Consider the following 57,671-nt stretch of genomic DNA (forward strand, 5'->3'; position numbering starts at 1 on the left):
TAGGGGTAGTGCTACCCCTACTCCCCGTGCCTACCCCAGCCTGCATCGGGGCAACCACGGGGGGTTTGCCCCTACAAAAATTACACAAATCATTTAGGATTGCTATAGTTATTCTATACTATCCATGTCCATCTTCTTCTTTTCCCAAATATGCCTCAATTACGCGAGGATCGGCGCGAACTTGATCTGGAGTTCCCTCAGCAATTTTAGTACCGTACTCCATAACACTCACGCGATCGCTAATTCCCATCACCACTTTCATATCATGTTCAATCAGCAAAATACTCAAATTCAACTCATCGCGAATCCGGTAAATAAAGCGAGTTAAATCAGCCGTTTCGTTCGGGTTCATCCCGGCAGTCGGTTCGTCCAAAAGCAACACTTTCGGATCGGAAGCCAAAGCCCGCGCAATTTCCAATCTCCGCTGGTCGCCGTAGGAAAGGTTTTTTGCCAACTCCAGCGCTTTAGAAGCACCTAAACCGACAAAATCAAGCATAGTGAGCGCTTTTATTTTAGCTTCCCGCTCCTCCAGATTTGCAGCGGGAGGGCGGAGGATTGCACCCAACAAACCTGTTTTCAATCGGCAGTGTCTACCTACTAAAACATTATCCAGCACAGTCATGTTGTTAAACAAGCGGATATTTTGAAAAGTTCTAGCAATGCCGAAAGTTGTCAGGCGATCCGGAGGCAAGCCCGTGATATTTTTCTGTTCCAAAAGCAACTGACCGCCACTCGGTTTGTAAATACCCGTAAGCATATTAAAAAAAGTAGTTTTGCCCGCACCGTTGGGGCCGATCAAACTGGCGATCGAGCCTTTTTCCAATGTTAAACTAACCTGGTTGACGGCAGTCAAACCACCGAATCGCATTGTAAGTTGCTGTGCTTCTAATAATGACATTTTGGTTCTGTTTTCTAAGATTTTATAGTAGTGCGAGCGGGATGCTCGCGAGGTTTCACGCACGCGAATCAATTTGGGATATTTTAGGACATATTTTCTAACGTACAGACAAAATAGAACTTAAAAAGATTAGATTCTAGCGAACGGCCAGGGCGATATTGTGCGTGTAAATCGGCCGTCGAAAAGTTTTCAATAAGTTTGAGATTGAGTTCGTCAGCCAAAGCTGCAATCTTTTCAAACCCAGTAATCCACGGTGCATACATACTTTCGTATTTATCTATGTAATCATTGATATCTTGGTAGCCCGTGGTTCTCAAAATTACCTTTTCCGACATATAATCAAAGGACAATCGAAAATTATCAACATTGTCGCGAATTTGTTCTAATACAAATATTACATCTTTTTTGTCAAGCAAGGTAGTGTTGCCTTCCCACAAAAAATATGTCGGTCGAGCGAAATCAAATTCACTCTGTTTCAGCAAGGAGATTAAACCGTCTTTTACGTAATCGCCGGGGAGGTAGCGAACATTGGCAGTAACTTTGTTAGCTTTGAGAGTTTCTTCTTTTAATTGAAGAGTAGCGCGGTCGTCTATTTCAAAATAAATCACTCCTTCTCCATTAATTCTAGCAGCGCGAGTATCCAAACCAGAACCTAAAATAACTACTTGCTTGCAACCTCCTAAAATTTGATTTGACAAAACATCATCAAAATATTTAGTCCGCAACTTAACCATTTCTTTAGCTGCGGGAGAGTTGTGAGCTATTTGGTCAGCTATTTTTTTTGTTTCCTCATTCAGCCATATTTTTACTACATGATCAGTATAGAGAGGAATTTCCTCTTCATTCTCTTCTGCTCTAAATTCCGCAACGATAAAAGCAGTACCCGTTACATTTTTCATGGCTAATCTTTCACCCTTACTAAGTAGTTGGTTACAAATAAACATTAGATGGGGACGGGGTTTTTACACCCCTAAACTCCCTTGTATCTGAGATGTTGCACCATTCTAAATAAGGTTTTTATGAACAGGCAAGATGCCTGTTCCACAAAGAGTGAATTTTATTGGGGAACAGGCATCTTGCCTGTTCTTGAGAATGGTGCAAAATGTGAGTTGCATCCTAGATTCTTAGCTAAACCCGCCTACAAAATACTAGGGTTTTTGTCCTTACCTACTTATTGACTTCTCGCATCTGGTAAAGACTCATTGCTCGCTTCAGCATCCGAATGAAGTTCAGCTTGGTGTATCTTATCAGGAATCAGCCCCTCCGGCCGCACGAGCATCATGACAACAAGAGTTAGGCCGAATAGAAATAAGCGCATTTGAATCGGGTCTAAACTGGTTGCCAGAAAGTCTCGCAACTGGGGAATTGCAATCCTGGGGAGTACAAAAGTATTCAGAAAACCCTTGAGGACTTGCGCTAATTGTGGCAGATAAAGCCGATCGGCAGACATGATAATGATAGCCCCCAAAATCACCCCGGTCATATTCCCCAAACCGCCTAAAATCACCATACACAGGATGATTACTGACACCGAGAAATCGAAAACGCTGGGAAAAATTGCGCTGATATAGGCGGCGTAAAACGCGCCTGCAAAGCCCGAAAACGTCGCTCCCATCGCAAAAGCCGAAAGTTTGGTTTTGACCAGGTTAATGCCCATCGCACTAGCCGCTAATTCATCTTCGCGCATGGCATTCCACGCCCTCCCCAAGCGGGAATCTCGCAGCCGCGAAATCATGAAGTAAGCGAAGACAACTAGCAGCAAAATTAGGTAGTACCAGGGAAAGTAGTTGCCGGTGCTGAAAGTGCCGACGATGGGGAGAGATGGACGCCCGATCGGGTTTATTCCCGCTTCGCCGCCGGTGAGGTTAAAAGGTCGATCGCACCCAACCAGACACAGCACCAACTCGGGTTTCCCCAACAGGGAAGCAACAATCTTCGAGACTGGTTCGTCAATCCGAATCGCGGTTAAATTCCTAAAGACAACCGGGATAATTTCGCCAAAACCGAGGGTAACAATTGCCAAATAATCGCCCTTGAGCCGCAGTGTCGGAATACCCAGGATTACGCCCGCGATCGCAGCTACACCGGCGGCGATCGGCAGTACCACCCAAAAGTTCCAAGTAATATTTAACTGTCCAGAAGATAGCAAAGCTGTCGTGTAAGCGCCGATCGCAAAAAACGCCGCATATCCCAAATCCAACAAACCCGCAAAACCCACAGTAATATTCAAACCCAACGCCAACATAATAAAGATTTGAATCTGTACTACAGTAGCAATCCAGCCAGTCTGAGCCTGAATGTCGATAAACGGAAACAGAATTAGAATAAAAGCTAATGTCACCAGAGTTGCCAGCCGCTGGCGTTCCCCCTGCAAACCCTGCAAAGCACCCATTAACGTAGCTGTCAAAATTGCGATCGTCAAACTGCAAATCCCGTACAGCAGCGTAGTCGGCAAAGCAACAGCAGGTTGACCAGACAAAGGCCTAATCAAAACCCCTTCTACCACACTCGCAACTAACAGCCAAACTCCCAATCCCAATCCCGCTAAACTGCCGATCGCAGCACCCATTTTCGGGCTATAAACCTTCTGATCCCGACAGCTCATAAAGCCCGCAGCCGTACCCATCAGCCACCCGATCACCGTGCCGCTCCAACCGCCGAATAACAAAACAGTCAAAGAGGCGATCGCCCCTAAAATACCAGTCGATTTAATTGCTTGGATTATCTTGTTTGACATAGCAGGAAGTTATTAGTTATTAGTCAGCAGTCATTAGTCAGCAGTCATTCGATTTTAGATTTTAGATTTGAGATGCAAGGATTGACTTGCGCGAGATAAATTCGGGGGACGCAAGGATTTTAGATTTGAGATGCAAGGATTGACTTGCGCGAGATAAATCACGTGGCGGGTACCATCAAAAAATTCTTGGTCAGCAGTCAGTAATCATTAGTGATTAGTCGTAGGGTGCGTCGCCACAAAGAATCCCTCAAAAAAATAGACAATCTCATAGCGACGCACCTTACCATTAGTCAACTGTCAACTGCGGTGCCCTGAGCGTAGTCGAAGGGTCAACTGCGTTGTCCTGAGCGTAGTCGAAGGGTCAACTGTCAACTGTCAACTGCTATATACTGGAACTGTTACCCCAACACACTTCAAACGGGCGATCGCTATATGGTACAAGCACCTCAAAAAACTATCACCCTCGACGAGTTTTTGCAACTCCCAGAAACCAAACCCGCTAGCGAATACATCAAAGGTGTCATTTTACAAAAACCTATGCCGCAAGGAAAACACAGCAAACTACAAGGCAGACTCGTAACAGTCACCAACGACATCGCAGAGAAACCGCAAATTGCCCTAGCCCTACCAGAACTTCGCTGCACCTTTGGCGGACGTTCTATTGTGCCCGATGTCGCCATTTTTGTTTGGAATCGCATTCCCCTAGACGCTGACGGCGAAATTGCCAATACATTCAATGCTCACCCAGACTGGACAATAGAAATTTTGTCCCCAGCCCAAAGCCAAACCAAAGTCACAAACAATATTTTGCACTGTTTGAATGCCGGTTGTCAGATGGGTTGGTTGCTCGATCCCGATGAAAAAAACATTTTAGCCTATCCCGCAAGACAGCAGCCGATTTCCTTGCAAGAACCAACAGATATACTTCCGATGCCCAATTTTCTGCCGGAAATGCAGTTGACTTTAGGCGAAGTTTTTGGCTGGCTCAAACCAGGGAATATTTAATTGGGCGTACAGTATTCCACTCAATTGAGAAGCGCTCTCTTAGATTTGGAAATAAAAATTTAATGTTGCCGATCGCCCCATTAAGTATTTTTTCAGTAGTAGGAAGATGACAGCGAACGCTGACTATTTTCATCCTTAACATATAGTTTAAGCTTTTGCTGCTTGACCAATATATCTTCCAATGTGTAAACTTAGCTAGCTAGCGCTGCCCTTGTCTAGGTTCCACTAGCTTACTGCGTAGCTTTACAGGTCAGATATTTTTTTATATCATCAGATATCAAATGAAAATTCCAATTTATAGGAACACCACTTATCTCCTGATATCAATTCTTGTAGTGGCAGCTATTGTGCGATTGATTAATATCAATCAGCCATTTATGGATACCTTTAGTTGGCGTCAGTCAAGCACAGCCATGATGGCCGAAAATTTATATCGCAGAAATTGGAATATCTTCTACCCTGAAGTTAGCTGGGATGGGCCAGGGCCTAGCTATAATGGACGCGAATTTCAAACAGTTACTTATATTACAGCCCTTCTCTATACTTTATTGGGACAGCATGATTGGGTGGGACGCAGTGTGGTTGTCCTGTTTAGCTTGTGGGGAATATTTGCCTTCTATCAGTTAGTTTCTCGTATTTGGGATCGGGATCGCGCTCTTATGAGTGCCGCAATTCTCGCCATTTTTCCAGGAAATATATATCTGGATCGGTCTTTCCTTCCCGACCCGGCAATGGTTGCATTAGTTGTCACAAGTTTCTGGATGCTGATTGCTTACCTACAAACTGACCGCTGGTACTATTTATTACTTGCCACCCTCTTTGCAATTTGGGGCTTTTTAACCAAACTACCAGGTTTAATCATTGGCATTCCGATGCTCTATACAATATTTGTTGTCCTGGGTCATCGAGGATTACTGCGCCCGAAAAAGCTGATAGTAATTGGAGTAGCTGCTATTTCCATCCTCCTGCCAGTAATTGCCTATTATTTGTGGGCGAGGCATCTTGCTCTCACCTATCCGCCTTACCACTTTGCTGGCAGCGGGAACTGGCTGTGGGATAGTCAGTTACGTGAATGGTGGCAACAAAAATATTTCTTTCCTAAACTATATAATATTATTTATAACTGGCTTTGGACATATCCCATCATGCTCCTTGTTGCTATTGGTTTGTTCCTTCCTCCTCATTATAAACTTCCTACCCCGGAATCTGAGGAGCAGTCAAGTAATGTAGCTGTACCAGTACCAGGGATGTTTCATTGGTGGATACTTGCTTTTGCAATTTATTACTTCATTGGCGCTCAACAGCTCGTCGCAAATCCCTCTAACTTAAATATTATCAACCCAGCCGCCGCCGCTCTAGCAGGAAATGGTTTGATAGCACTTGCTTCATTCGCCAAGCGAGTCGGAGGCTCATCTTCAGCATTAGCACTCATAACGGCAATACTACTAATCATTTCTGGAATTGGTTATAAACAGTTAAATACATGGTGCTATTATCCGTGGGCTAAAGATGGCTACGAACTAGGGATAGCTTTGCAGCAAATAACTCAACCAAGTGACCTTGTTGTTACCATAGCTAATCGTGGAGGTGGCGATCCCGTCGCTATCTATTATAGTCAACGACGTGGCTGGGTTTTTCCTCCTGAGAGCTATCAAGGCAGCATTAGACAAAATAGGGTTAATTGGAGAGAGAAAATAAAAGAGGATACTTTAATTCTACTCTTGAAAGACCTGATTATCCAGGGAGCAGATTGGATGGGAATTGTTAAATATGACAATAATCAAATAGCAAAAGATAACCCTAAATTGGTTGCGTACATTCAAAAAACATTGGAACTCTATCAAGAAACACCCAACTGGGTTATTTATCGAATTCCTCCCAAACTTAAAACAACCCAGCGCTAGAACCATGAGACTTTGGGGTCTTCTTTGTCGGCAGTAGATTGTTGAGATAGCATGAGTGAGCGGGTCACTGGACAATCAATATAAGCTGTTGTGCATTTAAACTGTGATACAAGCATTACCCATGAGGGGGTGACAACAAGAGTCAAAACATTGATATAATCAAGGACATAGCCCTCATACCCCTCTAAAAAAATCGTAGTTTAGTGCGCCTAATTCCGATTAATGAGCGTAATAATGTCTTGACTTGCATTCCATGCCAACTCCCTCCGCAACGCTCGGCCCAACATTGACCGTATAATCGAATCTAAAAACTACTATGGCCACGTATCGAGCGCCCGTATTCAGTTAACCTACCCACCTATTTTTGAATTCCCATTGTCTTGATTTTTTGACCTTGAATCACAGCACAACTTTAAGCAATGGCTATCAATAATATCAAATTGCTGACGGGTTAACAACCCCGTCAGGGCGCAGCAGTTAAAAAATGGTGTAATTTGTGGTAAATTACTCGCCAAGGCGTTTGTCGCCATCTGCGAGAGGTTTTTTCGCTCCCGATAGCCCAATAATAATCCGCCTAAATAGTTCCTAAACTCCCGTTTTTGGGCTTGATGACCAAAGATATCGTCAAATCTTTGACACCATTTATCCAAGCAGGGGGGCATCGCGGCGGGGGTCGTCTCTTTCATTGCTCATTCTTTAACGTTATATGCTTGCTCTTCAAGCATTAGAACTCATTTAGCTCGTATTTTTTGTTGAAGTCCCGATAAGTATCTCTTGCCATTTTTTCAACCAGCACCTTCAAACCTTTTCCTGAACATTCTCTCCCAACAAACCGCCTGGCCGAAAAGCCAAAATCACCACCAAAACCCCAAACACCCAAGCATTAGTCCAGCGGCTCGACAAATACTGATCGCTCAAAGACGAAAGCAACCCAATCAAAACGCCTCCTAACATCGCCCCGACAATATTGCCAATCCCCCCCAAAACCGCCGCCGTAAAAGCCCTCAAACCAGCCGTAAACCCCATCGTAAAAACAATAGTATTGTTGTACAAACCCACCAAAATACCCGCAGAACCCGCCAAAGCTCCCCCAATCAAAAAAGTCAGAGCAATAATCTGATCGACATTAATCCCCATAATTTTAGCAGCATCGCGACTTTGAGCAGTTGCCCGCATCGCCTTTCCCAGACGAGTGTATTGCACAAACACATGAAGCAAAACCATCAATACCACCGCCACTACCAACACAATTAAATCTTTCGTAGTAAATACAATACTCGTTTGAATTCCCAAAGCTTTAAAAATATCAACTCGCGGCAACAAATCGGGAAAACTTTTCGGCGCAGCCGAATTAGAACCCATCACCGGAATAAAAGCTTTTAATCCTCCCCAAAATAACCCCATATTTTGGAAAATAAAAGAAACTCCAATCGCTGAAATTAAAGGAGCCAACCGGGGAGCATTTCGCAAAGGTCGATAAGCATACTTTTCCACAACAATATTCAGCCCAGCACAAAACGCGGAACATACAATTAAAGCAACTAGCATCACCGGTATAGCAATAGCTAAAGGTGCGCCATCTTGAATCCCAAAAGCCCCGAACACGGTTAGGGAAGCAAAAGCACCCAACATATACAAATCGCCATGAGCAAAATTGATTAACTCAATAATGCCATAAACCATAGTGTAACCCAAAGCAATAATTGCAATCAGCGCGCCGTTGACAAGACCAACTAATAATTGTTGAATCAAAACTTCAGGATTGCTGACTATTTCTCCAAGGATTTTTGGCAAATCAAATCCTGCGATCGGGCCTAATAGCAAAACTATATAAACTACACCTAGATATAAGAGAATACTTTTCCAGTTTTTCATGTTTTTGAGTAATTGGGAATTGGGAATCGGGAATTGGGAATTGGGAATCGGGAATTGGGCATCGGGCATCGGGCATGGGACATTGGAGGGAGAAGGAAAAAGGCATAATTTTTTATTATCCCTTCTTCCTTCTTCCTTCTTTCCGATATCCGTTACAGCCGTTATAAAATCCGTTGCCTAACTTCCCTCTGTCCTCTAATTAATTATTCGGTCTTGAGCGCATTCACGAACTCCCACTTTCCACCTTTAACAACATTTCCTGACATTGTAGTCAAGCTCGTGTCGCCGTTGGTGTCAAAACTCCAAGTGCCTAGTACCCCGTTAAAATCTTTAGTTGCCAAGACAGCTTCGCGGATAGCAGCACGGTCATTTTTGCAAACTTTATTAATTGCGCCGATCGCAACTTTAGCAGCTTCATAGGCGTAAGCTGCATAAGCTTCCGGTTCAGCATTATATTTTGCCTTGTAACTTTCGTACCACTTCGCGCCCGCACCAGTCAATTCTTGAGGAGGCAAGCCGCCAAAAGTAGCGTAAATTCCTTCGGCATCTTTGCCCGCCGCGTCAATTAAAGCTTGCTCTTTAATGCCGTCGGGCCCCATGAACTTAACTGCATCAGGCGTCATTCCGACATTTCTCATGTCTTTAATTATTTGTCCGGCATTGCTTTGAGTAGTGCCACCGAAGTAAATCAGGTCGGGATTTAAAGCTTTGATCTTATTCATTAACGCCTTGTAGTCGCTAGCTTTAATATCAATTCCCTCTCTTCCGAGGACTTGAATTCCCAACTTTTTAGCAGTTGCTTCAAAAACATCAGCGATGCCTTTGCCGTATAGTTCTTGGTCGTCGAGAATGTAGACTTTTTGTACGCCTAAAGATTTCGCCCAGTTGCCAGCTACAGCCCCTTGAAGGTCGTCAGCGGGGACAACGCGGGTGAAATTACGAGTGCCTGTGGGATAATAAACGTTAGGTTCTTTGGCTTCACCTTTTCCTGGTTTAGTCAGTCCCGGATAAGTGTTGGCCGGACTGATCATGACGATGTTAGCTTGGTTGAGCACGGGAATGGAAAGTTTGGCGGCACCGGAGTTATAGTGACCGATGACGGCAACTACCGAAGCGTCAGCGACGGCTTTGTTGGAGTTCGAGGTTACTTGGGCCGGGTCCCATTTGCCGGCGGCGGCGGTGGCGTCATCGAAAACTTCGTATTGGATTTGGATTTTGCCGTCGCAAGCTTTGGAGTTGGTTTCGGCGAGGGCTTGTTGGATTCCGTTGACCATTGTTTGAGCTTGACCCAAGGCGCTGCCTGTCATGGGCAGCATGGAGACAATTTTGACAGTATTTGGGTCTCCGGGGCTGCTGACTGCGACGGGAGTGGCTGCGGGACTGGTTCCGGGGCTGCCTCCGGGAGTTGTGGCGGTGGGTGCTTCAGGATTTTGACAGCTAGCGCACAGAGAGGCTATGCCGGCGGCAAAAAGTAATTTCCGCAATCCTCCGACGCCGAGATTGTGTGTTGAGTTGATTGTTGGGGATGTGGCACTTTTGCCCCCTGACTTCTTGGAAAAGTTCATAGGTTGGTTTGTTTGTTGCTGGCGTCTTAGCATATTTCCACTGTTTTAAGTATGTAGTCAAGGGTTAGCACAAATTTTCAAATTTTAGACCAACTTTTAAAGATACACCGCTGCAACAAGCTGTTTCTCTCGTTTTCTATCGTTCCCAGCCTCTGTTTCTCGTTCCCAGGCTCGGCCGGGGAATGCCTACCGGGAGGCTCTGCTTCCAGCACACGAGGCAGAGCAAGAGTGAAATGGGTTTGCAGGCAGAGCGTGGGAACCAGTTAAAACCAGTTAAACCAGTTAAAATTTAAAAGAGAAAGGAAAATACAGATTTCCTTTCCCTTTTTCAACCCCCCAGCGTCAAATCAGCTTGATTGCCAAATCAAAGATGAATCCCTTTTTTCCTGTCAGCGATCGGCACTAAAATATTCATAATTAATCATTACTCTAGATCCTTTAATGCTTCAAACACCAACACTGAATCGATCGCCCCCATTGCCTCCGACATTCGCAACTCGTGGGTTCCTCCCACAGTAATATACCGCTTTCCTTTATTCTGAAGAACCTCAACAAACTGCTGGTGCATAGTCATTCGTAAATGTTCGCTTTCTCGCGTTCCATCCTGAACAAACCCATTGGTGACAAGTTAAGACTTAATTGCATTTGTCAATCAGTAATATTACTCAAAAAAACTGCTTTTTTAGGAGTGGAAAATTCACGATTTGAGAGGGAGTAGGTATAAATATCACCCTCGGCATGATTCCTCGATCGCCCAAATCTCAGTTTTATGCCCAAAATCGGAGTAAATGTTGAGCATAATTGCTGATTGACAAATGCTTTCTTAGCTTAACTTGTTACCAATGGAACAAACCCGAAATCCGGCTGAGTCAAAATATACAAATCGTAGCGGCGGCTGTCTGCTATTTGCTCGACCATCTGGTGTTCCCAACCAACGTAACGTTTGTGCCAAATACAAGTAGCTAAAGAATCTGTATCGCAGATAACGACTTTGTTAGCGCGAGTAGCAATATCGTCTTCTATAGCAGCTTGTTTCTTGGCAATTTCTACAAATTCATAGCTGTCCCAAATTTCAGGTTCGGGCGAATATTGCCTGCCTTCCCAGTAACACCTGCCGTATTCGGGAACCCAAGCAGTTTGGTAGTGCTGTGCGAGCGATCGCGCCAGGGTAGTTGTGCCGCTCGATTCTACACCCAGCACGCAGACTCGTTTGGCAAAGTAGGCCTTGGCTGGGGGAGTCAGCATTTGCCAGTGTTCGCCTAGGTGCGATCGCAATTGCGTTCCAGAAATCGGGAATTTGAGCCGTTCGCGATCGACTGCACAGTGTTGAGCTCCCATCAGTTTTGCCCAAGGTTCCCCGTAATCTTCTGAAGTAAAACCGATATCGGGTTTTCGCCCGGAAAGCACCTCAAGAGTCCTCTGAGCCCAAGGTTCGGGGGCTTCCGGCAAATCGTCGAGCACTTCGATAACTTCTGCGTCGGGATGCAAAAACCGAATCCAGTCGGCTCTAACGCTTCCTGCAACTGCTTGATTTGTCTTGTAACAGGCGAGAACGATTAAACGGTCAACCTTTTTTTTAGCTTCTCGAATTAAGTAGTCGTGTCCTTTGTGGAAGGGGTAAAATTTGCCTACAGTAACACCGAGTATCATAAAGATTGCTGCTGTTTTAACTTTTGTTCCGAGTAAATCCGCTGAAAATTTTGCAGTCCGAAAATTGCCATTAAGCAAAATATCGCGTACAAAATACTCGTCAGATATAGCCCGCGCGAGGCATACAAGGGAACGTAAATCGTGTCTGCAACAATCCACAAATACCAGCTTTCGAGATAGCGTTCCATCAGGTACAACTGGGCGATCGCGCTTAAGATGGTGGTCAGGGCGTCCCAAAATGGTGCCGCACCGCCCAAATATACTAATACTGTTCGCAAGCCAAATACACCAACTGTAACGAAGACTGCGGTGAGGATGAGCCAGCGTTGGTCCATGCGAGATACAGGTTTTTCTGTGCTGTTTTCGCCACCCTGCAGCCAAATATAAATTGCTTGCAAGCTGGTGATTAAATAGAAGAATTGAATCGCAACTTCGCCGTAAAGTTTAACTTGATAAAACACCGCAGCGTAGGCGATAACTCCGATTAAGCCGATCCACCAGCCTAGGGGATTGTTTTTAGCAAGCAGCCAAACGCTCCAAGCAGAAGCGATCGCCGCGATCGCTTCGATTAAGTCGAGTTGGATAGGGACAAACCACTGCACTGAAAGCAGGAGCACGAAGATGCTTGCTGCGAAGCCGATTAAGTTTGGCAGGTTCGCTTTTTTCATGGCAATCCCTATTTCGGCTGGCTATGTTGACTGCGAAATCAAATCCGAATCCTTTTTGTCCTTTGAGCGATCGACACTAAAATCTTCATAGTACGATCGCTCCGTATTCACATCCCACAAATCGTGCTTTTCGCCGAGAATATTTCTCACAGCCAGCATCCCCGTCAGCATAGAATGGTCTTGATTATTGTATCGGTGCATACCGTTGCGCCCGATCGTCTGCAAATTCTCAAATCCCTTCAAAAAACCTTCAAGTACCTGCAAGTGTCCTCGATATTCCCCATCATAAACTGGATAAGCTTTAAGTTGCCGTATGACAACTCCATCTTCCACCTCAGCAGTTGTTGCTAACCCCAAACCCACCAACTCGCGAGTTGCTAATTCGATAAGTTCCGCGTCCGACATTTCCCAAATCTCGTCGCCTACGCTACAGAAATATTCCATTCCTAAACAACTTTTGCTGGCATCGGGAACTAAAGCGGCGCTCCAATTTTTAAAGTTTTGAATTCGTCCAACTTTGGCTTCGGGGGAGTGAATGTAAATCCAGTTGTCAGGAAACAAATCCTTGCGATCGACAATCAGCGCTACAATCAAAAAATCTCGATATTTGAGCGATCGCGCGGCGTGCAACACCTCTTCGGGGGGCTGCGGTTTCATTCTTGCTACCAGCGCCGATATCGGCATACTCGTAATGAAATTATCCGCCGAATATTGAACTAATTCTCCGTTTTGCTCCGCAGTAATACTTTTAATCTTATTACCTTCACGCTCAAAGCTAATCACTTTAGTATCGAGATAAACTTTGCCGTCTTTATTCTCCACAGCTTCCGCGAACTTTTCCCACATCATCCCCGGCCCCAAAGCCGGATAATCAAACTCTTTGATTAATGTTTTAGTGTCGTTGCTGCCAAACAAAGCATTAATAATTGCTGTCGTCAGCGACAATCCTTTAATCCGCTGCGCCGCCCAATCTGCTTGAATTTCCGAACAAGGAATGCCCCAAACTTTTTCAGTGTAAGTCTTAAAAAATGTTTTATACAAGCGTTCGCCAAAACGATTGATAACCCATTGTTCAAAAGTTTTTTCTTCCGTAAGTGGCCAAATTCTCACTTTCAGATAACTCAAAATAATCAGCGTACTCTCAATTATGCCCAAATTAAAGAGAGTATTGAAGGCACTAATCGGATAGTTGAAAAATTTACCTCGATAAAAAATTCGCGACAATCGTGGCACTTTAATAAACTCATTTCCCAGTACCTCTTGCCACAACTGCTGCACGGCTTCAACTTTAGTATAAAAGCGGTGGCCGCCAATGTCGAAACGATAGCCTTTGTAGGTTTCTGTGCGAGCTATTCCCCCAACTTTATCACCTTTTTCTAGTACAACAGGGATGATGCCTTCCTTGACTAGCTCGTAGGCAGCAGTCAAGCCCGCAGGGCCTGCACCGACGATCGCAACCGGATAATGTTTCACTCAGCCTACCTCCAGCTTTTTTATCGAACCATACAATTATTTATAACTTGTCCAAGTTACAGATGCACCCGTGAATACCCTGAGAACCTATTGAGCTACCTGATTTTGAAGGACAATTTGCCTTGATTTATTGAGCGGATACTGGCAAGCTAACTTTGCCAGTCACAGGCTTTTTTTGGTATAAGTAGCGACCCGTGCCGATCGCGAATGCCAGTCCGCTGTAAAAGTAGAAAAGCCAGTGCCACGGAATAGTTTTCAGGGCAAATAGGATACCGTGTTTACGGTGAAAAAATCGGTAAAGCGGTGCATTAATTGCTACCAGCGGTATTGCCAGCAAACCAGCCAGTAGCAGAAAGCTCACCGACCAGCAGGTTCCCAAAGTTGCCAGCAGGACTGCATAAGTTAAAATCACGCTGATGCGGTTCGAGACTTGCAAGTTGAGGTCGTTATTCAATTTGCGATCGCGCCAAATCAGTTCTGTCCAAGGCAGCGCTCGGTAGAAAAAGTCAGCTTTCACCATACCCATAGGTTTCCACCGCTTTAAATGCTTCACCTGCAATGTTTTGCACAGCCGAATGTTATAACCTGCTTGTTTCAAACGGTAGCCGAACTCAATATCTTCGATCGAAGCTTGGCGGTAACTCTCATTAAAGCCACCCATTTGCAAAAAAATTTCCCGACGAATCACTCCGCAAGCGCCCCAAAAAGTCGAAGCTTCTTCGTTACCTGTTTGGTGCACGTAGTGGTGGAGCAAGTTCCTGTACTGTGATAGAAAATCAGGATCTCCAGGATCATCGTCGTAAGAGCCGATGAAAGCAGCTAAGTAGGGATTATTTTTGAACACCGATATCGCATAGCCCACAGCTTCTGGACAAACAGCGACATCAGCATCCACAAAAAACAGAATATCTCCCTTTGCAGCCTGGGCACCCAAATTTCTGGCGCGCGCTGGCCCTCCGCATTCGGGAATCCTGATCACTTTGGCGCCGAATTCCTGGGCTAGACGCCAAGAACCGTCGCTTTCACCATCTGCTACTACAATAATCTCGATCGGCCTGGGCACAGTTTGAGCCAGTTTTGACAAACAGGTGCGGAAGTAAGAGCCCCCGTTGTGGACTGGGATAATAACGGATACAGTGGGGTCGGCGGTAGAAATCATTACCTAAATTGTTTAAATTGCAGGGGCTAAAATTTGCTGGAATTTTATGGGTGCTACTTTACAAAGGGTAAAATCAGCTCTACTTTTTTATTTATAACTCGATTTTTGTTGATCTTCAACTATATTTTTTGCTGGTATTCTCGATTTAATTTTCCCCATTCTTACTTCTATTTTACGCCATCTCTTGCTGAGAGTGACCTGATGTAGACAACACCTTTACAAAATCTTTAAATATATCATTGTTTGTGTAAACTTCGGAAAAAGCCCCTGCAGCATTTTGGTGTGGCTGTGTTGCCATACACAAGACTTTGATTTTATAAGTAGGCACACCGTATAAAATCCAACATCGTTTATACGGATACCCACGAACTGTCAGGACTTGCGCGGTACAATTTCTTTTACAGACCTCATCCGCGAGTGACTGCTGCCCCAAGTCTCGATCGCGACTGCGGACTCAATGCACACTTTATGACTTTTGGCAATATAATTTAAATATACGTCTTAAAATTTCCGACACTGTACGATCGAGCTTTGGTAATTTGCTAACATACTCTTAGCTAGTTCCCTTTGAACCAAAACTTTTACATAAACAAGTTTTTATATTACATGAAAACCTTCCAAAACACTTTAAATCAGCCCTTAGTTTCAGTCATCATACCAGCTTAGGAATGAGAATTAAATAACTTAGAATGCGTGATGGTTCTTGTGGGATGGGCGTCCCGCCCGTCCAGAAAGGGGGGCGGGACGCCCAACCCACTTTCATTGTGTAAATTATTTAATTCGCGATCCTATGCAGCAATGGCAAAATCTCACTCTTTAATTATGGCAGATATCCGGCAGCAACATCCCGAAATTCCCAGCAGCATTTATCGCTGCTATAGCAGCAACTTTTACATTTACTTAGGATCGCGAATTAAATAACTTACAATTTTAATTATTATTGTGGGATGGGCGTCCCGCCCGTCCCACTTTCAAGAGTGGAAGTTATTTAATTCTCATTCCTTAGCTGTCAAAAGCAACCGCAGTGGCAATCACCGGAGTACATTATCTTGGCTGTATCGATCGTTCAAAGAAGATTTATCAATGGCACTTTTGCGCCATAATTTGTATCTGCTGTCAATAGAAAGTATATTAAAAATAATAGTTACAGCGCCAACTGAAGCTGGGTTAGAGTTAAAAAAAGCATCAGAATCGAGTGAAGGGAGGACAGTTGCTAGGATTGAGGCGCGAACGAAAGCTCACAGAATGTTGCCGTCGCAGGTATACGAAAGAATGCGATTCAATAGTTTAGGAAATCGAAAATCTACATAAACCCAAAATTGAAAAACCCGGTTTTTTGAAGAAACCGGGTTTTTGAGGAAGCTAGAGGGCGTTTAATTCTGCCTGGTTGGTCGATCAAGAATGAGGAAAGAGGGTTAAATAAAAAAATCTAAATTTTCCATTCTTCCTTCTTACTTCTTCCTTCTTCCTTCTACTTAATCTCTCTAAGCGTGAGAAGCTGTAGCAGTTTGAGCTTGCGGCTGCTTACCATCTGGCGCAAGGGATTCCCCTTCAATAAACGAGCGCAACATCCAAGCCATTTGCTCGTGCTGTTCCATCAAACCCGTCAAAAAGTCTGCGGTTCCGTCATCCTTAAACTCTTCACCGCACTGTTCTACGTGTTTGCGGAGATTGCGAATAATCAGTTCGTGGTCATCAACTAAACGCGCTACCATTTCCGTAGCCAAAGGCAAATCGCCGATATGTTCTTTAATCGAGCCATACTTCAGAAAACCCTCAGCAGTACCAATTGGATAGCCACCTAAAGTTCTCACCCGTTCAGCCATAGCATCGATATTTAGTGTTAACGCCTGATAGTGTTCTTCCCACAACTGGTGGAGCGATCGAAACTGCGGGCCCACTACATCCCAGTGATACTTTTTGGTTTTGATTAACAGCAGATAAGCATCTGCCAAGTCGTGATTCAATAGTTCGATAACGCCTGCACGTTGCTCGTCAGATAGACCTATGTTTAACTTACGCATTGAAAATTGTTCCTTCAAATCTAACTTTACTATTAGAACAAATTTCGCCCGTCACTTACATCAACCCAGAGGACGATCGAAGACGATCGCACTTTAGTAAAATATCTGCTTTTCAGGTTAAAGTAATTGCAATATTGATACCTTTAGATAGATGCACTCAAACTTATTGTTCCGAAGCGCCTTTGTTTGGCGATCACACCGATTGGGCGGCAGGTGAGTCCCCGCTCAATCCCGCTATATAAAAAGGCTGCACTCTGATTGTTAATAAAAATTAAGGAATTTATGCCGAAGGTAACGAACATCACACACACTTAATTGTGCGGGCGGGTTTAAATGACGGCATAACGGACTTGCAATTAAATATCACCCCATTATATCCTAGAAGGCTAGGAAACAGATTTTCGGACATGAGCGGTTCTGATCTGTGTGATTGGGATGCTACAAATGATATTGACTCAAACCCTTCAATCCACGTTCAAGGATGCTGCCAAGAAACAGACGGGCGATCGCCGTCGAAACTTTATGGCAAAAGTGGCGGAAGACCCAGATCAAATACAGCCGTGAAACCCTTTGTCCCATCTAGTAGACGCCGGGAGAAGTTGTGTGCTAGCTTCACCTTCAGGAACACTTGCTGCTGTGACCACCAACACCACTAAGCCGAAGGTATCAACCGCAGTGCCGCGTTTTGGGCCCGCAGGTGCATGAAGGCTTTGTCAAACCAGACCCTCTGATGAACCATCGTTGCAGTGACAATTGTTGAAACCTGGTTTTTGGCGGATGGCGTGTCAGGACAGATTAAAAAAAAGCAGTCCTCAGCGTTTGCAGCGAGGAGGAGATCGAGGGCATTACAGTTTTTCCTATGTGGGGAATACGGGCTAAAGTAGCCGTAGGAAAGATTGATCCATACTTTTACTAACTGTGCTACTTTCATCAGAAATTTGGGTTTGAAACCCCGTCCTTCTAGGACGGCTTTACATGAATTTTTGTTAATACCTACCATTTCACCCAAGACGTGCTAGTATGTGAAATGGTGTACTTAAAATAAGTATGACACTAAAAGCCTTCAGCTATCGATTCTACCCAACGCCGGAACAAGAAAGTTTGTTGCGACGTACTTTGGGTTGTGTTCGTTTGGTCTACAACCGTGCTTTAGCCACAAGAACTGAAGCTTGGTACGAAGAACAGAAACGGGTAGGCTATGCTGAGACTTCTTCAATGTTAACCGAATGGAAGAAAACAGAAGAGTTGAATTTTCTCAATGAAGTTAGCTGTGTGCCATTGCAGCAATGTTTGAGACATTTACAAACGGCTTATACCAACTTTTTTGATGGGCGGGCCAAATATCCTAACTTCAAAAAGAAACGCAATGGTGGTAGTGCAGAATTTACCAAGTCAGCATTTAAGTTCAGAGATGGACAAGTCTACCTAGCAAAAAGCACACAAGCGTTACCAATTCGTTGGAGCCGGACACTACCTGATGGTGCAACACCATCAACCTTAAGCGTGAAGCTTGCACCATCAGGTAGGTGGTCAGTTTCTCTGTTGGTGAATGTTGAAATTGAAGCATTACCTCAGTCAGGCAGTCAAGTTGGTATCGACCTGGGAGTTACAAGCTTGCTCACTCTAAGCACTGGCGAAAAGATTGCCAATCCCAAAGGATTCAAGGCAAAATATCGCAAACTTAGAAAAGCGCAAAAATCTTTAAGTCGCAAGCAAAAAGGGTCAAACAACCGTCACAAAGCACGGCTTAAAGTAGCGAAAGTGCATCAAGAAATCACTGATGCAAGGAAAGATAGTCTTCACAAGTTAACAACGCGGTTGGTGTGTGAAAACCAAACCATCGCCGTAGAAGGCTTAGCTGTGAAGAATATGGTTAAAAATCCCAAACTTGCCGCTTCTATAAGTGATGCAAGTTGGGGGGAATTAGTCGGACAACTTGAATACAAGTGTAAGTGGTACAGCCGTACTTTAATTAAGATCGATCGCTGGTTTCCGAGTTCTAAACGGTGTGGCAATTGCGGACACATCGTTGACAAGATGCCGTTAAATATCCGGGAATGGGATTGTCCTAATTGCGACACTCACCATGACCGAGATATTAATGCGGCAAAAAATATTTTGGCGGCAGGGCTTGCCGTGTCAGTCTGTGGAGCGACCGTAAGACCAGAACAGAGTAAATCTGTTAAGGCTGGTGCGAAATCCCCGTCAGGGACGGAAGCAGAAACCTAAGTCGTGAGTCTTAGGAATCCCCGTGCGTTTACGCCGGGGTGGATGTCAATGTTAGCTGTAAACCATCATGCGGGAAATCTGCCAGAGCGTGGAAACCATATTTGAACGGCTGTTAGACGAACTCAAAAAGTCCACTCGCGCGTCTGAGCAGAACTGCCAAGATGTAGCAGGGCGACTCGCAGCAGAAGTCAACAGGATATGCACAGAAAGCCAGCGGATTCAAGCCTCTGGAGATATAGAAGGTTCAGCCCAGACCCTCGCTCAGCACCGCTTGCAACAATGCCTCCACTATTACAATTTAGGCTCCGGGCCCGGTAGAGTAGAATTGCACAGTACCCTCAGCGCGATCGTCTATCGCTACATCACCCCTCCGCAGGTGCAGTCTAGCTATCAGGCGCGAGTAGAACTGATCAAAGATTTTTTGCAAGGATTTTATCTGGAAGCTTTAAAGGCATTCCGGCGCGAAACCCAACTACCACCTACCTACAGTCCCCGCACTCGCTTAGAACTAGCAGAGTACATGGCCTTTGTAGAGCGCTTCGGCAAGCGGCGCATTCCTTTACCTCGGAACCGCAGCCAGCAACTCATTATTTTACGGGCCCAAACCTTTTCCCAGCAGCAGCCCAAAGAAACCTCCGTAGATATGGAACAAGCCGCCGACGGAGGGGCTTCTGATTCCGACCAAACTTGGAACGATACCTCGGTGCACTCCGTGCGGGAAGCGATGGCCGGACAGGGTTCCGCTGCAATTCGCCCCCAAGGCGACGAGTCAGAATCTCTGCGGCAAAACGTGATTGACGAATTAGTCGCTTACTTGAAAGATCGCAACCAACAAGACTGCGCCGATTACTTCGTGCTGCGCTTGCAAGACTTGCCGACTAATGAAATAGAGTCGCTTCTGGGCATAACTCCCCGCCAAAGAGACTATTTGCAGCAGCGCTTCAAGTACCATTTGCTCAGGTTCGCCATGTCGCACCGCTGGGAACTCGTTCACCAGTGGCTGGAAGCAGACTTAGATCGCAATTTGGGTTTGCTGCCTTCTCAGTGGCAGGCGTTTGGCGAGCAAATTGGCCCAGAGGGACAGCGTTTGCTAAAGTTGAAACAACAGGGTCTGTCAGAGTCAGCGATCGCCCAAACCCTGGGCAGCACGGTAGCCCAGGTACAGAAGCGGTGGTTTAAATTGCTGGAACTTGCGTGGGAATTGCGAAATCGTTCAGATTCCGGAGAAGGGGCATCTAGTGATGAATAACGAAACGAACAGGGATGCAGAGGCTTTCGATCGCCATTTTTTAGACTGGATATTGCAGGCGCCGATCGCGAATGCCTCTAGCGAAGATGAGGAAAACCTCAATCCATCCCCTCGCTCACAAGAGTGGGGCGACACAGAAGACAATTCCGGGGTGGAATACTGGGAATGGGACGAACCAGACCCGCTGGACTATCAAGTGGGGGCGCACAACAATGCACCCGCACAACCGCTGACAATTGGAGAAATACCGACCGTGCAAGACCGTTTTCAGACCTTGTTAAAAGAAAGGCTTAGAGCCGAAATTGAATCTAACCCGCCGCTGTTCCCCTGGGAAACAGAATTCAAAAGCTACGACCACGATTACCCAGACGATGTAGCCCCGCAATGGGTTCCCCCCCTACACCTCTGGACTCCCCAACTACAAAATATCAGGTGGGGCCGCCTGCCAATTCCGATCGCCCAAGGGGTTTTTGCTCAACTGCTAGAACCTTGTCAGGAATTGGTAATGTCGTCGCTGCGGCAAGGCTCGAAGTTAGTTCGCGCTGTAGATGGCTTATTTCCGGGCCAGTCTCAGGAACTCAACGAGTTAGCTGGTTTAGTGCTCCGAGGTTCTTTGCGGGGACTTCTAGATTTAGAAGATTTCCCGAATTACGAAGCAGCGAGTACCGATCAACAAATGGTGCTGTCGCTGTTGGCCGCCAAGGAAATCATTGAGTCTCTAACTCTCGATTGTCCTGTAAATCAGCCACCGGTTTCGCGGGAGTGGCTGACTGGTTTGGGTGCGCTGACTCTGGAGGCTCAATATCTGTCGAACCGCAACAGAGAACAGCCAATGCCGTGTTTAAGAGTTGAGTGCCAATTTCCGGGGGCAGGAAGTTTGGAACTCAAGGGAGGAGATGCCGAAGCAACTGCACATCGTCCGAATTCCGGGCATTTAAGTGTGGAGTTGTTTGACCCGCAACCTAACAAGACTTATGCTCTAGAAGTTCGATTCCAAAACTTCGATACCAGACCTTTGATGTTTGCTATTCGTCCAATTTGGACAGGACAAGATAGCAACTAGAAAGGTATAATTAGAGTAAAGAATTTAGCTTTTTACTCTGTGGTTTGACCTCACACAAAACAGATGCAATCCCTCGACTTCGGTCGTGGAAAGCAAAAAAAAATTAGATATTAGTTCAAGCCCTCAGATTCATCTGTGGAGTAAATCTAAAATCTAATGACAGAGGAATAAGATTTGGAGATTAGTTAAAACCCAGATTAATCTGTGGATTCAATCTAAAATCCAAAATCTAAAATGGTTTGACCGAGAAATAAGATTTAGATATTAGTTAAAACCCAGATTAATCTGTGGGTTCAATCTAAAATCTAAAATCTAAAATCTAAAATCGTTTGACAGGGAAATAAGATTTAGATATTAGGTAAAATCCAGATTAATCTGTGGATTCAATCTAAAATCTAAAATCTGAAATCTAAAATAGTTGGATGGGTGCACATGACAACTGATAACCTGCGAAATATACCTGTTTTGGGTAAGCTGTGGGAGCAGATTGAGGCCATGCCTCCGCCGGTGATTGAGGATTCTTTACTGCTGCGAATCCTAGTTCAGTTGTTGGTGATTGTGGGAATTGTCGCTACTGACGTTGCTGCTGAAGAAGCCCTGAACCTGTGGGCTGTGCCTGTTAGTATTGTGGGAGCAACTTGGAGTTGGTACCGCCGCCGCGATCGCAATGTAGCTGCTAAGTTCTGCATAGCTATTGGAATGCTGGTGGCGCTGTTCGCTTTTTTTAGCCGCTTGGTGGGAGAATTGAATGATACGCGGTTAGTTTTGGCGCAACTGTTAATCCAACTTCAAGTGCTGCACAGTTTCGATTTGCCTCGCCGCAAGGATTTGGGCTATTCGATGGTAATCGGGCTAATTTTGTTAGGGGTAGCAGCGACTCTCAGCCAAACCTTGACTTTTGGGCCGCTGTTGTTGGTGTTTTTGGCTTTAGCGCTTCCGACTTTGGTGTTGGATTATCGATCGCGCTTGGGATTTTTGAAGCCAGAAGCCATTGGCGAAAAAGCACAAGGTAAAGGAAAAAATGATAGCCTGTCGCTATTTGCTGCTACTTTATCCCCAAAGTATTTTGCTTGGCTGCTGCTGATAACTGTCGGGTTGGGGCTGACTATTTTTGCGTTTTTGCCACGCCTCCCTGGCTATCAGTTGCGGACTTTTCCGGTGAGTGCTCCTATTGAATATCAGGGGGAGTTTGACGAGCGCAGCATTCTGAATCCGGGGTATGTTAGAGGGGGAAATGAAAAAGGAACTGGCGGAGGAACGGGGAGAAACCCAGACTCTGGGCCAGGAGAGGTAGACTCTACTTTTTATTACGGTTTCAACCAGCGCATTAATCAAAATTTGCGGGGGGAAATGAAACCCCAAGTGGTGATGCGGGTGCGATCGCAGGCTGCAGGTTTTTGGCGAGTATTAGGCTTTGACAAATACACCGGTCAGGGTTGGGAAATTTCTCGCAACGAACAAGCTCAAAAGGTGACTAGACCTAGCTGGTCTTATCAATTTTATCTGAATCCGTTTCCCAATGCGCCTCGGAATCAAGAGGTGATTCAAAGTTATACTATTGTTGCTCCAATGCCGAATTTGATTCCGGCTTTAAACAAGCCGAAGGAGCTTTATTTTCCGAGTCCAGAGGTGGCCGTTGATGCGGAGGGGGGTTTGCGAGCGCCTGCGGAATTGGGAGAGGGTGTGACTTATACAGTGATTTCTAATGTGCCTTTTCGCGATCGCTCTTTGTTGGGGAAAACTGGTACTAATTACCCGAAAAATATTCGCAGGTTTTATTTGGATGTGCCCCCGGAAATTGCCCAAAAGGTGCGAGAAAAAACTGAAGAAATCTTGGCGGCAAGAACTAGAGTATCTCAGTCGGAAAGACCGATCGACTCTCCTTACGAAAAAGCTTTGTACTTAGCTCAATATTTAAAGCAAAATCCGAATTATAAAATAGAAAAAGCTTTGCCTTACTTAGAAGAAGGTGAAGATTTAGTCCAGGCTTTTCTGTTTGGCTACAAAAACACCCAGGATGGCAAAAAAGTTACAGGTGGATATCCAGACCACTTTTCGACGGTATTGACCATTATGCTGAGGTCGATCGGGATTCCGGCGCGACTGGCGGGTGGCTTCGATACGGGGGAATTTAACCCGTTTACTGGTTACTATGTTGTGAAAAATACCGACGCTTTTTTGATGACGGAGGTATATTTTCCCAATCACGGCTGGTTTGGTTTTAATCCGATTCCCGGTTATCCGCTGATTCCGGCTTCGGTGGAAGACAACCAGACTTTTAGTGCGCTGGAATCGTTTTGGAAGTGGATCGCGGGTTGGCTACCGACTCCTCTCAGAAGCGGGCTGGATTCAGTTATAGGTTTTCTAATTGGCTGGATAACTTTGATTGTGGGCTGGTTTCTGGGACAGTTTGCTAGGGGTTGGGTGGGGTTATTTACTGGTTTGATTGCTGCGATCGCCTTTGGCTTTATTGGCTGGTTAATTTGGCAAGTGTGGCGCAAGTGGCGCCACCGCCGCTGGCTGGCGAAGTTGCCGCCGGTGGAGGGGGTTTATCAGGAAATGCTGAAGGATTTGGCGAGTAGGGGATTTGTGAAACCTCGCGCTCAAACGCCTTTGGAGTATGCTGAGGCTATGCGCGGGAATCATCCCACTGATGAGGGTGAGGTGATTGATGAAGTTTCGCAAGCTTACGTGCGCTGGAAGTATGGCGGGGAAGCGGGTAATTTGAACCAGTTGCGGGGGTTGGTGGAAAATTTGAGACGATCGCACTTGAAGAAACTCAAAAAGTTAAGATAAAAATCGGCGATAGAAATCGCTTGTACACAAGTAGGAGTTACGGAGAAAAACCCAAGAAACCGGGTTTTTCCGGTTTCTACGGCTGCATAGCGTCTTCTGGGCAAAAACCCGGTTTCTGGCCACCCGCGCATCATCTGATTGCGATCGCAAAATTTTTACTCTTAATACAGCCTCACGCTTTCAATCATTGGTTTGATGAGCAACAATGAGGCGATCGATTTCTTCGTGATGGCGATCGTAATAACGCCAAGCATTCTCTAGAACGCGATCGGAGTGTGGATTTATGTTAAGGGGAGATGAATGATTCGGTCTTGGTATTAGTTGCGTTTCCGGCGAAGCTGTGTAGCATAAATGGGCGTAACATTCTCATCCATCAAATATTTAAGTGCCATTCCTCAAGCACCCTGGATCGCGGTTTGCCTTTCCCGTTCAGCTTTCAATTTTCGCAATCTTTCTGCTGCAGGATGGGGATTTGCTGCTTGCATTTTTCGCTGCTGATGCGACCACTCCAACCAATCTTGCAAATATCTACTTACTGATTCTTGATTTTGTAAATAATACAAAATAGTCGTATAAACTTCGGCTAAACTGAGAGAGGGATAGAGTTGCTGAATTTCTTCTGGGGTGCGTTCCCGATAAATATACTCATACAGTACCGTCTCAATCCCGATGCGATGTCCTTTAATACGAATATCATCCGGTGCTAAGAAATCAAAATACTCATTAAGTCCCATATCTAAACTTCCTGTTTTAGCCATCTACTATTCTACTCGCGATCGGGAATCCCTTGATTCGCCCGATCGGCATCATCAGAAGTTAAAACATCACAGGCAAGGCTACGCAAATGCTCGAACATTGCGATCGCACAGAGTGTTTGGATCTACAGCCTTACTCGCAAGAGTCAGCGAAAGATGAGCTAAAAACGGGATTCTTGGTTGCATGAACCTCAAACCCTTGATTTATAAACTATTAGATAGTATGCGGATAAAAGGACTTGAACCTTCACTCCTCTCGGAACCAGAACCTAAATCTGGCGCGTCTGCCAATTCCGCCATATCCGCATTTTGACATTTAAATACTATAACACACAACAGAGCGATCGGTCAATCGATTTTAGATTTTAGATTTTAGATTTTAGATTGAAGAAAGCGATCCACTGATAAATCCGCAGGCTGATGACCACATATAGCCTTTATCACTAACATGAGGTGCTCTCGCGGGCATAGGACATAGGGCATAGGACTCGCCCCCATACCTCACAACGCTTGAGAACCGCTATAGCTCGATCGCCCAACATCGATTTTAGATTTTAGATTTTAGATTTTAGATTGAAGGAAGCGACCCACTGATAAATCCGCAGGCTGATGACCAAATTGCTCGATCGCCCAACATCGATTTTAGATTTTAGATTTTAGATTTTAGATTGAAGGAAGCGATCCACTGATAAATCGGCTGGCTGATGACCAAATTGCTCGATCGCCCAACATCGAGAAACCCGGTCATTTTTGAACACCGGGTTCAATGATGAGTTATCGCCACAGCAATTTTCCGTATTTTTCACTTGTCACTTACTTTTGGCCGAGCGCCTTCCAGGTTGTTTCGTCCACCATGCCATTAGCCATTAAACCCTTATACTCCTGAAAGTTCTTGACAGCCGTAGCAGTGCGAGCGCCAAAAATGCCGTCGATCGGGCCCGGATCGTAACCCTGCATTTCCAAACGCACCTGTAGCGTCTTCACCTTGGAACCGACAGCGCCTTTATTCAGAAGAGTTGGAGGATTGTCGGCAACAGCAGCATTGCTCAGAGTTGGAGCATTGCTCTGCACAGTTTCAGAAGCCGACGCCGGATCTGCTGCTAAAGCTGTCCAAGTTTCTTTATCCACAATGCCATCTGCGTTCAAACCCTTAGACTGCTGAAAAGCACGAACCGCCGATCGGGTGCGAGAGCCATAGGTACCGTCGATCGTCCCCACCTTGAAACTGTGCACCTGCAAGCGCTGCTGTATGGCTGCAACTTCTGGCCCGTCAGCACCCGCCGAGATAGTTTTTTCCTTTTTCACTGGCGCCTGCTCGCCCGCGTAAAAAGGCTTGTTAAACATATCTGCTTTGGACTTTCCCTCCGGCGATGCTGACGCACCCGGCTCGGCGGGAGCCGTAAAGTCTCTGCGGTACTCTTCCTGCACCAAGGGTTCGGAGTCAAAAGCAGCAATTGCCTTTCGGGTTAAGCCGGGAGCGAGCAGAGCAATCAAGCTGAAAATTGTAACAGTAGTCACACGCATAAATTTCATCCTGTTAGTGAGGTTTGACAAGGTTTCGCTGTTTTCATGTTTCTAAATCTAATTGTATTACCCGGACAGCTTTCTGAGACATATAGCAGAAGCAAGAAGGAAGAATGCCCTTCGACTTCGCGATCGGGTAACAAGAAGTCCGAGAGAAGGGGTAATAGACCGCATTGGTTTGAGCCATTAAGAAAGTTCTAAGCGTCTGTCGCGGTTGCTATATCTGCCCCGGTTTCTAGAATTTCGGCAATGGGGACACCAGCACTCAGAAGTTACCTGTTAGAAGTAGGGCCGGTTCGCATTATTCCTAATAAAGCCGATTGATTCCGAGATGTTTCGTTACCAAAGCCCACATTTTCGTATAAACCACATCTTTTAGCCTCAGTCTTATGGTACAAAGTCGGCAGTCATTCACAAATCTTTACAGGCGTATTTTGTACAAAGTTGATCTATGAAAGGCGAAGTTTTTTCCTTTAATCTCCCCGTAATATCAATTTCGGTTGTATCTGAGATGTTGCACCATTCTCAATTACTTGTTTAGGAACAGGCAAGATGCCTGTTCCACAATAAAATTCATCTCTTGTGGAACAGGCATCTTGCCTGTTCTTGAGAATGGTACAACATCTCAGTTGTATCGGAATTATTAAACCCCTCTTGACGCAGAGGATACAGAGAAAGGGAAGAGAGAGAGGAATAATTCCGATACCAACGGATTTGATATAAAAAGCCAAACTCGCGACTTATCGATTTGCGTGTTCTGCCAATAAAGCCTTTGCTCTTGGCTTGTAAATGAGATAAAACAGCGATTCTATGTAACGGAGCATATCTTCGCGGTTTTCCTTGGACGAGTAGTTCCAGAAACCGTAAGTCCGGGCCAGTGTCAGCAGCTTGGTAGTGTGAATTTTCCAGGTATACGTGCTGTAAACTCTGTCAATTCCTCGCGTTGAAATTTCATACCAATAGTTGGGATTGTGTTCGCATTTTGATAAAAAATCTAGTATTTTTTTGGCGGTTTCCTGGTTGTTGGTCGGGTTGATATAAAACCAATTTACGCCATCTTGAATGATTTCCAGCGGGCCGCCAAACTGCGTCCCAAAAGTGGGAATGCCGGTAATCATTGCTTCGAGAATTGTCAAGCCGAAAGCTTCAAATAAGGCTGGCTGAACAAATATACCTTGGGCGTCGGCGATTACCCGGTAGATTTCGCCGGACAGGCTTTTGGAAAGCCTCACCCCCAACCAGCGAATTTTACCGTGAAGGTTGTATTGGTCGATAATTGCGTAGAGTTTTTTAATTTCTTCTGCTTCTTCGTAGTCTTCGGTTTCTTCGACCCGCAACTTGCCAGCTACTAGAATTAAGTTGCATTTTTCTTGCAATTCCTGGCTTTTTCCAAACAATTCTGCTAAGCCGGTCAGGTTTTTAATGCGATCGAGCCTGGCCATCGAAAATAAAGGGCGCTTTTGCGGGTCGTCGAGTTTTCCAAATACTTGTTCCGGGTCTTCTAGAGTAAACAGCAGTTCGCCCGGCCGATCGCGATCGCCTTGCACCCGGTCTTCTATCCGCGTGTAGGGAAAGTAGACACTTTCGTTGACTCCCGGCGGCACTACGTTGAATTTAGGGAAGATTGATAAAACTGTTCGGGCTTTTCCTATTTGGTGCAGTAGGCAACAAAAGTGTTAACTATATCGTTTCGCAGCAAATATTTGTTGCCCAAAGCGCGTCAATTGCTGGCAAACTGACGCAAGTCGGATTTTTTGTCGCTGGCCATAACAGCCTGAAACAGTTCTGATATAGGTAGCCGCTTAATTTTATATCTTCTTTGAGATTCGCTCTAAGGGGGGGCGATACAAGTTAGTATCGCCTGTTTTTTTTAGGTAATTTAAAAGCCTGCAATTTTACATTGCTATCCCTCAAATGACATAAAACTCCCCGTATTTGTGGCGAATGTAACGGATAAAGGGATCGATAGTTAAAGGTGAACCGGTAACGCGATCGATCAATTCGACAGCGGTGTATTTACGGCCGTGCTGGTAGATGTTTTGTTTTAGCCAGTTGTGGAGTACGCTAAAATTGCCCCGTTCTATTTCTACGGGAATTTCAGGATTGAGTTTTACTGCTGTTTCGTAGAATTGGGCGCTCATCAAGTTGCCGAGGGTGTAACCTTGGAACATTCCGCCGATCGTACCAACATACCAGTGAACATCTTGCATCGCGCCTTCGCTGTCTGTGGCGGGGACAACGCCGATGTCGGTTCTATAGCGTTCGTTCCAGGCTTCAGGGAGGTCTCGGACTGCTAGTTTTCCCTCTACCATTGCCAATTCTAGGTCAAAGCGGATGGCGACGTGGAGATTGTAGGTTACTTCGTCAGCGTCGGTGCGGATGAGCGATCGCGAGACTTTGTTAATGGCCCGGTAAAATGCGTCAGTGGATACGTGTCCCAACTGTCGCAAAAATATGCCTTGGAGTTGCGGATAGAAACATTCCCAAAAACCGCGGCTGCGCCCGACCATATTTTCCCAAAGTCGCGATTGACTTTCGTGGACGCCGGAGGAAATGCCACCTGCCAGAAGGGTACCTTCAAATTCCGGGGAATTTCCGAGTTCGTAGAGGGCGTGTCCGGCTTCGTGGATGCTGCTGAACAAAGCTTGATCCAAGTGGTCTTCATAGACGCGGGTGGTAATTCGCACGTCGTCTATGGAGAAGTTGGTCATGAACGGGTGCAGGGTGGTGTCTTGCCGTCCCCGTTGGAAGTCGTACCCCATGCGTTCTACGACTTTACGGGTGAATTCTAGTTGCTGGGATTCTGGGAAGTCTTGGTGCAAGCAGGAGTCGTCGGCGGGAGGTTGCGAGGTGATGGCTTCGACTATCGGCACTAATTCTTGACGCAGTTTGGCGAAAAGCGGGCGCAACAGCGATACTTTCATGCCGTAGTCGCTACGATCGATCAAAGGATCGGCAATGTGTTCGTAGCCGGGAAAAAAATCGGCGTATTGCCTGCTTAATTCTAGGGTTTTTTCGAGATACGGCTCAACGGCTGCGAAGTTGTTGGCTGCCCTGGCCGCGGCCCAAGCTTCGTAGCAGTCGGCTTGGTGGCGGCAGAGTGCGGACATGAAGGTTGCGGGGACTCTGGAGGCGCGATCGTAGTCTCTGCGGGCTATGCGGATTAGGCTGGCTGCGGTGGAGTCGTAGGGGAGGGTTTGTTCGTAGAAACGCAAGTCTTCTAGGAGTTCACCTATTTTTGGATCTGTAAATTTTTCGTGGGATATTTGTTTAAGTGTAGCTAACTGGCGGCCTCTGGCACTTGCACCTTTGGCGGGCATATAAGTTGCTTGATCCCAATGCAGCAGTGACGAGACTGATTCGATGTCATTAACTTCTCTGAGGTGGGCTGCCAGTTGAGCGAATTTTGCTTGAGTTTTGTCTAGGGTTTGCATGATGGGCGTTTATGGTGCTGTTTTGCCTACAAAGGTTGCAGTGCGGCATCCGTATCCATCAATCATAGCTACCCTGAAATCAAGCTAAAAACCGCACTTCTTCCCGTATTGTACGCAATTTAGAGTCATTTTTGCACAATTTCCGGTATTTATGCGGATTGAGTTCGATCGCCTTTGACAGATTTTCGATCGCTTTGTCGGTGATGGTTGCTAAAGCTTCGGGGCTGTTTGTGCGATCGCCTGCTGCTTTTTCTAGGGCGTAAATGCAAGCTTTTTGATAGTACAGGTTTGGATCGTCGGGTGTGAGTGCGATGATTTTATCGTAGGAGGCGATCGCGTCGGTAAATCGTTGGATTTTTTTGAGGGCGACGGCGCGGTTGTACCAGGCTTCGGTGTTGTCTGGCTGCAACTCTACGGTTTTGTCCCAAGAGGCTATTGCTTCTTCAAAGCGTTGTAAGTTGGCGAAGGCTAAGCCGCGGTTGTAAAAGGTTTCGCTGTCGTTTGGCTTGAGTGCGAGGGCTTTGTCCCAGGATGCGATCGCTGATTCAAATTCTCCCATTTGTGCGATCGCCGTGCCGCGTTTGTTCCAGGCTTCGGCGGAATTCGGTCGCAGTTGCAGGGTTTTGTCGTAGGAGGCGACGGCTTCCGGGTAGAGTTTTTCATCGGCTAGGGCTAAGCCGCGGTTGTACCAGGCTTGATGCAAGTTTGGTTTAAGTTCGATCGCTTTATCGTAAGAGGCGATCGCGGCTGTATTTTGGTCTGATTTTCTCAGGGCAAATGCTTTGTTGTACCAAGCTTCGCAGTAGTCTGGTTTGATGGCTATAGCTTTCTCGTAGGATGCGATCGCTTCTGATAATTTCTCTAAGCTGACGAGGGTGTTGCCGCGGTTCGTCCAAGCTTCGGGGTAGCTGGGGTTGAGTGCGATCGCCTTTTCGTAGGATGCGATCGCTTCTGAGAGTCTGTTGAGCTTCCGCAAAACGTTGGCTCGATTGTACCACGCTTGGGGATTGTTTGGTTTGATTTTTAGGGATTGATTGTAGGCTGCGATCGCTTCTTCTAGCTGGCCCAATTTTTTGAGGGCTACGCCTTGGTTGTACCAGGCTTCATAAAATTTTGGTTCAAGTTCGATCGCTTCTTCCCAAGATTTGATCGCAGCTTGGAATCTTCCCATTGCTTCTAGGGCGTTGCCGCGTTCGTACAAGGTTTGAGCCTTTTGGGTATTGACTGCTATGGATTTTTCCCCTGAGTCGATCGGCTTTTCTATGCTGGCTAATTTTTGCAAGGGGTTTCACCTCATTATTTTTTGTCTAATTGATTCTTTTCTTTTTTATATGCGATCTTTTTCGCTTTTGAGTGCTTTCGATCGCGACTCTTTGGTTATTTAGGGCAATTTTACAGGAATTTGGGGACTTTTTCAATTTTTTTCAATATAATCCTACATCGGGGATTTGTAGGTATAGATTAATACTATTTTTTTATATTACTGCGTAGAAAAGAGGAAAGGGCGATCGTACTGAGGTGTGACAAACCTCACCCAATATCTAACAGAACTTACACATTCACCCTATTTGTAGTGCATTGTGGCCTTTATTACTACGGGTAGTGTAAAACTTTAAAAGTTGCGTAAGTCCTGATATAATTTTCACCTATCGGCGATCACTGACTTAGCAAATTGTAGAGCTTTTCAGCAATTTGAGCCTGTGTATCTGATGACAATTCACCTAACTCACGCTGAACAACCGCTGTAGAAACAGTTACCAGTTGATGCAGCCTGATAGTAGATGGCACCCGCAGCCCTGAAGCCTGAAAGTCGAGATGAGAAGCATCTAATACGATATCTGTTTCCAGTAAATTTGTTGGCAAGCGACTTGTAATATAAGCAAGAATAACATGACGCCGCGCTCCCAAAGGGTTAGTCAAACAAGCTGCTGGACGTAGTTTGTTGGCCGATAAATCATCATAGGGAAACGGTACTAGGAAAATCTTACCCTTGGTCATGGAATGGTTTACCGTCAGCTATGGTATAAATGTCTTCTTCCGGGTCTACGATCGAACCAAAATGAGGCTCGATCGCTACTGTTTTAATCCATTCAGGGTCGTGGAATGGCACGCCATCAGCTAAAGTGTAGATTTCTTCCGCTGAGTCTCTCAGAGAATCAAAGGCTGGATTTGCGATCGCAGCTTTTAGCCATTCATATTCTTCTAGTTTTGCTTTGTTAATTAGGGCAGCTTCTAGGGCTTCCAGTCGCTTCAGGTCTGCATAAGTAATGATAGCAGCGATCGCCCTTCCTTCCTGTTCTATGACAATTCGTTCTCCAGTCTCCTCGACATGGGCGATGAGTTGGGAAAATCTGTCATTAGTTACAGTTACATTTAGTTGAGTCATCTTTTACCTCGCTACTAATTCTTCTATCATATCGTGTCCACTAGCTTCGGTTGAAAAGTATTTTTGATGCTGTAAGGGCGGGTTTTACCAACAATAATTGCCTAAAACCGACAATCTCATAAACCCGCCCCGCCCAAGGGCAAATCCCTATTCTTGAATCAAGGCTTGAAACCGAACATCAGATCGCACGCTGTCAAAATCTGAGTCAGTTTTTGCCATTTCTCGGTATTTGTCAGGATTCAGATTGATGGCTTGCTGCAAATTCTGAACCCCTTGGTCAATCTGACTGTGTAACGCATAGCAGCAAGCTTTATTATAAAATGTTGCCTCATTATCTGGTTTGATTTCTAAGGCTTTGTCGTAGGAGGCGATCGCTTCTTCCCACCTGCCTAAATTACCCAGTGCATAGCCCCGATTGTACCAGGCTTGGTGGTAATCTGGTTTGATTTCTAAGGCTTTGTCGTAGGATGCGATCGCTTCTTCCCACCTGCCTAAATTACCCAGTGCAATGCCCCGATTGTTCCAGGCTTCGTGTTTATCGGGTTTGATTTCTAAGGCTTTGTCGTAGGAGGCGATCGCTTCTTCCCATCTGCCTAAATTACCCAGTGCAACGCCCCGATTGTTCCAGGCTTCGTGTTTATCGGGTTTGATTTCTAAGGCTTTGTCGTAGGATGCGATCGCTTCTTCCCACCTGCCTAAATCATCCAGTGCATTGCCCCGATTGTTCCAGGCTTGGTGGTAATCTGGTTTGATTTCTAAGGCTTTGTCGTAGGATGCGATCGCTTCTTCCCACCTGCCTAAATCATCCAGTGCATTGCCCCGATTGTTCCAGGCTTGGTGGTAATCTGGTTTGATTTCTAAGGCTTTGTCGTAGGATGCGATCGCTTCTTCCCACCTGCCTAAATCATCCAGTGCATTGCCCCGATTGTTCCAGGCTTGGTGGTAATCTGGTTTGATTTCTAAGGCTTTGTCGTAGGATGCGATCGCTTCTTCCCACCTGCCTAAATTACCCAGTGCAATGCCCCGATTGTTCCATGCTTCGTGTTTATCGGGTTTGATTTCTAAGGCTTTGTCGTAGGATGCGATCGCTTCTTCCCATCTGCCTAAATTACCCAGTGCAACGCCCCGATTGTTCCAGGCTTCGTGTTTATCGGGTTTGATTTCTAAGGCTTTGTCGTAGGATGCGATCGCCTTTGCATATTGTTCATCTGATAAATACAATAAAGCTTGTTCAAAAACCAATTCAGCTTTTTGTTCTGATGTTTGTCCCTCTTCATCAATTAAAGTTTGAATTTTCACCAATTCCCGTTTTCGTTCTTCGGGAGTTAGGGACACATAATCTTCTTCTTTCCATCTTTCCGAACAAGCTTTGATTGATTCGGCTTGCAGGCTTTCTCCATCCATCGACAACTTAAATAAACTCGATCGCCAATCAAAGAAATCCGGCGCCCGCTGAATAAAATAATCAATAGCAAACTTAGGCAACAGAAAAACAAAACAGATTTTAAAATTATCTCTAAATCGTTCTCGCTGCTGGTTTAAATTAATTAAAACAGGCGGCACTCCCCGCCAACTGTAAGAGTAAATATCCTTACTTTCCCAACCGAGAGCCTTTTTCTCTTGTTCGTATTCATAAAGTGAATATTCTAAACCTTGGACAAACAGGACATTGAGGCGATCGCGATTTGGCAACTTTTCAATTTGATTATAAAAATCATAAACCGATTCCTTCAGCCGCAAAACCTCAATTTTTTGCTGCGGAATATCTGTTTTAACTCTAGCAATCCAGCGTTCTCCCTGCGCCGGCGAACACTCAACAAACAACAAGCTAAAGCCTTTTGTCCGCTTGATACTGCGTACCAGAGCTCGATATTCTTCCTCCGGTTCTGCGGGCGGTAAATCTTCGTCCCAATCAATTAGTTCGGATTTCATGGCTGAAGTAGTGCGACTGCTTCCTTAAATTCCTGAATGCCTTTAATTAGCGGGTGAACATCATACCAAGGCTGCATTTCTCCTTCATCGTCATAGTATCTGTATTCCAAAATACAGCGACTAAATAGCAAATTGCGGTGCTGTTCGTCATTCAGTATCCGACGAGAAAGAGATACTTGTGCTAAAATCGACCATTCATTTTGTCCGGCCGTTTTGCGGTAGACATCGCGCAGGTTCGTAATTGCCCTTTGTGCTGCTTTCGCAGTAATTGGCAAATTATCCGTCTTCTTGATAGCTTCTTGCATCATCAACATCAAATTCCTGACGTGGCCTCCACTCATCAAACACAGCCCTTCTAGAGTTTCTGCGGTGTCAAAAAAATCTGTTTCTAAAGATAAATTCGGATCAACTTGTTTTACCCGCTTCTCAATCAACTCTTTCATTTTAGCAAGTCCCGGCGGGTGAACTTCACCGCTGGGTTTGCGTACCATAATCATCGGTAGCACTTGGGGAGGATTGCTATAATTATTGCTTAAATCGGCAGCGCGGTTAGAATGCACCATCGAAATCGGTACAGTGTAAACTACGTGACATTTTAAAGCTTTGAGTTGTTCACTGCGGTCTAAGAAAATTTCATCGAGATTGCTACGTCCCCCTGGGTCTTTGGAAAAGGGCACAATCCGATCTAAATTATCAGCTATCACAACCAGTTTTGAATATTTGCTGGGCAATTTATTTTTAGCATTGACAATAAACTCATTCAACGCATCAATCAGCGTTAATGTGTAGGGATTAACTTTTTCTCGGATTTTTTGGCGCAAACTCGGTTCGTTTCTCACATTCGCCGTCAGCTTGGCAAACTGAGAAATTTGCAGTTCTAAGCTCAATTTTTCAAATGATACTTCTGACAGGGCTAAATCTTTTAAATCGTTCCAGCGGCTTTCCATCCAATCGCGCAAAGGTTTTGGGTCAGCATCTTTAATTGCTTCTAAAAAGTGCCTGGTGCAAGCGAGCAAAATATCTGTATATTCTGTATCTTCGGGATTGATATCTTGTTCGTCAGCAGCGAAATAAACGACAAAATAACCTTGTTTTTTTAGATGATCCTCTAGGCGCAGCAATTCGGTTGACTTTCCCGCCCCCCGGTGTCCGGCGTATAACTGATACTGATAAGTCATCTGTTTGGAACGCTGAATGTTGCGGCCCAAGTCTAGGGTAATATTGTCATCTCCTCGCACTTCTTGACAGTCAACATATTGCGGGTCGCCTGCTGGTAATGGATAAAATGGGTTAAAGGCATCGGTGAGGTCTGTTAGTAATTGTTCTGTATTTTGATTCATAATTTTTTTTAGTATTTTTGGTTTTTTATAGGCTCAACCGCAGATTTAAGGCAGATGAACAGGGATAAACGCAGATAATTTTAATAAGAGCGATCGAATTTATGCAAAAGGCTGGGTGCACATGGCGCACCCAACAATAACTACTTTTAGGCTTGGTATTTTTTCAGAATAGCAACTTTTTCCGGGAAGATGTCGATCGCCATTTTGTCATCATACCGAGTCGCGAGCGATCGCCTCACTTCGCCCAAAAACAGCGGCTGCGACAGCCCAGGTTCAGGATGTACCACTGTACGAACCCGGATTGTCATGTAGTCTCTGCCGCGCCCAGATCGCCCTGGAGAGTACAAATCCGCAGCCGCTTGCTGCATCGTTGCTTCTAATTCCGATTCGGTGATCGTAGGTGGCACGGTAACTACTGTTTGAGCGCCGCCTGTATCGTAAACTAAAGAATAGCGCACGGCACCAGGAATTTCTGTACGAGAAAACAGTCCTAAACCCAGACCGAATATACTCGCAGCAATTACTCCCATAAAGCTGGTCACTCCTACCAATCGGAAGCGAAAACCCCATTTGAAGATAAATGCTATAACTGTTAGAATAGCTAAAGCTACTGTCAGAATTCCCGCCCATTGGGCGTACATTAAAAGGTTAGAATTTACGTTCATTTGATGATTTGTTGACTGTTGACTGTTGACTGTTGACTGTTGACTGTGGATATTAGTTACCGATACCCGATGCCCAATGCCCAATGATTAATTAAGCGTTTCGGGCCACAAGCAGATAAGTCATCATATCGCCTTTCCCCTTCACTGGAATCACGCCGCGCTCCTCAAAAACGTACTTACCCCGCAAGCGTTCGTAGGTAGCAACTGTCACCTGAATGCTGCCGGGGACGCCTTGAGATTCCATCCGGGAAGCTGTATTTACCGTATCTCCCCACAAATCGTAAGTAAATTTTTTAGTACCGATTACCCCAGCTTCTACCGGGCCTGTGTGGATGCCGATGCGGATGCTGAGCGGCTGACCTCCCTTGGTACGCATCTTAGTCATTGCTGCTTGAATTTCCAGCGCCATTTCCGCGATCGACTCGGCGTGATCCTCGCTGGGCGTCGGCAAACCGCCAACTACCATATAAGCATCGCCGATCGTCTTAATTTTCTCAAGTCCGTAGCGCTCGGCCAACTCGTCAAAAGCCGAAAAAATTTCGTTGAGCAACTCCACCAATTGGGCAGGCGATAAATGAGCCGAAAGCTTAGTAAAACCGACCAAATCGGCAAACATCACTGTCACCTCAGCGAAACTGTCTGCGATCGTAATTTCCCCGTGTTTCAGGCGCTGTGCGATCGCCCTCGGTAAAATATTTAACAGCAAACGCTCGGACTTTTCCTTTTCCTGAGCCAACTCATGTAAATAGGCCTGTTCCTTATCCCGCAGTCGCTTCTTTTCCAGACAAGCGCTAATCCGAGCCTTGAGCAATACCGGATTGAACGGTTTAGAAAGATAATCCTCCGCCCCCAACTCTATACACCGAACGATACTGTCGATATCGTCCACCGCCGAAATCATAATCACCGGGATGTAGCGCAACTTTTCGTCCGCCTTCAGATTTTCCAGCACCTGATAGCCGTTCATTTGCGGCATCATAATGTCTAGGAGAACTAAATCAAAAGGATCGCTTCGCAACATTTCCAGAGCTTGCAGACCATCTTCAGCAACAGTCACCACGTGGCCTTGACGCTGAAGTCGGCGGGCCAGCAAATCGCGGTTTACCTCATTGTCGTCAACAACCAGCACGCTGCCCTCGTCACCTTTCATGTCATAGCCTTTTTTAGAAGCAGTTCAATCTTACCCAAAAGTCGAGGAAACTCGACCGGTTTGGTGTCGTAGTCGTCGCAGCCGGCGGCAATACACTTTTCACGATCGCCCGCCATTGCGTGAGCCGTCAGCGCAATCACCGGAATCGTGCTAGTTTCAGAAGCCGCCTTAATTTGCTGCGTTGCTTGCCACCCGTCGAGAACCGGCAGACTCATATCCATCAGAATCAAATCCGGTACTTTCGCGAGCGCCATCGACACTCCCTCAGCACCGTCAACAGCAATAAAGACCTCGTGTCCCTTGCGGGCCAGACGCCTGGAAAGCATATCCCTATTCATTTCGTTATCTTCGACCAACAGGATTTTAGCCATTGGTGTTCTCCTTGCCTTTCGAGTCGTACCTGCGATCGAACCTGTCATTGACTATAGAGCGAACATCGCGCAACAAAGTATCGCAACTGTAGACTCCCTTTTGTAGCACCCGCTCGACGTAGCCGTTTAGCTGCTGGCTTTCGGTCGGTGTCAAATTTTTCCCCGTGATCACAACAATCGGTATAGGATCTCCCGAATGGGATTTGCGAATTTCCCCGATCAACTCAAAACCATCCATTTCTGGCAACATCAAATCCAGTAATATCAGGTGCGGGCGAGCAACTTTTAGCCGATCGAGAGCAGCGCGTCCGCTATCAGCTTCCGTTACTGCCCAGCCTTGTGTTTCTAGTACGCATCGCAGTATTTCGCGCGTGGCAACGTCGTCTTCCACAATTAGAATCTGACAGGTCAAATTGTTACTTGCAACGCCGTCTTGGTCGCGTCGGTACTTGTTCAACAAGGCAGCCAGCCGTTTGCCGTCCACTGGTTTGGTGAGGTAGTCCGAGGCACCCAATGCAAAGCCGAGGCTTTTGTTGCCCACAAAGGATAGCAGGATTACGGGAATTTCGGCAAGGTCAGGATCTGCCTTCAGCGCTGAGAGTACCGCCCAGCCGTCCATTCCGGGCATGATCACATCCAGGGTAATGGCGTCTGGCCGTAGTTGCTTAGCCAGCCGGAGAGCTTGCTCGCCGCCGCCGGCGACTTCTACGTGCAGTCCTTGGCGACTGAGGGCGCGCTGGATTAAATCCCGCGAGATCGGGTCGTCGTCAACTACCAGCACCGTGCCGATAGCGGGGGCGTCGGGAGGGTTTGTGCTGTCGTGGACTTTGTTGGGGATTTCCGGCTGTTTGATGGCGCTGGGCAAGAGCACGGTGAAAGTGGTGCCGGAGCCCAAGATGCTGCTGACTTCTATGCTGCCGCCCATCATTTGACAGAAGCGCTGGCTGATTGCTAGTCCCAAACCGGTGCCGCCGTACTTGCGAGTAGTCGAGGCATCAGCTTGGGTGAAAGGTTGGAAAACTTGCTGCAATTGCTCTTTTGTCATGCCGATGCCGGTGTCGGCGACGCGGAAACTTAAAAATTCGGAGTTGGAAATTAAAATTTGGGAAGATTCCTCTTGATTTTTCATTTTTAATTGTTCATTTTTAAATCTTTCTACTCCGATCGCAATTCTCCCGTTTTGTGTGAACTTGGCAGCGTTGCTGAGCAAGTTAAGCAGCACTTGCCGCACTTTGGTCATGTCCGCGTGCATGGTGTCGAGGTTGTCTGGAAAGTACACTTCTAGGGTATTACCGTTTTTCTCTACCAGCGGCCTGGCCGTGGCAACAGCACTTTCAATTAAGCTATGAATGTCGAAGGTTTCTAAGTAGAGATCCATTCGCCCTGCTTCAATTTTAGAAATATCTAGGATGTCGTCAATCAGGGACAGCAGGTGTTTGCCGGCGCTGCAGATTTTTTCGAGGTCGGGGACGGATTCGCAACTGCCCAATTCTTCGGCTTCTTCTTGGAGCATTTCGCTGTAGCCGATGATGGCGTTGAGCGGTGTGCGAAGTTCGTGGCTCATGTTGGCGAGAAATGTGCTTTTTGCCCGGTTGGCTGATTCTGCTGCTTCTAGGGCCGACTGCAAGGCGGATTCTGCCTGTTTGCGATCGGTGATGTCTTGGACTGTGCCTTCGTAGTACAAAACGCTGCCGCTTTCGTCGCAGATGCTGCGGGCGTTTTCGGAAATCCAGATTGTGCTACCGTCTCGGCGGTATACTTGGGATTCAAATTTTGACACTTGGCCGCGCGCGCCCAATTCGGCCATAAACTCGGCGCGCCGATTGGGGTTAACGTAAAATTGACGGTTGATATCGGTGAGTTCGGCGAGCATTTGGGTACTGGATTCGTAGCCGTAAATTCGGGCTAGTGCGCTATTGCCGCTGAGGTAGTACCCGGAAGGCGTTGTCTGGAATATGCCTTCGACTGCGTTTTCAAAGATGCTGCGGTATTTTGTTTCGGATTGTCTCAAGGCTGCTTCTGCTCGCTTGCGCTCTAGGGCATTGGCGAGCATTTCTCCTACCATTTTTAGCTGTGGGGATATTTCGGTTGCTCGACCTGCTGTTTGCTGTAAGCCATCGAATCCGAGAATTCCTACTAGGTTTTTACTACAACCAATTAGGGGAATAATTATCAGCGATTGGATATTTTTTAGCTGTTTTTGTGATTCTAATTTATTGATGGAAGCGCCCATTGCAGGTATTGAGGCGGTTGCTGTTTGATTGACTGTTTGGGATGGGGAGTCTGTCTGGAATTGGGCTGGATTTTTACCGATAAAATAGGCAATTTCGGCTTTTGCTGAGGGCGGGATTTCGCCAATTTCTGGAATATAGAGGCATTCGGCGCGATCGAGCTTTTCTGCAATCCAAGGGATTTGTGCGATGTCTATTGGTTTGTCGGTGCTGTTTTTGACTGCCGGAATGCTTTCGCCGCACCACTCGTAGGTTTTGTCGGCGCGGGTTTTGTCGAATGATAACAGGTAGATGTAACTGCGGTCAAACCCGCTCAATGTGGCGATCGCTTCTAGAGTTCGATCGATGCCTTTGTCTATTTCTGATAAGGGCTGGCTGATGAAATGGGTTGACAAATGGGCAATCAACTGAGCTAATTCTATTCGATACTGCAAAGATTGTTCTACTTTTTTGAGTTTGGTAACGTCTCGAAAGCTCCAGACTCTACCGACTGTTTTCGCTCCGACTTTTGAGGGCAACGAATTTAATTCAAGAATTTTTCCGTCTTTAAATTCTAATAAGTCGCTGATTTGAGTATCTGGATCTGCCGACACTTTGATCGCGTTTTGGAGAAATCCTTGCGGGTCTTTTAATTGTTCCCTGTCGAAGGGGAATCCTGTTTCGATCGTGTTTTTGACTGTGCCGAAGGTCGATCGGCTCAACTTTCCTTGGCTGGCGGACAAACCCCACATCTCTAGAAATTTCTGATTATAATTACATATTTTGCCGTTTCTGTCAACCGCCAGAATTCCTGCCTCTGTAGATTTTAGAACTGCTTGCAGTATCGAGAGCGATTGCTTGTGTTCTCTAATCTCAAAAATGTCAAAAAACACCAAGACTGATATTTCGCTGCCCTCAACGGCGGGATGGAAAAAATAGGAAACTGGTAAAATCTTGCCGTCGCGACACAAAAACTCGTCGTCCCAATTGTTGCAAGGTTGACTGGAAGCGATCGCCTGTTGTAAATCTAGTGTAGGTGCGATCGGCCTATCTTCACTCTTGCTTGCCGACTGTTTCGGCTCCGTCAAAACTTGGGATTTGTTGCCTTTGTTTTGCTTCCCGATGCGCTCTAGCAGGGAAACGCCTGCAAGTTCCGACTCTCGCCATCCCAGCAAGCGTTCGGCCTCTGGATTCACCGAGATTACACAGCCCTTTGCGTCAAGGATACACAATCCCGCTCCCCAACTGTTGACACTCGCCCGCAGTCGATCGAATTCTGAAGCTGTTGGAGAGTCTTGAGGAGACTGGGGCGAGTCTGTTAAATCCTTTAACGCCACTGTCTCGTTGTTCAAGCAATCCTGCTGCTGAAGTTCTTGCTGACTCTGAGCTTTGTCATAGCTACAACTTACCTGCTCTAATAAAAGCTGCCACTGCTCAGCAGTGGGAGGAGGAGACTCGCCGACTAAACCGAGCTGTTCGAGTTGGCGCTGGAGGTGGGGGTGCATATTTTCTGGCACTTTGTAGGCAACTTTCTACAGTATATCTTTTTAATTAATAATATTATATATACGCAGCTATACAGTTAGTCGAAAGCTACGGGAGCAAGCAAATCTTAGGTTGGATCGAAAAGCCTATTGAGCATCTGTGTTCTCCAAAACTTTTTAAACGGCGCTAATTATATCCTAACTGCTTTAATGATTTGGCTATATGTTTAAAATCTCGATACCCGCTAGGGAAAGAATCAGCAAATTGCGGAGGCGAATAAAACCGGCCACGCTCGAAAAGAAATGTCAATAAATTATTATTTGTCAGACTTTTCGGTTGAGATTGAAAGGTCGGTGAAAATAGCTGGCAGCCGAATAGTAAAGGTAGAACCTTTGTCCACCTCGCTGAATGCGGTAATGTCTCCGCCCATCATTTCGCAGAATTTCTTAGTAATCGTCAGCCCCAAACCAGTGCCGCCGTACTTTTTAGTAGTTGAGGAATCTGCTTGGGTGAAAGGCTCAAAGATTCTGGCTAACTGTTCGGGACTCATGCCAATGCCGGTATCTTTGACCGTAAAAATGATCCAATCTTGAGCGGAAGATAATAGAGACAAGCTATTTTCATTTTGGCCACCTCCTCTATACGCTCCAAGTGTTTTGCCTTTCTTTGCAGAGTCGGCGGGGGGTTCGACGGATCGGGTAACGGCGAAGGTAATCGCGCCGGAGCAAGTAAATTTCGCGGCATTGCTGAGGATGTTGAGCAGAGACTGCCGGAGTTTAGTCAAGTCGGTCTGCATTGAGCCAATATCATCGGGGCATTGTATTTCTACAATATTGCTATTTTTGTCTGCCATCGGCGCGATCGTGGCAACTACTTCCTCAACCAGAGTTGAAATGGTGAAGGTTTCGAGGTCGAAGTCGATGCGGCCTGCTTCAATTTTGGTCAAGTCGAGAATATCTTTAATCAGCGCGAGTAGGTGCTGGCCGGCCGTGTTAATTCTCTGGAGGTCGTCGATGAACTCTTCGGCACCGAGGTCTCGGGCGTCTTCTTGCAGGATCTCGCTGTAGCCGATGATGGCGTTGAGGGGGGTTCTGAGTTCGTGACTCATGTTGGCGAGAAAAATGCTTTTGGATCTATTTGCAGCTTCGGCGGCTAATGCGGCGCGGCGGAATTCTTCGGAACGCAAGCGTTCGGTGATGTCGGTGGTCATGATTAAAACGCACTGAGTGCTGCCGAGGTGGATGAGTTCCACTGACAGCAGCCAGTCGCGCACTTCGCCGGCTTTGGTGCGAATTTTGATTTCTTGGTTGCTGATCGAATTTTGTGATTGCAAAATCTGGGCGAGCCGCCCCCCGTCTTCTGAATTGACAAATATTCCTAAGTCGCTGGGAGTGCGGCCGAGAAATTCGTGCCGCAGCCAGCCTAATGAGCGCAAAAAGCTTTCGTTGGCATCGAGGAAGCATCCGTCTGTGAGGGTGCAGATGCTGATCCCGACTGGGGAGGCGTGAAAGGCTTTGGAAAATCTTTCTTCTGAAGAACGCAGGGCGGCTTCGGCTTGCTTTCTGTCTGTGATGTCTTGGACGGTGCTGGTGATGTAGAGGGAGGTGACGGCGGCTTGTTCGTAGACTGTGCGGTTGCTACCGTCGGGGAGTATGAGCCTGTAGTCGATGCTGTAAGGCTGTTGCTGAAATAAAGCGGCTTCGATCGAGGTTCTGACTAATTCTCTGTCTTCCGGGTGCACGTATTCCAAGAAGGCTTCCAGGCTGGGTTCAAAAGTTCCGGGTTCCTGTCCCAGGATGCGGTAAATTTCCTCTGACCATCGCAATTGCTGGGCGTTGCGGTCTAAGTCCCAGTTGCCTAGCTGGGCGATGCGTTGGGCGTTAGCGAGGCTGGCTTCGCTGGCGCGCAGGGAGACTTCTGCTTGGTGGCGTTCGGCGACGGTGGCAGCTAAGACTAAGCCGGTGACGGCGATGACGGCGATGAAGGCTTGCAGGGATAACAGTGCTTGGGGGATACTGCTGGCGTGTTTGAGGAAGGGGCCGCTGCCTCGGGCGATACCCCAGATGGCGAAGCCGCAGAGGATGAAGTTGGAGAGGGCGGTGTAGCGCTGACCGAATCGAAAGGCAGCCCAAACTACTAGGGGAAATGGTAAGTATTCGAGGGGATAGCGGGCGTAGGCGGCGCGGGTGCGGGAGCAAAAGACGAGCCAGCCGACTGCGAGTAGCAGCAGCAGCCAAATCGCTCGTTCAACTATCTGTTTGCGATGGGTGGGGACTTTGGGCATTTGTTGCCACGTCAGTAGCAGCGGGGCGACGAGCACAATTCCCATAGCGTCTCCGACCCACCAAGTCCCCCAAATCGTGCCAAAATCGCTCCAGCTAGATATACCACTCAGGCATACGAGGATACTGCCGATGGTGGAGCTGATCAGGGTAGATCCCAAGGCTGCTAGTCCGACTATTCCTAAAACGTCTTTGAGCCGATCGAGCCCGGCGCTAAAGTTAAGGCCTTGGAGTAGATAAGTTCCCGTCCACGCTTGCAGGCTTCTGGCGCCTGCCGATATCAATGCCGTGGCGATGTTGGCCGACGGTACGTTCATGCTGAACAGGAAGCCTCCGATCGCGATTCCCGGCCACAGTTGCCGCCCAAACAGCAGCAGGGCGACTTGGGCAATTCCTGCTGCTGGCCACATCGGGTAAATTTCTGAACTGAGGGTGAGGGTGGAAATGGCGAATTGCGACGCCCAATAGTAGACCAGGGCGATCGTGCCTACTGCGAGGAAGTACCGCCAGGAATGTCCTTTGATTGCATTAAGGAACTTTGTCTGCATGGTCGTTTGGGGAAAAGGTGGACGGTTGTTGGGGTCTCAGTATGTGGCACGGGACAGGCACAGGGTAGAGAAAATGTTTCTATTAGGTGATGGTAGGTCATGAGTGGTAGGTAGTGGGAGAAGCGTTTGAGCTAACTTTTTGTGGTGCCGTTGAGGGTTCGGTTTTTTTGTTGGATCAAATCTGCCCATGAATTTCGAGAGGAGCGCTTTTTTGTAAATATATCTCTAATGGCTAAGCAATTGGTTTGTAAATTTTTGGTTTTTGTTAAAAATTTATTACCGAGCGACAGTGGGTGTCTTTTTGTGTCGGGCGATCGTAACTCTATTCACCCTAACATTTTGCACCATGCTCAATAATACCTAAAATACCTAAAATACCTAAAATACCCATAACCGCGACGTAAAATCTCTGCTTTTAGGTAAGTTTGGGGCAAGAAACACGGTTTCTGATTAGAAGTGCAGGCGGTAGTGATTTTCACGAGATTTTCAACCAATTAATCGACGCTGCAAGTCTTGCGATCGAATACAGTGAAAGCGGATAATTTACAGCTAAGAAAAATATTTTTTCTGGTCTATTTCTCTTTAGCTGTTGCAATATCTAAGGTTAGTGTCAAACGCTCTTGAGATTCTTTAAGGGCATCTTGGGGGTTGCCGCCGAGAAGGGTTGCCTCTATGGCGCGACCGAGGTTTTCTGACAGGCGGGAGTAACCTGATATAATGGGTCGCGCTCTGGCTGAGTTCATTTGTTCTAAAAATACTCGCAAAACAGGGTTTTTTTCCACAAAGCTTTGATAAGCTTGGCTCTGTCTCGATTTTAAGTTAATGGGTAAATAACCTGTTCCCAATGCCCATGCTGTTTGGAATTCTTCACCTATAACGTATTCTAAGAATACTAGGGCTGCTCGCTCTCGTTCTGGCGAGGTTTTCATTAAAAATAGGTTTTCACCCCCTACGACGGCTGCGGGGCGTTTGAGGAGCGGTAAAGGCATGGCTCCGTAGTCGATCGCGCTTTGCTGCAACTGTGCTAGCGTCCACGGCCCGGTGATTTGCATGGCGACTTTGCCGGCGATGAAGTTGTCGAGTTCGTAACCGCGTTCGGGTGCTGACAATATTGCTGAACCTTCTTTTAACAAGTCGCTCCACAATTCTAAGGCGGCGTGAGAACCGGGATTATCTATTTGGGGTACAGGACTTTGAGGTGTTTTGCCTTTGAGTTCGCCCCCTGCGCTGAACATGAATGGCAGCCAGGTAAATACTGTCCATTCTCCTTTGCCTAGGGGGAGCACTATGCCGTGTTGGTCTGTGCGGCCGTCTCCGTTGGTGTCTCGCGTGAGCGATCGGGCTACTTGCTTTAATTCCGCCCAATTCTGCGGCACTTTTTTGATTCCTGCTGCTGCAAATAAGCTGGGACGGTAAAATATGGCGACGTTGTTTGTGCCTAGGGGAACTGACCAAGTGTGTCCGCCAAGTTCCATTGACTCGAAGAGGGCCGGGTCGATTTCGGCTTTCCGGGGCGATTTGTCGAGCCAGTTTTCTAAGGGTTCAATTGCGTCGAGTTCTGCTAGTTTTCCTGCAATTGAGGGGCCATTCCACAGCACATCCGGCGGTGCATTTCCAACTATTGCTGTGAGTATTTTTGGTAGTTGTTGGTCGGGCTGACCGATGTAAACTGGTTTGATCTGGATGTTGGAATGTGTTTTGTTGAATTTGTCTGTGAGGGTTTGAAATACGTCGCGGTTTGGCGGAGGATTGATGCCGTGCCACAGTGTGAGTTCGAGTGGTTCGCCGTTTTTTGATGCGGGTGTTGTGCTGTTTTGACAGCCGCTTAATATTAGCAAATTTAAGGTAAGTAAAATGCAGACAGCTAGTTTTAGTTGCCTTTTAATTGCTTTGGATAATTTGGATAATATCATTTTTTATTTGTATTCAGGGAGGAAGATTTTTTTAACGGCCGAGGAACGCGGATGGACGCGGATAGTTAGATGTTGGTAAAACGAGCTAAATCTAGAAAATCTGCTGGTAGCTACTTTTTTATATCTCCGAGGTATTTTAAACAAAACGGTGAAAGCTCCTGCTCCTAGTCTATCTTGCGGCCACATCCGATAGCAAGAAATTTCTGTCAGGTGCGATCGATATTTTTCTAAATGAGGAACAGAGACTGGCCCAAAATCGGGGAATTTGCTTAACAGCCATTGGCTGACTTGTTCATTTTCTGCGGTTGAATAAGTGCAGGTCATGTATGCAAGATAACCTTGGGACGCTACAATTTTAGCAGAATTGGCTAAAATTATTTTTGGGCGGTTGGCATTGCTGTTGATGGTGACATGATGAAAGCAGCCGGGTGCTTTGTCTCCTTTTGCTAAGAGTGATTGACCAGTACAAGGAGCATCTACTATTACTAAATTAGCCGTTTGTGGCATCTTTTCGGCAAGTATTTTTGAATCGACGTTGGCGGCGGCGGATGGGTTAATTTGGCAGCGTCTTAAATTAGAGATCAGCATTCCCATGCGTTTGCCTATGACTTCGTTGCACAACAGCAATTCTGGGTTTAATGTTTTCCAGGCAAATATACTTTTTCCTCCGGGGGCGGCGCACATATCTAAGATTAGTTTGGTTTGCTGGGGTATTGTTAACAATGTGGAGGCTGCGAAGATTGAGGAAAAGTCGAGACAGTAGTAATGTCCTGCTTGATGTAAAAAAGGTTTTCCCGGCTGGGATTCTCATGCCAGTCTATCTACAAATGGCGGTTGCCAAGAAACTGGAATTTCGATATCAAATGGGTTTTTTGTTGGTTTTGGTTGCACCCACAAGATAGCAGGATTAAAAGGTTGGGGATTGGTGACGGCATGAATAAACTTTTCTTGTGCGGCGGTGTCGGCAAATAAGCTGCGGCTGAGTTTAAGCAGGAGATTCGACGGGCTTTCCATGTTCGAGGAGGTATGATCGCAATTTTGACAACTTTACCACCTATAGATTGTAGGCGATCGTCCTTCGGAACACCCCTCTCTCACTTTAATCAAGCAGTCCTAGGGTGCGTCGCCATTAAAAATCCCAAAGAGGGGTGGGGGGGGTTTTGATCGTTTGTCGATGGGTAGCAAATATGTGGATGAACCCGCCCCTACATGGTAAAATTATTGGTATAATCTTCAATAAAATATGTAGGGACTGGTTCACCGCTCAATTGTGCCACCCACCAATCATCTGAATAAACCCGCCCCCACCCCAGCAACAGCCCCAAAAAACGCTTAGATTCCATCAATATCTTGTTGATCAAGCCTGAACCATACCAAATAGGAGCAATTTTTTATGACTAAAGCATTACCCGGAAAAAAAAGTGTTTTGGTTCAGATTAAAAATGATGCTGATGCGAAACTTCTTTCGACAGAATCTCAAGCAGATATCCAAGCTCGAACCGCCCTCTCTATTGCTAATATCAATGCAGACACTGCGATTTCTATTGCCAAGATTAATTCAGAAAACGCTAACAAACAAATAAAACTACAAGAAAATATTTCTATTCTCCAAGCCTTGCAACATCAAGCCACCCTTGATGTCACAAGGGAAGAAGGCGAATTAAACCGAGATTTACAGCAATACCTCGCAGAAATGAATAGTGCTTGTCAACGCAATGAAGGTATGCTAAACCGCGAGTTACAATATAAATTAGCGGATTTAAATTGGGGTTTTCAAGCCAATGAAGGCCAACTCAACCGCGAACACAGCGCCCAACTAGAAGTATTGCGCGCCGAATTGCAAAAATTTTGCCTCGCTCAACAGCGTCAGCTCCAACTAGAATTAAAACAGTTAGATGCTCTCTTAGCACGAGAGATTGCTCAGGCAAATCGCGAAACAGCAATTGCCACCATTGTTAAACAAAAAAACTTAGAAAATTCCCCAATTTTAGTCACCGCCGAAAACCTTATTGCCAACATCAACCCCGAAGATACACCCATTTTACGAGTTTTCTTATCACCGCCAGTCTTGACTCACGATGCTGCTAGACCAAATCAAAACTTTCCGGTATCTGAGGAATTTTTAAGCAATTATCTGCGAAACTTCCTAGACAAGTATATCACCGAGGGCCGGCCAGTGCAATTTATGGGCGGTTATTGGCGGAGTAATGTTTTTCGGGAAGAAGCGGCGGCGGAAAACTTATTTGCAGGTTTGCGGGTAATTCCCACACTCATTTTAGACTCATCCGCCACGCCCGATGACTTTTATTTGCGCTTTGGCTTTTGGCATATTAATTTCAAAAAATATCGTTACCAAACCCCAATTCATCAATTACCTTGGGTTGAGGTATTGTATGATTTTGCCAAACAACGGGCTGTGAATTGGCAAGGGAAACGACAAGCGTATATTGACTCTGGTAAGCCTGTGGCTGATTTTGATAGCCGTTATGGTGAGGAAACAGTTAAAGGCTATCAGCAAAATTTACGAATTTTGGAAATTGAACGCGGTGCCCTAGAGGAAGGAGAAGATTTAAGCGAAATTCATCGCCCTTATCATTTGCACAAAAATGATTACAATGATTTGGCCGAATTTATCGGGATATTCCATGCTTTAATCGCCGGGTTAATTGTTGATGAATATTGTCTGATATTTCTGCCTCCAAACGAGCAAAAAACACCTTTGCTGCCGCAGTTACTCCCGGAAATGTTGGCAAAAATGCCCGCAGAGGAACAGGAGACTGTCATAGAAATTGCAGTGGGTTATTATCAGGCATTATATGACAACTTGGCTGAAGAACAGTCGGCATTAATTCCTGATTTGCGTTTGGATTTAGCTGTATCTCTGTTGAGTTTGGCTGACAAGCAGTGGGCCGCAGCACAGTTATATTTGTCTGTCCAAGATTGGTTAAAACTGCATGGTTTGCCGATTCCAGAACAAAGTCAGTTATTAAATGCTTTGGCTGCGGCTTTAACCATTGATGATTTGCCCTATGTAACCAAGCTAAATCAATGTTTGCAAGGTTTGGGGGCGGATTTACAACTAAGCGCGATCGAGTCTTGTTGGCAACGGGGTTTACAACGGGCAAACAATGGGGAATATTCCTCGGCAATTACAGATTTTTATCAAGTTTTACAGTTAGATAGTTCTCGCTTAGACGCGAATATTCAGCGCGGTTTGGCTTATTATCAAGTTTGCGATTATGAGGGCGCTATCGCAGATTTTGACCTGGTACTGCGATTAAATCCTAATGATGCTCATACTTACCATCATCGCGGGCTAGTTTATCATAAATTAGGACAGTTAGAACAGGCAATTGAAGATTTTAATCGCGCTTTGCAAATTGATCCGAGTTTACCGGGTGTACTGCATATTCGCGATGTGGCTTTGGGTACATTAGAGGAGAGAAAACGGGAAGCAGAAGCGGAACGTCAGCGCCAGGAGGAAGAAAAAAGGGCACGTCAACGCCGGGAAGCAGAAGCAATAGTACCTCAACGTCAAGCAGCCGCAGCGGAACCTTTGCACCGGGAGGAAGAAGCTAGCAAAGGTAAACCATTTACTTTTAAAATCATTAAGGTGGACAAGTATGGGAAACAAAGTAGTAAGAAGTCAGGGAAAGCTTATCAAAAAGAGGAAGATTTAGGCAAGGGGGTGAAACTGGAAATGGTGCATATCCCCGCGGGTAGTTTTATGATGGGTTCACCATCGGGAGAAGGTAATGATAATGAACGCCCGCAACATCAGGTCACTTTTGCCCAACCATTTTATATCGGAAAATATCCCATTACCCAAAAACAATGGCAAGCGGTGATGGGATATAACCCTTCTGATTTTAAAGGTGCGAAGCGGCCTGTAGAACAAGTAGCGTGGAATGATGCTGTAAGTTTTTGTCAGAGGCTATCGAAGAAAACCGGGAAAAACTATCGTTTGCCGAGTGAGGCGGAATGGGAATATGCTTGTCGGGCAGGTACGAGTACAGCTTTTCACTTTGGGGAGACAATTACCCCAGATTTAGTTAATTATGATGGCAATAATCCCTACGGTTCTGCACCCAAAAGACTTTATCGCCAAGAAACAACGGCAGTGGGGAGTTTTCCTCCGAATACCTTTGGACTTTACGATATGCACGGCAATGTTTGGGAATGGTGTGCTGATCCTTGGCATGGCGATTATAACGGCGCACCATCTGATGGTAGTTCCTGGGAAACTGGCGGAAATGATTACCGTGTGCAGCGTGGTGGTTCGTGGAACAACAATGCGGTCGATTGCCGTGCTGCCGACCGCCACAATTCTGCGGGCTACTCGTACATCAGGAACAGGGGTTTTCGTGTAGTGGAGGCTTTGGCTCTCCCTTCTGCGGGCTACTTGAACGGGTACAGGGGTGTTCGTGTAGTGGAGGCTGTGGCTCTCCCTTCCTGGCTGTCTTGGCTGTGTGTACTCTTCTTTGCTTTTTTGCTCTTTTTCATTTTCCGGTAGTGCGTTAGCGCTTTAAAAAAATTTCAGGAGCGATCGCAAATCCGGTTAAATAGACATAATTTCGGTACGGGCGGGTTCACCGAAATATTTGCCACCAATCGACAAATTATCAAACCCGCCCCCACGCCACCGAGATGTTAAATAATTGATGGAATTTAAGGGTTGTTTGGGGTTATTGGTTGGGTGGGGGCGGGTTTATAGATATTTGGGGTGTCAATTAGAGATTGTTGGTGAACTCGCCCCTACAGGTTTTCTTGAAGATTTTACCAAGAATTTGACCATCTATGTAGGGGGGGTTCACGCCTGATATTTGCCACCCATCGACAAACGATAGAAACCCGCTCCCACCTCACTATAAACTGCCGACTTGTATAGATTTTGGCTACACACGCATCTATAATATGTTATGGTTTTTTCCGGCTGTTCTACATAACTAAAAGTATATGAAAATTGTCTTTTTTGGCACTCCCGATTTTGCTGTTCCTACTTTATCCAGTTTGCTAAGTCACCCAGAATTTGAGGTTGTGGGTGTAGTGACTCAGCCGGACAAACGTCGGGGAAGAGGCAATCAATTGATGCCTTCACCTGTAAAAGATGTGGCTTTAAATCACAGTCTCCCGGTTTGGCAGCCGCGCCGAATTAAGAAGGATGCGGAAACGCTTGCTAAGTTGCGAGAAGCGGAGGCGGATGTGTTTGTGGTGGTGGCTTACGGCCAAATTCTTTCTCAAGAAATTCTGGATATTCCTAGTTTGGCTTGCGTTAACGTTCACGGTTCAATTTTGCCGAAGTATCGCGGTGCCGCGCCGATTCAGCGCTGTCTTTTTGACGGGGAAAAGACAACAGGAATTACTACTATGCTGATGGATGCTGGGATGGATAGTGGGGCCATGCTATTGAAGGCTTTTGCTGGTATTTCGCTGTTGGATAATGCTGATTCTTTGGCGGATAGGTTGGCGGAAGTTGGGGCGGATTTGTTGATAGAAACTTTGGTGAAGTTGAGGGATGGGGAAGTTAAAGCTGTTGTTCAAGATGATGCTGAGGCGACTTATGCGCCGATGATTAAGAGTGCAGATTATGTGCTGGATTGGTCGAAAAGTGCGATCGACCTTCACAATCAAGTTAGGGGCTTTTTCCCGGATTGCACGACGACTTTTCGCGGCAATTCTCTGAAGGTGATAGCTACTGTGCCCGTCGGGCCGGAATATTGGCTGCAAATGCCAGCGGATTTGAGAGTTTTGGAACGCGAATGGCCTGTTTTGGATCAGTTATCGGGCGCAAATGGGGCAGTTGTCAAGGTTGTGAAGGGCTTGGGGGCGATCGTCCAAACCGGCGATGGTTTATTATTATTGCGGGAGGTGCAGTTGGCGGGGAAAAAGGTGCAGTCTGGGGTGGATTTTGCCAATGGAACTCGGTTGGCTGTAGGGGAAGTTTTTGGGAGGGTTGAAGTTAAGTAAATGAGTGGTAGGTAGAAACCGGGTTTCTGCGAATCATTTGGGTTGAGTACGAAAAATATAGGAAGAAACCCGGTTTCTGAGATTGTGTGGTAGGGAAAATTTACATACCCGATCTTACCTAAAATTCTACCTAAAATTCCACCAAAACTTCCTCCGTACCGCCCAACAAACCCTGCGCCGCCTCCAACATACTCTCCGCAACATCTTTCAAATCTTCGCGACTTGCTAAATAAGTTTTCAAAGCTTCTAACGGTTCTATACTATTATTAGCATTCAATTCGGGCAACCGCGGCCTCGCTAGCTGACTGACTAATTCCGGTTGGATTGTGTAGCTGTGCGCTTCGCCCAGAAGTGTGTGCAATTCTCCGTTATCTATTAAATCTAATTGTTCCGATCGCAATTGGTAAATTAATCTCACAACCGCGTCTTGTATCTCTTTCTTGCCAATAGCTTTAACTAACTCGGCTTGCGGGTTTTCCGATTCGGAAACATTCACTTTAATCGTCTGAAACACCCGCACTGGCAAAGTGCAAAATTCCCACTCAGCTTTCCCCCGTTCCACATTAACTAACACAAAACCTTTATCTTCTTTCTCTTCGCTAAAATCAACTCGTTCGATACTTCCGGGATAGATTACGGGCGGATTGTTGGAAGCGTTGAGATTTTGGTGTTTGTGTACGTGGCCGAGAGCAACATAATCAAAACAAGGGCGAGTTAGCATGGAAACGGGAATGTTAAAACCTTTACCAACTGCTAAAAAACGCTCGGCACCCAAACTCGCTTTATCTGCCATTAAATGCGCTAAAAGTACGGTGGGTATGTCGGGGTTGAGGCGGCGGATTTCGCCTTCCATTGCGATCGTCAGTTTTTCGGTTAATAATTGGTTAACATCGCCCATAGACAGGCTTTCAGTCTCGGATCGCGTCATTAAGGTCGATCGAGTCAACCAAGGCAATGTTACCACCTGTACGGGCCCGCTGCGGGTTTGAATGAGGTGAGTGTCCAGGCGATCGCCTACAATAAACTTAGGTATCCCCAAAGTCCGATAAATTCCCAAACTCGCGCCACCTTGTCCCTGAGAATGTTGGTCGTGATTTCCTACTAGCAAAACAGTCGGAATTTGCGCGTCCACCAAGCGGCTGAATTGGCAAGCAAAAGCCTCTTTAACAAACGGTGGAGGCGTCGAATCCGGGAAAGCATCGCCGCCGAATATAACTAAATCTACGGGTTCAGAAATTGCTCTATCCATACATTTGCTCAGCGTCGCCGCGAAGTCTTCCAGCCGCGTATTTAAACCGGTTTCTGGATTAATCCGACCGTGAGAAAAGCCGCTGCCCATGTGAATGTCTGAAAGGTGTAAGATTTTAATCATTGTTTTTTCTATTTGTTAGCTATCGTTTCGGTTCCTAGTGAGGACTTCAGTCCTCAGAAGAAAAACTTGCATTCCTGACTACGAACCAAAGAAATTTTTTTTTCATACATCACAATATGAGGCCGGGTACTTTTTGATAAACTTGTGCGATCGGGCAGCGAAAATCTATACTCGTTAACTCTAACTCCTCTCCTTGTCGGTAAGTCTGAGAAACCCAATTTCCCTCAGCGTTGACGCGAAAACACTCAATTTTGATTTCTGATTGAGTTATGAGTACGTATTCTTGCAAACTCGGAGAAGTTTGGTAATCTGCAAATTTATCGCCTCTGTCAAAAGCTGCCGTTGAGGGCGACAATACCTCAACTACTAAAGATGGATATAAAATGAAATCTTCAGTAGTTGAGGTATCCCTTTCGTCGCAAGTCACCGCTACATCAGGATAGTAATAGCAATTTGCCTCTTCCAGTCTGACTTTTATATCTGATGGTAAAACGATGCAGTCGGTGTCATCAAGATGATTTCCCAGCCGCCTTACTAAGTTACTAGCAATAATGATATGGGGCTTTTTTGCCCCTGTCATTGCATAAACGTGTCCGCGTCTGTACTCATGTTTGATCGGGCTTACTCGCTCGCCTTCTAGGTACTCTTCTGGAGAAATGTAGAAATTATTTTTGCTGATAACCATTGATTTTTACTCCGATGATTTTATCTGATACTATGTGTTTGAACTCACATATTCGGGGAAGGAAACGGCAGTGCCGTTTCCCTACAAATTTAACAAAACTCCAGAAATCGTGCGTGCCATAATTTGCCGCTTTCCGTCAAACCCTGCGATCGCACTTTAATTTTGACACTTTTGGGGTTAGCCTCGTAGAGTCGGGCAATTTCCTGCATTTCCTCCCCGCTAAACCCGGTTCCCACGGTTCCTACTGGGACTAATTTGCCATCAATTTCTTGCGCTACTTTGACGGCACTAAACGGCCGCCCCGCAACTTTGGTCGCCGTCAAACCCACAATAAATAAATCGTGTTCTTGACAGTATTTAGTCCTCACCATCGGATATTTCTTAACATCTTTGCCGCCGACATATTGGCAGTTGTGCAACACCCAAACTTCGCCTTCTCTATTTTCAGATTCCTGCTGATTTGCCAGGACGAGTTTTTCGGCGGTGGTGCGAAATGTCGGTACAACTTCAAAGGCTGGGGATAAATTAGCCAGCATTTCGCCAACTTCAACTCCCGCTGCAATTCGTTCGGATTCTGCCACGGTAGTTAAATCATTGCCTTTGAAAAACAAACTTTTAAAAATGCCATAAATTGCGTTGGGCTGGATTGTGGGAAAACCGCTTTCAATATTAACTGTAGCAGCTTGCGCGCCGGTGCGGTGTTCGCTGCCGGTACAGCTTTTGTAATACAGTTCGCCGTCTAAAATAAAGGTGCCAATTTTAGCGGCTGTGTCGATTAATGTGCGATCGATCTCAACCGATGCCTGTTGCCGCAGGTTAGTCGATCGCGATTGGTAGTATGCTTTATCTGGCGTCGCGATGACCACTACTCGATTGCCGTCGCGCTTTGGCTGTCCCCAATAATCGGGATTTTCGATGTAATAAGAACGTTCACTCGGCGCGTCAACTGGCTGCATCGTGACAATCCTTCCCGGCTGCAAATGCGGCGGTAATTCGGGAACAATGGGGCTACTAACAGTCTCTATTGTGGCAGCGGTAGTTGATTTGGCAGCAGGAGCAAGATTGGTGGTAGATTTGTTTGGAGTATTGAGGGCGATCGGCTTTTCTCCGGTTTCCAATTCAAAGGCTCTTTTCCAAAAGCCGATCGCCATTTCGGGGTATCCTTCCGACTCCGCGCACAGTGCAAAACCAATAACTTTTGCCGTACCAATTCCGCGCCCGTAATCAGCTAAATACTGCACTGCTCCCGCTTCTCCCATCAAGTGCAATTCTCGCTGAACAATGCGATTGTTCCAGCGTTCTCGAATGTCGGCGCTAATTTTTTTTGCTGCTTTTCGCTTGGCTTCTGCGTATTCGGTGCAGTCCATACTGCCTCCTTTATGTAGGGCTATTTCTATACTATACTAAAGCTTGATTTATTAGTCAATCGTAATTGGACAATTAGGTGGTGTGAATAAATTTAACTTTTTCATTGGTGAACTAGATTTATTTTTTTACCGCAGAGGCGCAGAGGGCACAGAGGAAGAGCAGAAAGAGAGTAATCTAAACTCTCTAATCCCCAATCTAAAATTGATATTAGGTAGCCCCAAAAAATGCTACTGTAGGCAAGAGCGAAACGATGATAATCATCCCTCCCTAATCTAAAATCTAAAATCTAAAATCTAAAATCTAAAATTGTATGATTATCCCCTGGCACCTGTTATCACTTGGAAAAATTTAGGCGTGTACCTTTGTAAAAGACTACCCGCAGCCAGCGTTAGTAAAGTGGAAATTGTCAATATCAACAAATAGTGTATCATGACAGTTATCGAATTTGGCGTTTTTGACAATTTCTCAAAAACTTCCTTCAAAACTGTTACCGTCGGTTCGTGAGAAGCATAAACAAAAAATGCCAAACCCGAAAGATTTAAACACACCTTTTGCAGCTTCCCACCTACCAAATCGGCAGCGCACCAAATCGCCATCGTACCTACTACTCTGGTGCAGCATTCAAACAGGTGTTGGAAAGTTTCTATTTCGGATGTTTTCATTATTGCCAGCACAACAGCCATCGCTAAGTATATGCTTACGATCAAACTTTTTCGTCGATTGATCCAAGTTAAATCCAATTTTTGAACAGCAATCAGACATCCCAAATAAAAGAACAGTGGCCCCAACCACTGGATTTTAATAAAACCAAGTTGTAATTTCAGCAACCAAGGCGCGGCAAACAAAGCCAAACCTAGATAGGGTATCTTTCTAGCTACCAGTAAAAATACCGGAGATAGAATCACCATCGCGATTAAGTCCCGGACATACCAGAAATGAAATGCGATCGGATAACCGTTTCTGTACCCCGTCAAACAATCTATAAAATTGGCGAAGCTGTAGTCTTCAATGTATTTTTTGTAATGACCTTGAATAATAGAACTTGTTGCCGGTATGTTCAAGACAATTAAGACCATTGCCAATAAAGCTAAGTTCCAAAATAAATAGGGAACCAGGAGAGTCCAAAACCGAGACTTGAGCTTTTCTTGGTAAGAATTTAGCGATAAGTTAAAAGTTTTGAAAAAAAGAAATCCTGAAATAACAAACAAAAAAGAAACGCAGGAACCACCCCAAGTGCTCGCAATAAAAGTCTGGAAAAATTTGTCAGCATATCCCACAGAATTTATAGACGAGTGAATAGTAACAATCCCAATAATTAGGGGGAGACGTAATAATTTAATTTTCCCAGAAATTTCAGGCGTAATTTGCATTTTTTACTGACCGAGTGTATGGATAGATCGACCTGTATTTACATTGAGATGGCAAATTACCGTAATCGGTTTGCCGTCAATGCTAAGATAACATCGGATCGCGCATTGCGACCAATAAAGCCGTGAGTTGTGTCTTACTCGCGTTGAGTTAGCCCAATGGCGATCGCAGGTTCGAGAATTTAAGATCGAGTTTAATCTTACTGTTATGATGCGATTGATTTTGTACAGCAAACCCGGATGCCACTTGTGCGAAGGGTTGCAAGAAAAACTCGAACAGATTGAAAGCCTCCAGTTTCAACTCGAAGTCCGAGATATTACCGAACGCGATGACTGGTTTCAAGCTTATCAGTACGAAGTTCCAGTTTTGTTTAAAGTGCAGCCTCAGCCCACAAATTCTGTTGGCGAGGCTGCATTCTCCCCTGAAGAAGTGTTACCCCGTCCTTCTCCCCGCTGTAGTGTCGCCCAATTGGAGCAAATGTTACAGAAATATTTGCAAATCGATCTGTCACAATAATACAATTTACCCAAAAACTCAGGTTTTAATCCTGACTTCGGGGTGCTCGGTGTGCAGCTTACTCTAGGGCGAGAGCTTTTACACCGCGCACCAAAAAAACTTAGG

The 57,671-nt window shown here is 45.9% G+C and carries 46 protein-coding genes, 1 tRNA gene and 1 pseudogene; 12 read left to right on the top strand and 36 right to left on the bottom strand.

Going from position 1 to position 57,671, the window contains the following annotated elements; all coding sequences use genetic code 11:
* Positions 1 to 118: 118 nt before the first annotated feature.
* The 3 genes from QUB26_RS04270 to QUB26_RS04280 form a co-directional block, all read right to left on the bottom strand.
* Positions 119 to 898, bottom strand: coding sequence for an ABC transporter ATP-binding protein (locus tag QUB26_RS04270; protein WP_333208328.1), 780 nt, complete (start codon positions 896 to 898; stop codon positions 119 to 121).
* An 83-nt stretch (positions 899 to 981) separates the two neighbouring features.
* Positions 982 to 1,797 (bottom strand): SAM-dependent methyltransferase, encoded by an 816-nt coding sequence (locus tag QUB26_RS04275; protein ID WP_333236249.1) that lies wholly within the window; start codon positions 1,795 to 1,797, stop codon positions 982 to 984.
* A gap of 272 nt (positions 1,798 to 2,069) precedes the next feature.
* Positions 2,070 to 3,635 (bottom strand): ABC transporter permease subunit, encoded by a 1,566-nt coding sequence (locus tag QUB26_RS04280; protein ID WP_333316916.1) that lies wholly within the window; start codon positions 3,633 to 3,635, stop codon positions 2,070 to 2,072.
* A 432-nt stretch (positions 3,636 to 4,067) separates the two neighbouring features.
* Between QUB26_RS04280 and QUB26_RS04285 the strand changes: the two genes are divergently transcribed.
* Together QUB26_RS04285 and QUB26_RS04290 are read left to right on the top strand one after the other, a co-directional pair.
* Complete coding sequence (locus QUB26_RS04285) at positions 4,068 to 4,640, top strand: Uma2 family endonuclease (RefSeq protein WP_333236254.1); 573 nt, start codon at positions 4,068 to 4,070, stop codon at positions 4,638 to 4,640.
* A gap of 281 nt (positions 4,641 to 4,921) precedes the next feature.
* A complete protein-coding gene (locus tag QUB26_RS04290) occupies positions 4,922 to 6,544 on the top strand; it encodes a glycosyltransferase family 39 protein (RefSeq protein ID WP_333316918.1) in 1,623 nt (540 codons plus the stop codon).
* 466 nt (positions 6,545 to 7,010) lie between these two features.
* On the opposite strand, the pseudogene QUB26_RS04295 reads toward QUB26_RS04290, so the two are convergent.
* From QUB26_RS04295 to QUB26_RS04330, 8 genes and pseudogenes are all read right to left on the bottom strand, one after another.
* A pseudogene (locus QUB26_RS04295) lies at positions 7,011 to 7,230 on the bottom strand (IS701 family transposase); the annotation flags it as partial.
* Between the two features lie 112 nt (positions 7,231 to 7,342).
* Positions 7,343 to 8,419 carry a branched-chain amino acid ABC transporter permease gene (locus QUB26_RS04300; RefSeq protein WP_333316919.1) on the bottom strand — a complete coding sequence of 359 codons (1,077 nt, stop codon included), beginning with the start codon at positions 8,417 to 8,419 and terminating at the stop codon, positions 7,343 to 7,345.
* Between the two features lie 203 nt (positions 8,420 to 8,622).
* Complete coding sequence (locus QUB26_RS04305; RefSeq protein ID WP_333236260.1) at positions 8,623 to 9,984, bottom strand: branched-chain amino acid ABC transporter substrate-binding protein; 1,362 nt, start codon at positions 9,982 to 9,984, stop codon at positions 8,623 to 8,625.
* Positions 9,985 to 10,408: 424 nt separating this feature from the next.
* Positions 10,409 to 10,558, bottom strand: a complete 150-nt coding sequence (locus QUB26_RS04310; protein ID WP_333236262.1) for a hypothetical protein — start codon at positions 10,556 to 10,558, stop codon at positions 10,409 to 10,411.
* Positions 10,559 to 10,812: 254 nt separating this feature from the next.
* Positions 10,813 to 11,634, bottom strand: a complete 822-nt coding sequence (locus tag QUB26_RS04315) for an AAA family ATPase (RefSeq protein WP_333236264.1) — start codon at positions 11,632 to 11,634, stop codon at positions 10,813 to 10,815.
* Complete coding sequence (gene pnuC / locus QUB26_RS04320) at positions 11,631 to 12,302, bottom strand: nicotinamide riboside transporter PnuC (protein WP_333236266.1); 672 nt, start codon at positions 12,300 to 12,302, stop codon at positions 11,631 to 11,633. The genes QUB26_RS04315 and pnuC overlap by 4 nt, the downstream gene beginning before the upstream one ends.
* Positions 12,303 to 12,323: 21 nt before the next feature.
* On the bottom strand, positions 12,324 to 13,775 hold the full coding sequence (locus QUB26_RS04325; protein WP_333236268.1) for an NAD(P)/FAD-dependent oxidoreductase: 1,452 nt from the start codon (positions 13,773 to 13,775) through the stop codon (positions 12,324 to 12,326).
* Between the two features lie 127 nt (positions 13,776 to 13,902).
* Complete coding sequence (locus QUB26_RS04330; protein WP_333236270.1) at positions 13,903 to 14,934, bottom strand: glycosyltransferase family 2 protein; 1,032 nt, start codon at positions 14,932 to 14,934, stop codon at positions 13,903 to 13,905.
* A gap of 798 nt (positions 14,935 to 15,732) precedes the next feature.
* On the opposite strand from QUB26_RS04330, the gene QUB26_RS04335 reads away from it, so the two are divergent.
* Together QUB26_RS04335 and QUB26_RS04340 are read left to right on the top strand one after the other, a co-directional pair.
* Positions 15,733 to 15,855, top strand: coding sequence for a hypothetical protein (locus tag QUB26_RS04335; RefSeq protein WP_333053255.1), 123 nt, complete (start codon positions 15,733 to 15,735; stop codon positions 15,853 to 15,855).
* Positions 15,856 to 15,876: 21 nt separating this feature from the next.
* Positions 15,877 to 16,245, top strand: coding sequence for a hypothetical protein (locus QUB26_RS04340; RefSeq protein WP_333316921.1), 369 nt, complete (start codon positions 15,877 to 15,879; stop codon positions 16,243 to 16,245).
* Positions 16,246 to 16,418: 173 nt separating this feature from the next.
* Here the strand turns inward: QUB26_RS04340 and QUB26_RS04345 are convergent, their stop codons facing one another.
* Positions 16,419 to 16,958 (bottom strand): Dps family protein, encoded by a 540-nt coding sequence (locus QUB26_RS04345; RefSeq protein ID WP_333053253.1) that lies wholly within the window; start codon positions 16,956 to 16,958, stop codon positions 16,419 to 16,421.
* Here QUB26_RS04345 and QUB26_RS04350 point away from each other — a divergent pair.
* Positions 16,958 to 17,200 (top strand): hypothetical protein, encoded by a 243-nt coding sequence (locus QUB26_RS04350; RefSeq protein WP_333053252.1) that lies wholly within the window; start codon positions 16,958 to 16,960, stop codon positions 17,198 to 17,200. The two genes, QUB26_RS04345 and QUB26_RS04350, sit on opposite strands and share 1 nt — an antisense overlap.
* Before the next feature lie 410 nt (positions 17,201 to 17,610).
* Here QUB26_RS04350 and QUB26_RS04355 read toward each other — a convergent pair whose 3' ends face one another.
* Positions 17,611 to 17,889 carry a hypothetical protein gene (locus QUB26_RS04355; protein ID WP_333302370.1) on the bottom strand — a complete coding sequence of 93 codons (279 nt, stop codon included), beginning with the start codon at positions 17,887 to 17,889 and terminating at the stop codon, positions 17,611 to 17,613.
* Between the two features lie 116 nt (positions 17,890 to 18,005).
* Between QUB26_RS04355 and QUB26_RS04360 the strand changes: the two genes are divergently transcribed.
* From QUB26_RS04360 to QUB26_RS04375, 4 genes are all read left to right on the top strand, one after another.
* Entirely contained in the window at positions 18,006 to 19,187 is a 1,182-nt protein-coding gene (locus tag QUB26_RS04360) for an RNA-guided endonuclease TnpB family protein (RefSeq protein WP_333236272.1), read from the top strand.
* A 67-nt stretch (positions 19,188 to 19,254) separates the two neighbouring features.
* Positions 19,255 to 20,436 carry a heterocyst differentiation protein HetZ gene (hetZ, locus tag QUB26_RS04365; protein WP_333236274.1) on the top strand — a complete coding sequence of 394 codons (1,182 nt, stop codon included), beginning with the start codon at positions 19,255 to 19,257 and terminating at the stop codon, positions 20,434 to 20,436.
* On the top strand, positions 20,429 to 21,499 hold the full coding sequence (locus QUB26_RS04370; protein WP_333236276.1) for a hypothetical protein: 1,071 nt from the start codon (positions 20,429 to 20,431) through the stop codon (positions 21,497 to 21,499). The genes hetZ and QUB26_RS04370 overlap by 8 nt, the downstream gene beginning before the upstream one ends.
* Before the next feature lie 432 nt (positions 21,500 to 21,931).
* Entirely contained in the window at positions 21,932 to 24,295 is a 2,364-nt protein-coding gene (locus QUB26_RS04375; RefSeq protein WP_333316922.1) for a DUF3488 and DUF4129 domain-containing transglutaminase family protein, read from the top strand.
* Between the two features lie 395 nt (positions 24,296 to 24,690).
* Here the strand turns inward: QUB26_RS04375 and QUB26_RS04380 are convergent, their stop codons facing one another.
* The 19 genes from QUB26_RS04380 to QUB26_RS04470 form a co-directional block, all read right to left on the bottom strand.
* Complete coding sequence (locus QUB26_RS04380) at positions 24,691 to 25,053, bottom strand: DUF433 domain-containing protein (protein WP_445243027.1); 363 nt, start codon at positions 25,051 to 25,053, stop codon at positions 24,691 to 24,693.
* Positions 25,054 to 25,274: 221 nt separating this feature from the next.
* Positions 25,275 to 25,356: transfer RNA gene (locus QUB26_RS04385), tRNA-Leu, on the bottom strand.
* A gap of 507 nt (positions 25,357 to 25,863) precedes the next feature.
* Positions 25,864 to 26,574, bottom strand: a complete 711-nt coding sequence (locus tag QUB26_RS04390) for a peptidoglycan-binding protein (protein ID WP_333236280.1) — start codon at positions 26,572 to 26,574, stop codon at positions 25,864 to 25,866.
* Between the two features lie 740 nt (positions 26,575 to 27,314).
* Positions 27,315 to 28,235: a glycosyltransferase gene (locus QUB26_RS04395; protein ID WP_445299587.1), complete on the bottom strand. Its 921-nt coding sequence runs from the start codon at positions 28,233 to 28,235 to the stop codon at positions 27,315 to 27,317.
* A gap of 249 nt (positions 28,236 to 28,484) precedes the next feature.
* Positions 28,485 to 30,008, bottom strand: coding sequence for a carboxypeptidase M32 (locus QUB26_RS04400; RefSeq protein WP_333236282.1), 1,524 nt, complete (start codon positions 30,006 to 30,008; stop codon positions 28,485 to 28,487).
* Positions 30,009 to 30,087: 79 nt separating this feature from the next.
* Positions 30,088 to 31,290, bottom strand: coding sequence for a tetratricopeptide repeat protein (locus tag QUB26_RS04405; protein ID WP_333316924.1), 1,203 nt, complete (start codon positions 31,288 to 31,290; stop codon positions 30,088 to 30,090).
* A 374-nt stretch (positions 31,291 to 31,664) separates the two neighbouring features.
* Positions 31,665 to 32,006, bottom strand: a complete 342-nt coding sequence (locus QUB26_RS04410) for a type II toxin-antitoxin system PemK/MazF family toxin (protein ID WP_333316927.1) — start codon at positions 32,004 to 32,006, stop codon at positions 31,665 to 31,667.
* Positions 31,993 to 32,394 (bottom strand): type II toxin-antitoxin system Phd/YefM family antitoxin, encoded by a 402-nt coding sequence (locus tag QUB26_RS04415; protein ID WP_333316929.1) that lies wholly within the window; start codon positions 32,392 to 32,394, stop codon positions 31,993 to 31,995. Before QUB26_RS04415 ends, QUB26_RS04410 begins: the two co-directional genes overlap by 14 nt.
* Positions 32,395 to 32,541: 147 nt before the next feature.
* Entirely contained in the window at positions 32,542 to 34,326 is a 1,785-nt protein-coding gene (locus tag QUB26_RS04420; protein ID WP_333316932.1) for a tetratricopeptide repeat protein, read from the bottom strand.
* Positions 34,323 to 35,666: an ATP-binding protein gene (locus QUB26_RS04425; RefSeq protein WP_333316934.1), complete on the bottom strand. Its 1,344-nt coding sequence runs from the start codon at positions 35,664 to 35,666 to the stop codon at positions 34,323 to 34,325. Before QUB26_RS04425 ends, QUB26_RS04420 begins: the two co-directional genes overlap by 4 nt.
* A 146-nt stretch (positions 35,667 to 35,812) precedes the next feature.
* The gene (locus QUB26_RS04430) at positions 35,813 to 36,331 is read right to left on the bottom strand and encodes a Ycf51 family protein (RefSeq protein WP_333316936.1); all 519 of its coding nucleotides are present in this window, start codon (positions 36,329 to 36,331) and stop codon (positions 35,813 to 35,815) included.
* Between the two features lie 91 nt (positions 36,332 to 36,422).
* Positions 36,423 to 37,481 carry an adenylate/guanylate cyclase domain-containing protein gene (locus QUB26_RS04435; RefSeq protein WP_333236297.1) on the bottom strand — a complete coding sequence of 353 codons (1,059 nt, stop codon included), beginning with the start codon at positions 37,479 to 37,481 and terminating at the stop codon, positions 36,423 to 36,425.
* Complete coding sequence (locus QUB26_RS04440) at positions 37,478 to 37,852, bottom strand: response regulator (RefSeq protein ID WP_333143834.1); 375 nt, start codon at positions 37,850 to 37,852, stop codon at positions 37,478 to 37,480. Before QUB26_RS04440 ends, QUB26_RS04435 begins: the two co-directional genes overlap by 4 nt.
* Positions 37,845 to 41,567 (bottom strand): response regulator, encoded by a 3,723-nt coding sequence (locus QUB26_RS04445; RefSeq protein WP_333316938.1) that lies wholly within the window; start codon positions 41,565 to 41,567, stop codon positions 37,845 to 37,847. Before QUB26_RS04445 ends, QUB26_RS04440 begins: the two co-directional genes overlap by 8 nt.
* A 296-nt stretch (positions 41,568 to 41,863) precedes the next feature.
* Positions 41,864 to 44,377, bottom strand: a complete 2,514-nt coding sequence (locus QUB26_RS04450) for an MASE1 domain-containing protein (RefSeq protein ID WP_333236300.1) — start codon at positions 44,375 to 44,377, stop codon at positions 41,864 to 41,866.
* A 572-nt stretch (positions 44,378 to 44,949) separates the two neighbouring features.
* A complete protein-coding gene (locus QUB26_RS04455; protein ID WP_333316940.1) occupies positions 44,950 to 46,290 on the bottom strand; it encodes an ABC transporter substrate-binding protein in 1,341 nt (446 codons plus the stop codon).
* Between the two features lie 3 nt (positions 46,291 to 46,293).
* A complete protein-coding gene (locus QUB26_RS04460) occupies positions 46,294 to 47,013 on the bottom strand; it encodes a hypothetical protein (protein ID WP_333316942.1) in 720 nt (239 codons plus the stop codon).
* 84 nt (positions 47,014 to 47,097) lie between these two features.
* Positions 47,098 to 47,304, bottom strand: coding sequence for a hypothetical protein (locus tag QUB26_RS04465; RefSeq protein WP_333316943.1), 207 nt, complete (start codon positions 47,302 to 47,304; stop codon positions 47,098 to 47,100).
* A gap of 191 nt (positions 47,305 to 47,495) precedes the next feature.
* Positions 47,496 to 47,633: a hypothetical protein gene (locus QUB26_RS04470; protein WP_333316945.1), complete on the bottom strand. Its 138-nt coding sequence runs from the start codon at positions 47,631 to 47,633 to the stop codon at positions 47,496 to 47,498.
* Positions 47,634 to 47,683: 50 nt separating this feature from the next.
* Here QUB26_RS04470 and QUB26_RS04475 point away from each other — a divergent pair, with 50 nt between their 5' ends.
* The gene (locus QUB26_RS04475) at positions 47,684 to 50,803 is read left to right on the top strand and encodes an SUMF1/EgtB/PvdO family nonheme iron enzyme (RefSeq protein WP_333316947.1); all 3,120 of its coding nucleotides are present in this window, start codon (positions 47,684 to 47,686) and stop codon (positions 50,801 to 50,803) included.
* Positions 50,804 to 51,246: 443 nt separating this feature from the next.
* Complete coding sequence (gene fmt, locus QUB26_RS04480) at positions 51,247 to 52,257, top strand: methionyl-tRNA formyltransferase (RefSeq protein WP_333316949.1); 1,011 nt, start codon at positions 51,247 to 51,249, stop codon at positions 52,255 to 52,257.
* Positions 52,258 to 52,387: 130 nt separating this feature from the next.
* Here the strand turns inward: fmt and sbcD are convergent, their stop codons facing one another.
* The 4 genes from sbcD to QUB26_RS04500 form a co-directional block, all read right to left on the bottom strand.
* Positions 52,388 to 53,629, bottom strand: a complete 1,242-nt coding sequence (sbcD, locus tag QUB26_RS04485) for an exonuclease subunit SbcD (protein ID WP_333316951.1) — start codon at positions 53,627 to 53,629, stop codon at positions 52,388 to 52,390.
* 109 nt (positions 53,630 to 53,738) lie between these two features.
* Positions 53,739 to 54,314 carry a Uma2 family endonuclease gene (locus tag QUB26_RS04490; protein WP_333236315.1) on the bottom strand — a complete coding sequence of 192 codons (576 nt, stop codon included), beginning with the start codon at positions 54,312 to 54,314 and terminating at the stop codon, positions 53,739 to 53,741.
* Between the two features lie 89 nt (positions 54,315 to 54,403).
* Positions 54,404 to 55,681, bottom strand: a complete 1,278-nt coding sequence (locus QUB26_RS04495) for an ATP-dependent DNA ligase (RefSeq protein WP_333316953.1) — start codon at positions 55,679 to 55,681, stop codon at positions 54,404 to 54,406.
* A 315-nt stretch (positions 55,682 to 55,996) separates the two neighbouring features.
* Positions 55,997 to 57,052 (bottom strand): acyltransferase, encoded by a 1,056-nt coding sequence (locus tag QUB26_RS04500; RefSeq protein WP_333316955.1) that lies wholly within the window; start codon positions 57,050 to 57,052, stop codon positions 55,997 to 55,999.
* Positions 57,053 to 57,260: 208 nt separating this feature from the next.
* Between QUB26_RS04500 and QUB26_RS04505 the strand changes: the two genes are divergently transcribed.
* Positions 57,261 to 57,566 carry a glutaredoxin family protein gene (locus tag QUB26_RS04505; RefSeq protein ID WP_333236521.1) on the top strand — a complete coding sequence of 102 codons (306 nt, stop codon included), beginning with the start codon at positions 57,261 to 57,263 and terminating at the stop codon, positions 57,564 to 57,566.
* The last annotated feature ends 105 nt before the right edge of the window (positions 57,567 to 57,671 follow it).

It is taken from the genome of Microcoleus sp. B4-C1 (assembly GCF_036705285.1).
GTDB lineage: Bacteria > Cyanobacteriota > Cyanobacteriia > Cyanobacteriales > Microcoleaceae > Microcoleus.

Excerpts from the sequence above, each read along its gene's own strand:
- QUB26_RS04270 (WP_333208328.1), bottom strand. The coding sequence starts at position 898 with ATGTCATTATTAGAAGCACAGCAACTTACAATGCGATTCGGTGGTTTG.
- QUB26_RS04275 (WP_333236249.1), bottom strand. The coding sequence starts at position 1,797 with ATGAAAAATGTAACGGGTACTGCTTTTATCGTTGCGGAATTTAGAGCA.
- QUB26_RS04280 (WP_333316916.1), bottom strand. The coding sequence starts at position 3,635 with ATGTCAAACAAGATAATCCAAGCAATTAAATCGACTGGTATTTTAGGG.
- QUB26_RS04285 (WP_333236254.1), top strand. The coding sequence starts at position 4,068 with ATGGTACAAGCACCTCAAAAAACTATCACCCTCGACGAGTTTTTGCAA.
- QUB26_RS04290 (WP_333316918.1), top strand. The coding sequence starts at position 4,922 with ATGAAAATTCCAATTTATAGGAACACCACTTATCTCCTGATATCAATT.
- QUB26_RS04300 (WP_333316919.1), bottom strand. The coding sequence starts at position 8,419 with ATGAAAAACTGGAAAAGTATTCTCTTATATCTAGGTGTAGTTTATATA.
- QUB26_RS04305 (WP_333236260.1), bottom strand. The coding sequence starts at position 9,984 with ATGAACTTTTCCAAGAAGTCAGGGGGCAAAAGTGCCACATCCCCAACA.
- QUB26_RS04310 (WP_333236262.1), bottom strand. The coding sequence starts at position 10,558 with ATGACTATGCACCAGCAGTTTGTTGAGGTTCTTCAGAATAAAGGAAAG.
- QUB26_RS04315 (WP_333236264.1), bottom strand. The coding sequence starts at position 11,634 with ATGATACTCGGTGTTACTGTAGGCAAATTTTACCCCTTCCACAAAGGA.
- pnuC (WP_333236266.1), bottom strand. The coding sequence starts at position 12,302 with ATGAAAAAAGCGAACCTGCCAAACTTAATCGGCTTCGCAGCAAGCATC.
- QUB26_RS04330 (WP_333236270.1), bottom strand. The coding sequence starts at position 14,934 with ATGATTTCTACCGCCGACCCCACTGTATCCGTTATTATCCCAGTCCAC.
- QUB26_RS04335 (WP_333053255.1), top strand. The coding sequence starts at position 15,733 with ATGGCAAAATCTCACTCTTTAATTATGGCAGATATCCGGCAGCAACAT.
- QUB26_RS04345 (WP_333053253.1), bottom strand. The coding sequence starts at position 16,958 with ATGCGTAAGTTAAACATAGGTCTATCTGACGAGCAACGTGCAGGCGTT.
- QUB26_RS04355 (WP_333302370.1), bottom strand. The coding sequence starts at position 17,889 with ATGAAAGTAGCACAGTTAGTAAAAGTATGGATCAATCTTTCCTACGGC.
- QUB26_RS04360 (WP_333236272.1), top strand. The coding sequence starts at position 18,006 with ATGACACTAAAAGCCTTCAGCTATCGATTCTACCCAACGCCGGAACAA.
- hetZ (WP_333236274.1), top strand. The coding sequence starts at position 19,255 with ATGCGGGAAATCTGCCAGAGCGTGGAAACCATATTTGAACGGCTGTTA.
- QUB26_RS04370 (WP_333236276.1), top strand. The coding sequence starts at position 20,429 with ATGAATAACGAAACGAACAGGGATGCAGAGGCTTTCGATCGCCATTTT.
- QUB26_RS04375 (WP_333316922.1), top strand. The coding sequence starts at position 21,932 with ATGACAACTGATAACCTGCGAAATATACCTGTTTTGGGTAAGCTGTGG.
- QUB26_RS04380 (WP_445243027.1), bottom strand. The coding sequence starts at position 25,053 with ATGGCTAAAACAGGAAGTTTAGATATGGGACTTAATGAGTATTTTGAT.
- QUB26_RS04390 (WP_333236280.1), bottom strand. The coding sequence starts at position 26,574 with ATGCGTGTGACTACTGTTACAATTTTCAGCTTGATTGCTCTGCTCGCT.
- QUB26_RS04400 (WP_333236282.1), bottom strand. The coding sequence starts at position 30,008 with ATGCAAACCCTAGACAAAACTCAAGCAAAATTCGCTCAACTGGCAGCC.
- QUB26_RS04410 (WP_333316927.1), bottom strand. The coding sequence starts at position 32,006 with ATGACCAAGGGTAAGATTTTCCTAGTACCGTTTCCCTATGATGATTTA.
- QUB26_RS04415 (WP_333316929.1), bottom strand. The coding sequence starts at position 32,394 with ATGACTCAACTAAATGTAACTGTAACTAATGACAGATTTTCCCAACTC.
- QUB26_RS04420 (WP_333316932.1), bottom strand. The coding sequence starts at position 34,326 with ATGAAATCCGAACTAATTGATTGGGACGAAGATTTACCGCCCGCAGAA.
- QUB26_RS04425 (WP_333316934.1), bottom strand. The coding sequence starts at position 35,666 with ATGAATCAAAATACAGAACAATTACTAACAGACCTCACCGATGCCTTT.
- QUB26_RS04430 (WP_333316936.1), bottom strand. The coding sequence starts at position 36,331 with ATGAACGTAAATTCTAACCTTTTAATGTACGCCCAATGGGCGGGAATT.
- QUB26_RS04435 (WP_333236297.1), bottom strand. The coding sequence starts at position 37,481 with ATGAAAGGTGACGAGGGCAGCGTGCTGGTTGTTGACGACAATGAGGTA.
- QUB26_RS04440 (WP_333143834.1), bottom strand. The coding sequence starts at position 37,852 with ATGGCTAAAATCCTGTTGGTCGAAGATAACGAAATGAATAGGGATATG.
- QUB26_RS04445 (WP_333316938.1), bottom strand. The coding sequence starts at position 41,567 with ATGCACCCCCACCTCCAGCGCCAACTCGAACAGCTCGGTTTAGTCGGC.
- QUB26_RS04450 (WP_333236300.1), bottom strand. The coding sequence starts at position 44,377 with ATGCAGACAAAGTTCCTTAATGCAATCAAAGGACATTCCTGGCGGTAC.
- QUB26_RS04455 (WP_333316940.1), bottom strand. The coding sequence starts at position 46,290 with ATGATATTATCCAAATTATCCAAAGCAATTAAAAGGCAACTAAAACTA.
- QUB26_RS04465 (WP_333316943.1), bottom strand. The coding sequence starts at position 47,304 with ATGGAAAGCCCGTCGAATCTCCTGCTTAAACTCAGCCGCAGCTTATTT.
- QUB26_RS04470 (WP_333316945.1), bottom strand. The coding sequence starts at position 47,633 with ATGGAATCTAAGCGTTTTTTGGGGCTGTTGCTGGGGTGGGGGCGGGTT.
- QUB26_RS04475 (WP_333316947.1), top strand. The coding sequence starts at position 47,684 with ATGACTAAAGCATTACCCGGAAAAAAAAGTGTTTTGGTTCAGATTAAA.
- fmt (WP_333316949.1), top strand. The coding sequence starts at position 51,247 with ATGAAAATTGTCTTTTTTGGCACTCCCGATTTTGCTGTTCCTACTTTA.
- sbcD (WP_333316951.1), bottom strand. The coding sequence starts at position 53,629 with ATGATTAAAATCTTACACCTTTCAGACATTCACATGGGCAGCGGCTTT.
- QUB26_RS04490 (WP_333236315.1), bottom strand. The coding sequence starts at position 54,314 with ATGGTTATCAGCAAAAATAATTTCTACATTTCTCCAGAAGAGTACCTA.
- QUB26_RS04495 (WP_333316953.1), bottom strand. The coding sequence starts at position 55,681 with ATGGACTGCACCGAATACGCAGAAGCCAAGCGAAAAGCAGCAAAAAAA.
- QUB26_RS04500 (WP_333316955.1), bottom strand. The coding sequence starts at position 57,052 with ATGCAAATTACGCCTGAAATTTCTGGGAAAATTAAATTATTACGTCTC.
- QUB26_RS04505 (WP_333236521.1), top strand. The coding sequence starts at position 57,261 with ATGCGATTGATTTTGTACAGCAAACCCGGATGCCACTTGTGCGAAGGG.